Origin of the sequence: Actinomycetospora lutea (assembly GCF_028737205.1) — a bacterium.
Taxonomy (GTDB): Bacteria; Actinomycetota; Actinomycetes; order Mycobacteriales; family Pseudonocardiaceae; genus Actinomycetospora; species Actinomycetospora lutea.
The window spans coordinates 1-57671 of sequence record NZ_JAQZAL010000027.1 but is presented as its reverse complement, the minus strand read 5'-3'; the positions used below and the strand labels follow the sequence as shown (position 1 = coordinate 57671).

Below are 57671 nucleotides of genomic sequence, written 5' to 3'. Positions count from 1 at the left end.
CGATGCGTTCCGCGTCGGCCCGGGCGTCGTCCCGGATGCGCGCGGTCTCGTCGTCGACCCGGGCCAGCCGCTCCCGGCTGCGCGCGAGCTCGGCCTTGGCGTCGGCCTCCATGGCCTCGGCCTTGGCGATGCCGCCCTCGATCTGCTTCTTGGTGTCGTCGTGCGACGTCACCACGTTCGGCCACGCGAACTTGCCGATCACGTACACGAGCAGCGAGAAGGCGATCAGGCCGACGATGATCTCCGCGACGTGCGGGAACGCGGCGTACGGTTCGCCCGCCGGCTGCTCGGCAACCAGCACCTCGATGGCACTCAAGTGTTCACCTCCCGCCCCTCCGGCGACCGGTCAGGGGGAAATCAGATGGCGAACGCGAGCACCAGACCGATGATGGCCAGCGCCTCGGAGAGGGCGAAGCCGATGAACGCGATGGTCTGCAGCTGGCCACGGGCCTCCGGCTGGCGGGCCACACCGTTGATGAACGCCGCGAAGACGATGCCGACGCCGATACCGGGGCCGACGGCGGAGAGGCCGTAGCCGACCATGTTGAGGCTGCCCTGAACCATGAGGGGTTCCTTTCCGGTGTTCGTTCTCTGATCGGGGGGAAGGACGGCGCCGGTGGTTGCGGCGACCCAGTTCGTCGTGGTGCGCGCTAGTGCTCGTCGGCCAGCGACGCACCGATGTACGACGCCGTGAGGACGGTGAAGATGTAGGCCTGCACCACCTGGATGAAGGCCTCGAAGAACGTCATGACGATCGCGAAGAGGAACGCGAACGGCGACAGGACGTTGAGGACGAGGTCGTCCGCGACGGTGAGCATGTACTCACCGCCGAAGATGAAGACCAGCAGCAGCAGGTGGCCGGCGAGCATGTTGCCGAACAACCGCAGCGAGAGCGTGACGGGCCGCAGGATGAAGTTCGAGAGGAACTCGATCGGGGTCAGGATCACCCGGACCCACCCCGGCACGCCGGGGGGCCAGGTCATGAGCCGGACGTAGCCGCCGAAGCCCTGCTTCTTGATGCCGACGTAGTTGTAGATCAGCCAGGTGATGGCCGCGAGCGCGTACGCCATGCCCGGGTGCGAGAACGACGGGAACTGCACGAACGGCAGGATCCCGAAGACGTTGTTCACCAGGATGAACGCGAAGAGCGCGACCAGGTAGGGCACGTACTTGCGGAACTCCGGGCCGATGTTGTCGCGCGCGATCTGGTCGCGCACGATGCCCTGGAACTTCTCCGCCAGGAACTGCAGCCGGCCGGGCACCACCTTCGGGTCCTTGGTCGCCAGCGCGAAGAACCCCCACACGAAGATCCCGGCCACGATGAACTGGATCGAGACCTTGTCGAACCACTCGAGGACCGGGATCCCCTCGAAGATCGGGGGGAGGTTGAAGTCCTCGACACCGGGCGCCTTGAAGCCCTCGGCCGGGGGCTCGGGCGGGACCGGCGGCGCCGGCACCTGCGTCAACAACGACGAGATCACCCGTGCTGCTCCTTCCGGTCCTCCGGGCCGGCGGGTTCACCGGGTCGAGGGGGGTCGGGGGGGACGTAAAGGTATCGGATGTAGATCAACGCGAAGGACGCCGCCCCACCGGCCAGCAGGCCGATGAGGAGGAACCACCGCGTCGAGAGCAGTGCGTCGAGTACCCATCCCAGGCCGCCGAACACCAGAATCCCGGTGATCAGGTGGGAAAGGACCGTCCACGCCTCGGACGGCGAGTGGTCGGACCCCTGCGGAGGGGTGCGTCCCGCATCTCCGCGGAGGCTGTCCTGCGCCATCGAGGCGCACCATATCAGCAGGTTCGTCGCAGTCACTACGGGCCGTCGGAGGCTCTACCCCTGGTCGGGGGACCTGGACGACGCAGGTCACACCGCGATCGTCGGCGTGCGGAGGCGCGCGAAGGCGATGACCTCGCCGACGATGAAGGCGATGGCGGTCGGCCCGAGGGCGAGCGCGGCGATGCGCGTGTCGACCACGCCGAGCGCCTGCAGCACGAGGAACACGACGAGCAGCAGGCCGAGCTTGCCCATCATGCTCACGAGCGCGGCGGCCATGACGACCATCGGGTCGGCGGCCGCGGTCCAGCGCATGACGAGCGGCCCGAGCGAGCAGACGGCGATGACGACGACGGCGCCGACGATCGCCGCCACCACCCCGGTGACTCCGGCGAGCAGGCCGGCGACCAGCGCGGCCAGCACCGCGACGATCACCGCGGGCCACAGGCCGCCGCGCAGCATCGCCCGGCTGGCCTCGAGGACCTGCGCGGTCGTGGCGGGGGTGGCGTGCGGGGTGGCGGACGGGGTGGCGGACGGGGTGGCGGACGGGCCGGCCGGCGGGGACTGCGGGGTCGGGTCGGGCGTCTCGGGGCTGGTCATCGGGGGTGTCCTCTCGGGGAGCGCCGGTCAGGCGCGGGCGCGCAGGCGCGGGACGGCGGAGGCCAGGACGGCGACGAGCACGCCCGCGGTGACCATCCAGACCACCAGGAACGCGTTGTCGACCAGCGCGAGGGCCACCGCACCGAACGACAGCACGCCCGCCCACAGGTAGATCAGGAGCACCGCGCGGCGCTGGGAGTGGCCGATCTCGAGCAGCCGGTGGTGCAGGTGCATCTTGTCCGGCGCGAAGGGGCTGGTGCCCGCGCGGGTGCGGCGGACCACGGCGAGCAGCAGGTCGAGCAGGGGCACGAACACCACCGCGGCGACCACGATCAGGGGCGTGACCAGCGCGAGCGCGCCGGTGGCGCCGGTGGTCGAGTAGTTGGTGCGCCCGGAGGCCGTGGTGGTGGCCGCGGCGAGCGTGAGCCCGATGAACATCGAGCCCGAGTCGCCCATGAACAGGCGGGCGGGCTGGAAGTTGTGGGGCAGGAAGCCCGCGAGGGCCCCGGCCAGGACGGCGGCGATGAGCGCGGGCGGGTAGGCGTTGACGTCGCCGTTCTGCTGGCCGAGCAGACCGAGGGCGAACGCGCAGGTCGCGGTGGCCGCGATGGTCCCGATGCCGGCGGCGAGCCCGTCGAGCCCGTCGACGAAGTTCATCGCGTTGATGAGCAGGACGCACAGGAACACCGTGATGAGCACGCCCTGGTCCTGGCCGAGCAGCAGCACCGACCCGGTGCTCCCGCCGGTGCCGCCCCACGGCAGGTAGATCGCGGTCCACTGCACGCCCATGAGCACGAGCACGCCGGCGGCGGTCGCCTGGCCGGCGAGCTTGGTCAGCGCGTCGAGCCCGAACCGGTCGTCGAGCACCCCGACCAGCACGATGACCCCGCCGGCGACGAGCACGGCGATGGTCTCGTTCGAGTAGTCGAAGGCCCGGCGCAGCACCGGCAGCTGCGAGGCGACGAACACGCCCCCGACGACGCCGAGGTAGATGCCGACGCCGCCGAGGCGCGGGATCGGGATGGTGTGCACGTCGCGCCCGCGCGGCACGGCGATCGCGCCGATGCGCAGCGCGAACCGGCGGACCAGGCCCGTCAGCAGGTAGGTGACGACCGCGGCGGACAGCCCGACCAGGAGGTACTCCCGGATCGGTAGCCCCATCGGGGCGAAGTCCGCTGACGGGCCCACGGCTCCCGAGGGTAGTCCCGGCACCGCCCGGGCAACGCCGGTGGACCCGTGTCGCGCCGGACTACCGCGCGTACGCCGGGAAGCGCGACACCAGGGTGCCGACCTCCTCGCGCACGTCGGCGAGGGTCTTCTTGCCGACCTCGGTGGCCTCGTCGGCGGTGACCGCGGAGGCGATGAGGCGGGCGACGTCGCCCATCTCGGCCTCGGTCATGCCCTGCGTGGTGATCGAGGGCGAGCCGACGCGGATGCCCGACGCGGTCATCGGCGGCTGCGGGTCGTACGGGATGGCGTTCTTGTTGAGCGTGATCCCGGCGAGCCCGCTGCGGGCCTCGGCCTCCTTGCCCGTGACCCCGAGCGGCTGCAGGTCGAGCAGCGCGAGGTGGGTGTCGGTGCCGCCGGAGATGGCGCGCATCCCCTGGGTCTCGAGCGCGGAGGTCAGCGCCTGCGCGTTCGCGATGACCTGGCGCGCGTAGCGCTGGTAGTCCTCGGTGGCGGCCTCGGCGAGCGCGACGGCCTTGCCGGCCACCGCGTGCATCAGCGGGCCCCCCTGCAGGAACGGGAACACGGCCTTGTCCAGGGCCTTGGCGTGCTCGGCCTTCGAGACGAGCATGCCGCCGCGGGGCCCGCGCAGGACCTTGTGCGTCGTGAAGGTGACGACGTCGGCGTAGGGCACCGGGCTGGGGATCGCCCGACCGGCGACGAGGCCGATGAAGTGGGCGGCGTCGACCCAGAGGATCGCGCCCGCCTCGTCGGCGATGGCGCGGAACTTCTCGAAGTCGATGAGGCGCGGGTAGGCCGTGGCGCCCGCGACGATCATCTTGGGGCGGTGCTCGAGCGCGAGGTCGCGCACCTGGTCGTAGTCGATGAGCCCGTCGTCCTCGCGGACGGTGTAGGGCACCGGCTCGAACCACTTGCCCGAGAAGCTGACCTTCGCGCCGTGGGTGAGGTGCCCGCCGTGCGGCAGGCTCATCGCCAGCACCTTGTCGCCGGGCCGGCAGAACGCCGCGTAGACGGCGAGGTTGGCGTTGGCGCCCGAGTGCGGCTGGAGGTTGGCGTGCTCGGCGCCGAACAGGGCCTTCGCGCGGTCGATGCCGATCAGCTCGGCCTGGTCGACGACCTCGCAGCCGCCGTAGTAGCGGCGGCCCGGGTAGCCCTCGGCGTACTTGTTCGACAGCGTCGACCCGAGCGCGGCCAGCACCGCGGGGCTGGTGAGGTTCTCGCTCGCGATGAGCTGGAGTCCGCCGCGCAGCCGGGTGAGCTCGTCGTCGACGACCTGGGCGATCTCGGGATCGACGGCCTGGAGTGCGTCGTAGTCCGGGCCCCAGAAGTGCTGCGAGTCGGCTGCCATGTCGGGCCACGTTACCGGCCCTTCACCGGGCCGGGCTGCCCCCGTGGTAGCTAGCTCACAGGCCGTCTCACAGGGTCACCAGGACGCCGACGACCCGCGAGACGTCCTCGGCGCTGACCGCGCCCTCGCGGCGCAGACGCGGTGTCTCGCCGGTGAGGTCGACGATCGTCGAGCCCACGCCGGACGCGCAGACCCCGCCGTCGAGGTAGACCTCCACGGCGTCGCCGAGCTGGTCGCGGGCCTCCTGCGCCGTGGTCGCCGGCGGCTGCCCGGAGACGTTCGCACTGCTCTGGGCCATCGGACCGACCTCGCGCAGCAGCTCCAGGGCCACCGGGTGCAGCGGCATGCGCAGCATGACCGTGCCCCGCGTCGTCCCGAGGTCCCAGGCCAGGCTCGGCGCGTGGGGCAGGACGATCGAGAGCCCGCCCGGCCAGAACGCCTCGACGAGGTCGCGGGCCACCGGCGGCACCGCGCCGACCAGCCCGTCGATCGTCGACCAGCTGCCCACGAGGACCCCGAGCGGCATGTCCGGTCCGCGGTGCTTGGCGGCCAGCAGGTCGGCGACGGCGCGCGCGTCGAACGCGTCGGCGACGATGCCGTAGAGGGTGTCGGTGGGGGTCACGACGAGCCGGCCCGCCCGCACCGCGGCCGCTGCGGCGGCCAGCCCCGTGGGTCGCGTCGCCGGATCCTCGCAGTCGTACACCGTGGCCACGGTCCCGAGCCTAGGACGGTCGGGCAGCAGTCCGGCGCCCGGTGGCGACGCGGGGGCGTCCCGCGAGGTCCGGCAGCGTCGTGACCTCGGTGAACCCGGCCGCGGTGAGCACATCGCGCACGGCGGCCGGGTGCGAGTCGTCGTGCTCGACGCCTACCGCGCCCCCGGGCCGGAGCAGCCGGTGGGCCAGCGCGGCGACGGGCCGGATGACGGCGAGCCCGTCGGCGCCGGCGAACACCGCCCCGTGCGGGTCGGCGTCGACCTCGGGCGGCACCGCCGGCCCCTCGGGGACGTAGGGCGGGTTGCACACCACGAGGTCGACGGCGCCGTCGAGCTCGGTGAGCACGCCGGGCGCGGTCACGTCGGCCTCGTGCAGGACGACGCGCGAGCCGGCCAGGTTGCGCCGGGTCCAGGTCAGCGCGCCGGGATCGACCTCGACGGCGTGCATCGCGGCGTCGGGGCGCCCGCGGGCGATCGCCAGGGCCAGCGCGCCGGTGCCCGTGCAGAGGTCGACGACGACGGCGGCGGGCCGCCCGAGCGCCCACTCGAGGAGCACCTCGGTCTCCGGACGCGGGACGAACACCCCGGGCCCGACGGCCACCTCGACCGGGCCGAGCACCGCGGTCCCGAGCAGGTGCTGCAAGGGCTCGCGGGCGGCCCGCCTCGTCACCAGGTCCTCGAGGGCGCTCTCGTCCTCCGGCGGGTCGGCGAGCAGGAGCCGGCCCCGCGGGACGCCCAGGACGTGGGCGACGAGCTGCTCGGCGTCCGCCCGCGGGGAGGCGACCCCGGCGTCGGCGAGGCGGGTCGTGGTGCGGGCGAGCAGGTCGCGCACGGTGCTCAGGAGTGAGTCGCCTCGTCCGCGGCGCGGGACATGCGCTCGGAGCGGTCGGCCGCGCGCAGGGCGTCGAGCACCCCGTCCAGGTCGCCGTCGAGCACCCGGTCGAGGTCGTGCGACTTGTACCCGATCCGGTGATCGGAGATCCGGTTCTCGGGGAAGTTGTAGGTGCGCACGCGCTCGGAGCGGTCGACCGTGCGGACCTGGCTGCGCCGGTCCGCCGACGCCTGCGCCTGCTCGGCCTCGTCGGCCATCGCCTGCAGCCGGCTGCGCAGCACCTCGAGGGCGCGCGCCTTGTTCTGCAGCTGGGAGCGCTCGTTCTGGCAGGACACGACCACGCCGGTGGGCAGGTGGGTGATCCGGACCGCGGAGTCGGTGGTGTTGACGCCCTGCCCGCCCTTGCCCGACGAGCGGAAGACGTCGACGCGCAGGTCCTTCTCGTCGATCTCGATCGCCGAGGCCGCCTCGGCCTCGGGGTAGACGAGCACCCCGGCCGCGGAGGTGTGGATGCGGCCCTGCGACTCGGTGACGGGCACCCGCTGGACGCGGTGCACCCCGCCCTCGTACTTGAACCAGGCCCAGACGCCGTCCGGGTCACTGCCGGGCGCGGTCACGGTGACGGTGACGTCCTTGTAGCCGCCGAGGTCGGACTCGGTCGCCGAGAGCACCTCGACCTTCCACCCGCGGCGCTCGGCGTAGCGGGAGTACATCCGCAGCAGGTCGCCCGCGAACAGCGCCGACTCCTCGCCGCCCTCCCCCGACTTCACCTCGACGACCACGTCGTTGGCGTCCGCGGGGTCGCGCGGCACGAGCTGCTCGGCCAGGCGCGCGCGCAGCGTGTCGACGCGGGCCTCCAGGTCGGTGGCCTCGGCGGCGAACGCCGGGTCCTCCCGGGCGAGCTCGCGGGCGTCGGCGAGGTCGGCCTCCGCGGCGCCCAGCTCGCCGATCGTGGCGACGACCGGGGAGAGCGCCGCGTACCGACGCCCCAGCGAGCGGGCGAGCGCGGCGTCGGCGTGCACGTCGGGGTCGGCCAGGCGCGCCTCCAGGCCCGCGTGCTCCTCGAGCAGCGCGGTGACCCCGGGCGAGGACGTCATGCTGCTGGTCATCGCCGACCTCCCTCCGACCGGTCCGTCCATGCAGAACGCCCGCCACCCCCGCGCGGTGCGCAGGGGCGACGGGCGTCGCGGGGGCTACTTCTTGTTCGGGGTGCGCTTGCCGTAGCGCGCCTCGAAGCGGGCGACGCGGCCACCGGTGTCCATGATCCGCTGCTTGCCCGTGTAGAACGGGTGGCAGGCGGAGCAGATCTCGACGGTGATGTTGCCGCCCGGCTTGGTGCTGCGGGTGCTGAACGAGTTGCCGCAGCTGCACAGCACCTGGGTCTCGTGGTACTCGGGGTGGATGCCGCTCTTCACGGATCGGGGTCCTCTCGCGTCGTGGTCGCCGGGTCCCCGTCGTGCCTGGGGTGAACCGGAACCGAGGTGTGCGGGCCATTCTCGCAGGACCGCCCGCTGTGCCGCACAACCACCTCGGGGGTCACGTTGTTCCCGTCCGCTCACGCCGCCCGGGTGGCCACCACCTGCTCGTCGAGGCCCGCCGCCTCGGCCTCCGCGGCGTCGAGGATCCACACGTACTCGTTCTTGAGGCGGCCGCCGTCGCCGGCGAAGACGCCGGTCCGGAAGGGGTAGACGCCGACCGTGGGCTCGGTGCCCGGCGAGCTCGTCCGGATCGCGTTGTCCAGGTCGCGGTTGGCCCGCCGGAGGGCCGCGAGCAGCCGGTGGGCGGCCGCGGTCGGGTCGGGCAGCGCGTGCCCGTCGGCGAGCTGCAGGGCCAGGTGCAGGCGCCGGTCGCCGGCGCGGTCCTCGTAGGACACGACGCGGTGGTTCTCGACGGCGGCCACCAGCTCGGGGTCGCCGGCGACGGCGTCGCGGACCCCGTCGGGCGGGACCACCGCGCCGTTGTAGTCCACGGAGTGGTCGCTGCGGCCGTACTGCAGCAGCAGGGGCAGGTCGAGCACCCGCTCGTCGAGCACCGCGGTGAGGCCGGAGCGGCGCAGGACGGGCAGCACGTCGCGCATCCGCAGCACGTGCCCGCGGTCGTGGATGTTGTAGCGGATGCGGGGGTCGACGTTCTGCGGCCGCGTGATCGTCACGACGAGCTCGCCGGCCTCGTTCTCCTCGACGAGGTAGGCGTAGGGGTTGAACTGGAAGATGTTCGGCAGCACGCCGTACTCGTCCTGGCGGGTCAGCGCCGTCGCGAGCGCCGGGTCCGCCGCGATCGCGCGGCGCAGCGCGATGGTGAACTCGGTCTCGACGGCGATCGAGATCTCGAGGTCGCTGGCGCCGTAGGCCCCGACGACCTTGCGGGCGCGGCGCAGGATGTGGTCGCGCATGCCCTCGCTGATCCCCTCGCCCCCGAAGGCGCAGACCACGTCGTAGGCCGACCAGTCCAGCCGGTCGTCCTCGAGCAGGCCCTTGAGGAACGGCGGGTAGCTGGTGATCACGTAGGTGTAGCCGGGGCCGAACTCCCGCATCGTGTTGATGATCTTGTCGCGGTCGGGCCCGCAGGACTTGATGGTCGAGACGCGGGTCAGCGCCGCGGTCACGTTCATCCCGGTGGCCCAGGCCCCGAGCGAGAAGGCGTTGATGACGAACACCGGCCGGTCCGGCGTGGTGTGGCGCAGGAAGCCGACGCGCAGCACCTCGCGCGACGCCCGCCGCTCCACCGGCCCGCGCACCCAGCTCGTCGGGGTGCCCGTCGAGCCGGACGACTCGTCGACGACCACCCCGCGGCGCGGCAGACGCCCGCCGACGCAGCGCTCGGGGATCGACCAGCGGGTGATGTAGGTGCTCTTGTCCGTCTCCGGCAGCGCGTCGAAGGCCGCGGCCGACGCGCCCCGCTCGGCGAGGAACCGGCGGTAGGCGGGGACCCGGCGCGCGGCGCGGGCGGCGGTGCGGGCCGCGCGGCGGCGGCCGAGCCACCAGCGCAGCCGCTCGAACCCGGGGGCGAGCAGCAGGGCGTGGGTCCGCGGGGAGCGCCCGAGCAGGTCGACCAGGAGCTCCTGGAACCACCAGAGGATCCTCACGACGACGCCCCCGCCCGCACCTCGTCGACCAGCATCGCGTCGAGGCTCCGGCGCCAGGCGCGCGGCGGCGGCTTCCCGGTGCCGTAGCGGAAGAGCATCCAGGCCATGCGGCCGCCGGTCTCCTCGATCCCGGTCCGGTCGACGAACGCGGCGTGCGAGCGCGGGTTGGTGATCACTGTGCCGAACGGGTGCAGTTCGACGCCGTGGCGGGTGAACGCGAGCCAGATCCGCAGGAAGCAGCGGCCGGCCTCGACGTGGTCGCGCGGACCGTCGAACGGGCCGGTCAGCCAGCCCAGTTCGCGGACCCCGCGCATCGTGCCCAGGTACACCCGGCGGAAGAGACCCCCGACGACGGGCAGGTCCCACAGCCACCGGTGGCGCATCGCGATCCGCAGCGGCGGCCCGGGGATGCCGAGGTCCTGCTCGCCGGTGCGGCCGAACTCCTGGCCCAGGTCGGCGGCGATGGCGGCGACCTCGGCCAGGACGGCCGGGGCCACACGGCGGCGGTCGTAGGGGCGCCGCGAGGTCCGGCGCCGGCGGAACGCCGCCATCTGCTCGCGCGCCGCGTCGGTCACCAGAGTGGGCTCCAGCGCGACAGTGCCCAGGAGGTGGAGGCGCTGCGGGGAGGCGAAGTCCATCGCGGCGAGGTCCAGGTCCTCGCGGACCGCCCAGCCGTGCGCCGCGGCCACCGTCGCGAGGGCCTCGAGGAACACCCCGGAGCAGACGTGCGCGAACGGGATGCCGAAGTTCTCGGCGGGCAGGCCGCGGTCGAGGTCGTAGAAGAGCTCCGCGCGCCGGTCGTCGTGCACGCGCACGACGACCGGCTGGGAGTTGTGCGGCGAGGGGTAGCGGCGCGCCTCGTCCAGGATCGCCGTCCAGGGGCCGGGCAGGTCGGGGGCGACGGGCTGGGCTGTCATGCCCCGAAGCCTGCTGGGGCACCCTCCCCCGCCTCGCCTGTAGGACTACTCAACTCCCGGGGCCGCCCGTGGACGGACCAGCGCGAGCGGCTAGTCGTCGTCCTTGCCGGGTGTCGTCTTGGCCACCTGCATGAGGAACTCGATGTTCGTCCGGCTCTTGCGCAGGCGGTCGAGGACCAGCTCGATGGCCTGCTGGGAGTCGAGCGCGGCCAGCACGCGGCGCAGGCGGTGGGTCACCGCCATCTCGTCCGGCGAGAGCAGCAGCTCCTCCTTGCGCGTGCCCGACGGGTCGGGGTCGATCGCGGGGAAGATGCGCTTGTCGGCGAGCTTGCGGTCGAGCTTGAGCTCGGCGTTGCCGGTGCCCTTGAACTCCTCGAAGATCACCGTGTCCATCGTCGACCCGGTCTCGACCAGCGCCGTCGCGAAGATGGTGAGCGAGCCGCCGTCCTCGATGTTCCGCGCCGCGCCGAGGAAGCGCTTGGGCGGGTAGAGGGCGGTGGAGTCGACACCACCGGACAGGATGCGCCCGGACGCCGGGGCCGCGAGGTTGTACGCCCGGCCGAGGCGGGTGATCGAGTCGAGCAGGACCACCACGTCGTGACCCATCTCGACCAGGCGCTTCGCCCGCTCGATGGCCAGCTCGGACAGCGAGGTGTGGTCCGACGGCGGCCGGTCGAAGGTCGAGGCGATGACCTCGCCCTTCACCGAGCGCTGCATGTCGGTGACCTCCTCGGGCCGCTCGTCGACGAGCACGACCATGAGGTGGACCTCGGGGTTGTTCGTGGTGATCGCGTTGGCGATCGCCTGCAGCACCATCGTCTTGCCGGCCTTCGGCGGCGACACGATCAGCGCGCGCTGGCCCTTGCCGACCGGCATGACCAGGTCGATGACGCGCGTGGTCAGCAGGTGCGACTCGGTCTCGAGGCGCAGCCGCTCGTTGGGGTAGAGCGGCGTGAGCTTGGTGAACTCGGGCCGGCGCTTCGCCTGCTCGGGATCGAGCCCGTTGATCGAGTCGATGCGGACGAGCGGGTTGAACTTCTGGCGGTTCTGCTCGCCCTCGCGCTGCTGGCGCACCTGCCCGGTGACGGCGTCGCCGCGGCGCAGGCCGTGCTTGCGCACCAGCGACATCGATACGTACACGTCGTTCGGCCCCGACGCGTAGCCCGAGGTGCGGACGAACGCGTAGTTGTCGAGCACGTCGAGGATGCCGGCGACGGGGATGAGGACGTCGTCGTCGCGGACCTCCGGCTCGCCGCCGCCCTGGCCGCGCTCGTTGCGCTCGCCGCGGTCGTTGCGGTTGCGGCGCCGGTCGCGGAAGCGCCGGCCGCGCCGGCGGCCACCGCCCTCCTCGTCGTCCTCGTCGTCGTCGCCGCGCTGGTTGGTCTGCTGCTGGCCGCCCTGCTGCTGGCCACCCTGCTGCTGGCCGCCCTGCTGGCCACCCTGCTGGCCGCCCTGGCGCTGGCCGCCCTGCTGCTGGCCGCCGCCCTGGCCGTTCTGGCCGTTCTGGTCGGGACGGCCGCCCTGCTGGCGGTCGCGGTCGCGGTCGCGCTCGCGCTGGCGGCGAGACCCGCCCTGACCCCGGCCGCCGTCACCGTCGCCGTCCGGCGTGGTGTCGGTGCGCTCGGTGGAGGGCGCGCTGTCGGTGGGCGCGTCGGTGGCGGTGGCCTCGGTGTCGGCGGCGGCGGGGGCGTCCGCCGACTCCACGCCCGGGCCCGCGTCGCGGCGGGAGCCGCGACGGCCACGGCGCGACGACGTCGGCGCCTCGGACGGGGTCTCGGCGGGGGCCTCGGTCGCGGTGGCGGCCGCGGCCTCGGCGCCGGGGACGGCGTCGGACGCGGCGGTCACCGCACTCGCCTCCGGGGCGGGCGCGCTGCCGTTGGCAGCGGCGGCCGGCTCGCCGGCCTCCGCCGAGGGCGACTCGCTGCTCGCTCCGGGCGGCGGGCCGGAGGCGGAGGTCGCGCGGCGGCGACCGCCACGGCGGCGGGTCGGCGCACCCTCGTCCGCGGCGCCCTCGGCCGGGGCCTCGGCGGGCGTCCCGGCGGCAGCCTCGGTGGGCGTCGCCGCCGGGGCGGCGTCGTCGCCGAGCGGGAGCTGGTCGCCCCCGCCGGACTGCCGCTTCTTGATCTCGGCGATGAGGTCGTTGCGCCGCATCCCCGTGGTGTCGGAGACGCCGAGCGAGGTCGCGAGGTCGCGGAGCTCGGCGAGCACCATGCCGGACACACCTCCCCGCCGACGCCGCTCGGGCGCGGGAGTCGCAGCGCCGTCGGCGCCGTCGGTGGAGATGACGTCGGTTTCGGTCACGCAGGTCCTTCCTGACCGGCCCGGGGACCACCCGGGCCAGCGGACGTGTCCGCCCCGCACACGGCGGGGCTGCTCGCGGGTGCGCTCCGGCCCGGCGGACCGACGGGAGTCGATCTCGGGTGGGAGAGCCCGCGGAATTCTCTTGCAGCGATCATGAATGTCCGTCCGCCGGGACGACCCGACGGCTGGGGAAGAGGGTTGGCCCCGAGCGAAGCGGGACCTGGGCGCCGACGCGCCTCGCGCGTGGTCGCTGTGGGCTCAATGTAGCCCCCGCCCCTGTCACCGGCAACAACCACCCCCCGCGTGCCGCAGCCGGGCGGGCGGCCGCGGACGACCCTGCCCGTCGGACGCGGTCAGACCACCTCGGCGCGGGCGCCCTCGGTGTCGACGGCGAGCGGGCGCACCGTGAAACCGGTGGTGTCGAGCCCGTCGGGCAGCCGGCCGTCGAGGGTCAGCGCGAGCACCGTCGGCCCGGCGCCCGAGACGACCGCGGCGACACCGGCGGCGCGCAGCTCGTCGACGACGGCGGCGGTCTCCGGGTAGGCGGGCCGGCGGTAGGGCTGGTGCAGGCGGTCCTCGGTGGCCGCGAGCAGCAGCTCGGGCTCGCTGGTCAGCGCGTGCACCATCAGCGCCGCGCGCGCCGCGGTGAACGCCGCGTCCGCGTGCGGGACGCGGTCGGGCAGCAGGCCCCGGGTCGCCTCGGTGGAGCTGGACCGCTCGGCGATCAGCACCACCGGACGCAGCGCCGGGTGCGGCGTGAGGTGCGCGGCGTGCCACGCCCCGTCGTGTCCCCAGCTGACGACCAGTCCGCCGTACAGGCACGCGGCCACGTTGTCGGCGTGGCCGTCGAAGCCGGCCGCGAGGTCCAGGACGGTGGCCTCGTCCAGCGGGTACGTCGGGGACAACAACCCCCGGGCCGCGACGATTCCCGCCACGGCGGCGGCCGCCGACGACCCGAGCCCGCGGCTGTGCGGGATGACGTTGCGGCACCGCAGGCGCAGCGACGCCCGCGGCGCCCCCGCCCGGTCGAACGTCGCGTGCGCGGCGCGCAGCACGAGGTGGCGGCCGTCGCGGGGCACCCGCGCCGCGCCCTCCCCCTCGACGTCGACGGTGCACCGGTCGCCGTCGCCGACCGAGAGCTCGACCTCGTCCCACATGCCCAGCGCCAGGCCGAGCGTGTCGAACCCGGGCCCGAGGTTGGCCGACGTCGCCGGCACCCGGACGCGCACGACGGTGCCCGCGGGCGGGGCCGCCTGCTCGCCGGCCCCCCGCGCCACCTCCGCCCCGGCGCTCAGCGCAGCCCCAGGGCGTCGGCGACGGCGTCGACCTGCGGCGGCAGCACGACGGGGTCCGGCGCGTCGGCGAGCGCGGTCGCCGGGTCCTTGAGGCCGTGGCCGGTGACGGTCGCGACGATCAGCTGGCCGGTGTCGAGCCGGCCGCCGCGCGCGCGGGCGAGCAGCCCGGCCACCGAGGCGGCCGACGCCGGCTCCACGAACACGCCCTCGCGGGCGGCCAGCAGCCGGTAGGCCTCGACGATGGCGTCGTCGTCGACCGCCGTGATCTCGCCGGCGGACTCGTCGCGGGCGGCGATCGCGCCGTCCCACGAGGCCGGCGACCCGATCCGGATGGCCGTGGCCAGCGTCTCGGGGTCCGCGACGGGGGCACCGTGCACCAGCGGGGCGGCGCCGGCCGCCTGCACCCCGAGCATGCGGGGGGTACCGGCGACGACGCCGTCGCCGGCGTACTCGGTGTAGCCGCGCCAGTAGGCGGTGATGTTGCCGGCGTTGCCGACCGGCAGCGCGTGGATGTCGGGCGCGCGCCCGAGCTGGTCGCAGATCTCGAACGAGGCCGTCTTCTGGCCCTCGATGCGCGCCGGGTTCACCGAGTTGACCAGCGCGATCGGGTACTGCTCGGCAGCGCGGCGGGCGAGCTCGAGGCAGGCGTCGAAGTTGCCCTCGAGCTGCAGGATGCGGGCGCCGTGCACGGTGGCCTGGGCGAGCTTGCCGAGCGCGATCTTGCCCTGGGGCACGAGGACCGCGCACGTCATGCCCGCGCGCGTGGCGTACGCGGCGGCCGAGGCCGAGGTGTTGCCCGTCGACGCGCAGATGACGGCCTGCGCGCCGCCGGCGAGGGCCTCGGTCATCGCCACGGTCATGCCGCGGTCCTTGAACGAGCCCGTCGGGTTCGCGCCCTCGATCTTGAGGTGGACCTCGCAGCCGGTGAGCTCCGAGAGGTGCGGGGCCGGCAGCAGGGGCGTTCCGCCCTCGCGCAGGGTCACGACCTCCCAGCCGGGCTGCACGCGGGGCATCCGCTCGCGGTAGGCGTGGATGATCCCCGGCCACTCGACACGGGCACCGACGGCGCCCGACACCACGCCCGTCACGATCCACCCCCCAGCTCGGTCACCGGACGGCCGAGCCCCTCGACCCGCAGCACGCCGGCGACGCCGTGCACGGCGTCGAGCCCGGTGAGCGCCTCCACCGTGGCCGCGAGGGCGGCGTCGGGGGCGGAGTGCGTCACGATCACCAGTGTGGCGTCCTTCGGGCCCGGCGCGCCATCGTCCCCGTCACCCGCGCCGCCGCCCCGGCCCTCCTGGCGCACCGTCGCGATCGAGACCCCGTGCTCGGCGAAGACGCCCGCGACCTGTGCGAGCACGCCCGCGCGGTCGTTGACGTCGAGCGCGACGTGGTAGCGGGTGTGCGTGTCGCCCATCGCCAGCACCGGCAGGGCGGCGTGCGCGGTGTCGCGGGGGCCCCGCCCGCCGATGACGCGGTTGCGCGCCGCCGCCACGAGGTCCCCGAGCACCGCGCTCGCGGTCTGCGGGCCGCCCGCGCCCTGCCCGTAGAACATCAGCTGCCCGGCCGCGGCGGCCTCGATGAACACCGCGTTGTAGGCGCCGGAGACCGAGGCCAGCGGGTGCGAGCGCGGGATCATCGCGGGGTGCACGCGCGCGGACACGTGAGGACGGGTCGAGCTCCGCTGCGCTCCGTCTCCCGGCCCGTCGGTCTGCTCGCAGATCGCCAGCAGCTTCACCGTGCACCCCAGCGCCTTCGCGGCGGCGATGTCGGCCGCGGTGACGTCGCGGATGCCCTCGCGGTGGACGTCGTCGGCGGTCACGCGGGTGTGGAAGGCGAGGCTCGCGAGGATCGCGGCCTTGGACGCGGCGTCGTAGCCGTCGACGTCGGCGGTGGGGTCGGCCTCGGCGTAGCCCAGCCGGCCGGCCTCCTCGAGCGCCTCGCTGTAGTGCGCGCCCGACGACGCCATCGCCGAGAGGATGAAGTTCGTGGTGCCGTTGACGATCCCGGCCACGCGCACGATGCGGTCGCCGGCGAGCGACTGCTGGATGGGGCGCAGCAGCGGGATCGCCCCGGCGACCGAGGCCTCGTAGTAGAGGTCAACACCCGACTCGTCGGCGGCCGCGGCGAGCGCCGCGCCGTCCTCGGCGAGCAGCGCCTTGTTCGCCGACACCACCGACTTGCCGTTCTTCAGCGCCGCGAGCAGCAGCCCGCGCACCGGCTCGATGCCCCCGACCAGCTCGACGACGACGTCGACCTCGTCGCGGCTCACCAGCTCGGCCGCGTCGGTGGTCAGCAGGTCGGCCGGCACGTCGGGGTGACGCTGCGGGCGGCGCACGGCCACCCCGACCAGGCGCAGGGGCGCGCCGACGCGCGCGGCCAGCTCGTCGGCCTGCTCGGTGAGCAGGCGCACCACCTGCGAGCCCACGACACCGCAGCCCAGGAGCGCGATGTTGATCGAGCCGGTCACCTACGACACCTCCAGTCGCGCCAGGTCGTCGAGCGTCTCGCGACGCAGCAGCGGGCGCGACGTGCCGTCCGCCACGGCCACGACCGCGGGCCGCGGCACCTTGTTGTACGCGCTCGCCATGGCGTAGCAGTAGGCGCCCGTCGCGGCGACCGCGACGAGGTCGCCGGGCGCGAGGTCCGCGGGCAGCCAGCAGTCGCGCACCACGACGTCGCCGGACTCGCAGTGCTTGCCCACGACGCGGGACCGCACCGGGAGACGGAGCGCAGCGGAGCTCGACCCATCGACGTCGGGCGCCGAGGCCGCCGACGCCGCCGAGCGGGAGACCACCCGGCAGTCGTAGTGCGCGTCGTAGAGCGCGGTGCGGATGTTGTCGCTCATCCCGCCGTCGACGCTGACGTAGCGGCGCCGGGCGCCCCCGCCGAGCTCGACGTCCTTGACCGTGCCGACCTCGTAGAGCGTCACCGTGCCCGGCCCGACGATGGCCCGGCCCGGCTCGACGGCGATCCGCGGTGGCGCGAGGCCGACGCGCGCGGACTCCCGCTCGACGATCGCGCGCAGCTCACCGGCCATCCACGCGGGCGAGCGGGGGTGGTCGGCGACGGTGTAGGCGATGCCCATGCCGCCGCCGAGGTCGACGGTGTCCAGGGCGTCGGCGACCTCGGGGTCGTCGGAGCCGTGCTCGTCGCGCAGCTCGGCGAGCAGCCCGATGACCCGGCGAGCGGCCAGCTCGAAGCCGTCGGCGTCGAAGATCTGCGAGCCGATGTGGCTGTGCAGCCCGACGAGGTGCAGGCCCGGCGACTTGAGCACCCGGCGCACGGCCTCGGCGGCGTCGCCCGCGGCCAGCGAGAACCCGAACTTCTGGTCCTCGTGGGCGGTCGCGATGAACTCGTGGGTGTGCGCCTCGACCCCGACGGTCACGCGCACCATGACCTCGGCGCGCACGTGGCGCTCGCGGGCGAGCTCGTCGAGCCGGGCGATCTCGACGTAGGAGTCGAGCACGATCGCCCCGACGCCCGCGTCGAGCGCGGCGGCGAGCTCGTGGCGGCTCTTGTTGTTGCCGTGCACGGTGATCCGCTCGGGCGGGAAGCCGCCGCGCAGCGCGGTGAGCAGCTCCCCCTCGGTGCAGACGTCGAGGCCGAGGCCCTCGTCGGCGACCCAGCGGGCGATCTCGGCGGTCAGGAACGCCTTGGCCGCGTAGTGCACGAGCGACGGGTCGCCGTACGCCGCGGCGTGCTCGGCGCACCGCGCACGGAAGTCCGCCTCGTCGACGACGAACAGCGGCGTGCCGTGCTCGCGGGCGAGGGTGGTGACGTCGACGCCGGCGAGACGCACGACGCCGTCCTCACCGCGCACGGCGTGCCGGGGCCACACGGCGGCGGGCAGCACGTCGAGCGCGGCGGCGTCCGGCGGGCCGGCGCCGTCCTCGTGCTGGGGGATGACGTCGGCGTGGAGGGGCCCGGCGGGGTGGGCGCGGGTCATCGGCGGATCCAGCTCTGTTCGTCGGACGGGTGGGTCACATGCGCTCGGGCGCGCTCACACCGAGCAGGTCCAGGCCGTTCGCGAGGACCTGGCGCGCCGCGGAGCACAGCGCGAGCCGTGCCGTGTGGATTCCCGCGGGCTCCTCGTCGCCCTGGGGCAGGACGCGGCAGGAGTCGTAGAAGCGGTGGTAGGTGCCCGCCAGCTCCTCGAGGTAGCGCGCGACCCGGTGCGGCTCGCGCAGGCCCGCGGCCGAGGAGAGCACGCGCGGGAACTCGCCGAGCGTGCGGATGAGGTCGCCCTCGCGGGGGTGGGTCAGCAGCCCGAGGTCCGGGTCGTCGGCCGAGACGCCGAGGTCCGCGGCGTTGCGGGCCAGCGAGGACAGCCGGGCGTGGGCGTACTGCACGTAGAACACGGGGTTCTCGTTGGTGCGGCTGGAGATCAGGTCGAGGTCGATCTCGAGCACCTGGTCGACCGAGCTGCGCGCCAGCGTGTAGCGCGCCGCGTCCACGCCGACGGCGTCGACGAGGTCCTCCAGCGTGATGATCGTGCCGGCGCGCTTGGACATCCTCACCGGCTCGCCGTCGCGCACGAGGTTCACGAGCTGCCCGATGAGCACCTCGACACGCGCCGGGTCGTCGCCGAAGGCCGCGGCCACGGCCTTGAGCCGGTGGATGTAGCCGTGGTGGTCCGCGCCCAGCATGTAGATCGCGAGGTCCGCGCCGCGGGCGCGCTTGTCGCGGTAGTACGCGATGTCGCCCGCGATGTAGGCCGGGCGCCCGTCGGACTTGATGACGACGCGGTCCTTGTCGTCGCCCTGCGCGGTGGAGCGCATCCACCACGCGCCCTCGGCGAAGTAGAGGGCGTCGGAGTCCTTGAGGTCCTGCACGGCCTGTTCGACCGCGCCCGAGCTGTGCAGCGCGAGCTCCGAGGACCACACGTCGAAGTGGGTGCCGAACGACTCGAGGCTCGCCCGCATCTCGTCGAGCATGATCTGCACGCCGAGGCGCTTGAACGCGGCGAGCTTCTCCGCCTCGGGCTGGTCGAGCACGCCCTCCTCGGTGTCGACGACCTTCTGCGCGACCTCGCCGACGTAGGCCCCGCCGTAGCCGTTCTCGGGCACCGGGCGGCCCTCGGCGGCGGCGATGAGCGACTCGGCGAACCGGTCGATCTGCGCGCCGGCGTCGTTGACGTAGTACTCGCGGGTGACCGCGGCGCCCTGGCTCGCCAGCACCCGCCCGAGCGCGTCGCCGACCGCGGCCCAGCGCGTCCCGCCGAGGTGGATCGGGCCGGTGGGGTTGGCCGACACGAACTCGAGGTTGATCGCCTGGCCGGTCAGCGCGTCGGTGTGCCCGTACCCCGGGCCGGCGGCGAGGACGTCGGCGACGATCCCGCCCTGCGCGTCCGCGGCCAGGCGCAGGTTGAGGAAGCCCGGGCCCGCGACCTCGGCCGCGGCGATCCCGTCGGCCTGCTCGAGGGCCTTCGCCAGCCAGCCCGCGAGGTCGGCCGGGGGCACGCCCGCCCTCTTGGCCGAGCGCATCGCGAGGTTGGTGGCGTAGTCGCCGTGCTCCGGGTTGCGCGGACGCTCCACCGTGACCGTCTCGGGCAGCACCGTCGTGTCGAGGCCGCGCTCGGTGAGCACGTCCACGGCGACGGCGCGCAGGAGGTCGGCCAGGGCTGCGGGGGTCACCCCGTGGATTCTAGGGACCGGCGCCCGCGGGCCCTCGGGCCGGAGTGGCCCGGCGGACGATCACGGGGGGTCACCGGCGCGTGACGGCGTCTCCGTAAACTCGCGGGCATGGCGAGTGGAGGGTCCGGTCGGCGGTCCGGGTCGAGTGCCGGCCCGGCGCGGGGCAAGGGCGGGAGCGGGCCCCGCGGCACCGGTCAGCGCGGCACCGGTCAGCGCCCCGACGGACAGCGCGGCGGCGGGCAGCGCAGCGGCGGCGGGCAGCGCCCGAACGCGAAGCGCGGGCCCAACCCGGTCACCCGCGGCAAGCGACCGGCCGCCGCCACGCGACGTCAGGTGCCGTGGCTGCTGATCGGCGCGATCGCCGTCATCGTCGTGCTCGCGGTCGGCGTCATCGGCTTCGCGCTCAGCCGCGAGAGCGAGGTCAGCGCCTGGCACCCGAGCGACGACAACCGCGACCCGTCGCTCGCGATCCCCGGCATCGTCACGGGGCAGTACGCCGGCCAGCAGCACGTCAACGCCCAGCAGCGCGTCGCCTACGACCGCTCGCCCCCGTTCGGCGGCCCGCACGACGCGTACTGGGCGGCCTGCAACGGCGTCGTCTACCCGACCCCGGTGCGCACCGAGAACATGGTCCACTCGCTGGAGCACGGCGCGGTGTGGATCGCCTACAACCCCGACCAGATCTCGGGGCCGGCACTGCAGGCGCTCACGGCGAAGGTGCAGGGCCAGGACTACACGATGATGTCGCCCTACCCGGGCCTCGACCAGCCGATCTCGCTGCAGTCGTGGGGCCACGAGCTCAAGCTCGCCGACCCGAACGACCCGCGGGTCGACCAGTTCATCTCCTCGCTGCGCCAGAACCAGTACACCTACCCCGAGGTCGGGGCGAGCTGTGACGCGCTCGGGCCGGGCTACTTCGACCCGGACAACCCGCCGCCCTTCGACGCCTCTCCCCCGCCGCCGGACGCGGTGACGATGGACGGGCGCGGGGCCCAGGCCGGGAACGGGGGCTGATCGTGGCCGCCGGCACGGAGACCTCGTCGGACACCGACACGGACACCGACACCGACACCGACACGGGCACCGAGATGGGCACCGACACCGACCGCGTCGACCCGCCGCCCCCCGGCGACGACGGTGACGACGGCGGTTCGGGTGACGGCGGCTGGTGGTCGGCGAGCCCGACGTGGGCGAAGGCGGTCGTCGCCGGTGGCCTGGCGCTGCTGCTGGTGCTCGTCGGCGTCATCGGCGGGATCGCGCTCGGGCGCTCGACGGCCACGACCTACGGGCCCGCGGAGGGCTCGGTCGACGTCGGCTTCCTGCAGGACATGGTCGTGCACCACGGCCAGGCGGTCGAGATGGCCGTGTGGGCGCGGAACAACACCACCGACCCGCAGGTCCGCCAGATCGCCTTCGACATCGAGTCGACGCAGACCTCGCAGGTCGGGCGCATGGAGGGCTGGCTGACCCTGTGGGGCGAGCCGCTCCGGCCGCCCGGCGGGCAGTACATGGGCTGGATGGGCATGCCGACCCCGTCGATGCCCGGGATGGCGTCGCCGGACGACCTCGCGCGGATGCGCGCCGCGACCGGCCGCGACCTCGACGTCGCGTTCCTGCAGCTCATGCTGCGCCACCACCAGGGCGGCCTGCCGATGATGCAGGCGGCGGCGTCGCAGGCCTCGGTGCCCGCGGTGCGCGCGCTCGCCCAGAGCATGGTCGCGTCGCAGACCGCCGAGTCGGCGACGATGACCCAGATGCTCGCCGACCGCGGCGCGGCCCCCCTCCCGGCCCCCGCCGACCCCCACGCCGGCATGGGCCACGGGATGCACGGCGGCTGACCCGGTACGAGCGATCCGGCATCGCTGGCGTGTGACGCCAGGATCGCCACATCCTCGCTGCGCGACACGCCGACGTGGCGGTCCTCGGCGATCACGACCCGAGCCGCGCCCGCACCTCCGCCTCGGCCGCAGCGATCGGGCTCGCGGCGACCTCCCGGTGCAGGGCGTCGAGCTGCTCCCCCGCCTCCGGCCGGCTCCACTCCCGCGCGAATGCCCCGGACAGGATGTCGTCGTGCATCACGCGGGCGAACCGCGCCGCCAGCTCGCCCTGCTCGTCGAGCGCCGTCAGCGCCCGCAGCTGCCCGTACTGCGAGGTCCGCGAGTGCAGACCCAGCTGGCCGAACAGGCCGGCGCGGGCGACGTGCGCGAACACCTCGGCGGGCTCGGCGGACAGGTAGAGCTCGTTGAGCACGGCCTCCTCGCTGAACCCCGCCTCGATCGCGACCCGGTGCGCGGTGCGCACGACGTCGAGGATCGCCGGCCACACCGCCTGCTCGCTGAACAGGTCGAGCGCGGCCTCCTCGCGCGCGCTGGAGACGATCGCGCCGCCGAGCGTGCCCCCGATCGCCCGCGCCACCGCCAGCGTCGTCTCCCACGCGCGCCCGGTGGCGTCGCGCTCCACCGACACGAAGCACGGGAAGCCGTGGCGGTCGACGTAGCGGTCGCGCACCGCCGCGCCGATCATGCGCGGGGCCACCATGACGACGTCGACGCCCTCGGGCACCTCGAGCAGGCCGAAATGCCAGTTGTAGCCGCTCGCGACCACGAGCGTGTCACCCGCGCGCAGGCCGGGCGCGACCTCGGTGCGCACGAGGTCGGGCTGCACCTCGTCGGGCACGAGCAGCAGGGCGATATCGGCGACCTCGGCCGCCGAGGCGATCGGGCGCAGGTCGAAGCCTTCCTCGCTCGCCGCCGTCGCGTACTCGTCGTCCCGGTTGCCGACGACCGGCGTGTGCCCGGAGTCGCGCAGGTTGGCCGCCTGGGCGGCGCCCTGGTTGCCGAACCCGATCACCGCGAGGGTGCGTCCGGACAGGGCGGCGAGGTCGGCGGCGTCGATGCTGTGGTCCTGGTGGATCGCTGCGTGGGCCATCACCCGAGCGTCGGCGCTCCGCGGCCCGTGCGCTAGGCTCAAGAACGGTTCGCCCCCGTAGCTCAGGGGATAGAGCACCGCCCTCCGGAGGCGGGAGCGCAGGTTCGAATCCTGCCGGGGGCACCAACCGCTCACCAGCGGAAACGTCGTTGACTCGTTATCGCCTCGAGTCCGCGTGGCACGGTTCGTGGCACGAGTGTTCCTAGGCTCTGCTCATGGCATCCCGGACACGTCGCAAGCGCGGCTCCATCTCAGAGCTTCCGAGCGGATCGTTCCGCGTCACGGTGTCGGCCGGCACCGATCCGCTGACCGGCCGTGCGCGGCAGCTGCGCGAGACGCACGCGTCGTACCAGGAAGCGGAGAAGGCCCTCACCCGACTCCAGGGACAGGTCGACGACGACCGCCACCCGAAGTCCGAGATTACGGTGCGACGGGCCATCGAGCAGTGGCTCGATGTCGTCGAACTCGAAGACACCACACGCGAGCGGTACGACGATCTGATCCGCATCTATGTGCTCCCAACCTTCGGCGCTCTGCCTGCGGCCCGTCTCGACGCCGAGCTCCTCGAGCGCTTCTACGCGCGTCTGCACCGCTGCCGCGTCCTGTCGTGCAACGGCAAGGCTCGGGGAGGCCACGTCTGCCGACCGCTGAGCACGAGCACCACGCGCAAGGTGCACTACATCATCCGCGGAGCCCTCGACCGAGCCGTTCGATGGCGGCACCTGGGGATCAACAAGGCGGCGATGGCCGAGGCACCGGCACCTCGCCGTACCGAGCCCGATCCACCCAGCGCTGACGAGGCGGCTCGGCTACTGAACGCCGCCTTCAGCGACCCAGAATGGGGCCTCCTGCTCTGGCTGACCATGCTCACAGGACCGCGGCGCGGCGAGGTCTCCGCACTCCGGTGGCGGCACATCGACTTCGATCGCGGCCTGCTTTGGGTGCACCAGGCCAATGCTCAAACGAAGGCCGGCTTGAAGGAGAAGAACACCAAGACGAACCAGCGGCGCAAGGTCGCTCTCGACGAGCACACTGTCGAGCTCCTGAGAGCACACCGCGAGCTGTGGCGTGAGCGCTGTGAGCAGCTTGGGGTGCCGCTGAGCCTGGATGCCTTCGTCTTCTCCCCCGCGCCCGATGGCACCGCTCCCTATCTACCGCGAGCCATCAGCCAGCGCTACCGCCGGCTCGCGCTGCGGCTCAAGTTGCGCAGCACCCGGCTGCACTCCCTCCGGCATTACTCGGCTACCGAGCTCGTCGCTGCCGGCGTCGACATTCGTACCGTCGCCGGCCGCCTCGGGCATGGCAGCGGTGGCGCGACCACGCTCAAGGTTTACGCCGCCTGGGTCGACGAAGCGGACCGACGAGCGGCCACGACCATGGCGACCGTCCTCCCCCGACCCGTCCCGCAACCGGCACTGCGGCGAAGCCCGTACGAAGACATTGCTGAAGGGCTCCGGACGATGATCCGTACCGGTGAGTTGAAGCCGGGCGAAGAGCTGCCCACCGTCGCGGAGGTCGCCGTCGCCAACACTGTCGCCGTCGGCACCGCGCACCGAGCTCTTACGGCGCTCAAGGCTGAGGGCCTCGTTGCGGTGTCACGTGGACGTAGGGCTGTCGTGCTCGACTCAGCTAGTGCACGGCTGACTAGCAGCTTGTAAGAACGCGCGAAGGCGTACCTCAGGGCGTCTACCAGGGCCTTCATTGTCATCGGCGTGTCTCTGGAGGCTTCACGAGCCTTCGTAGCCCGTAGTTCGCACCACGATTCGCATCACGGCCGAGATCATCACGACGGAGCAGGAGTGGCAGTCGCTCGATGGTGGCGCGACGACCCTGCCCGCCGATGGTCGACAACTCGAACCTCCAACCACTCTCCTACAAGGTGGCTGCTCGGCGCCGTGCGGCGTGTCTGGCGCTGGCGAGCGCGGTGACGGTCAGCGTCAGCGGGTCCCGCGTCCACGGCCTCATGACGATCGACGGTAGGAAGTGCGGCCTGCCAGCCGAGGCGATTCTCGGGGCACCTGGGGCGCTAGCGTGGCCCCCATGTGCCGCCTGTTCGCCCTGCACGCGGGACCCCATGACGTCCCCGCGGAGTTCTGGCTGCTCAGCGCACCGGACTCGTTCGCCGCGCAGAGCGAGCGCAACGCCGAGGGGTTCGGCATCGCGGCGCTGAGCACCCGCGACGGGCTGCTCCTCGTGCGCAACCCGGTGAAGGCTGGCGACGACGCGATGTACCGGCAGGTCTCTCAGCGCGTGCGGGCCAGCCAGCTGCTGGCCCACCTGCGCTACGCGAGCACCGGCGCGGTCTCGCTGCCCAATACGCATCCCTTCGTGATCGACAATCGGATCTTCGCCCACAACGGCGTCGTCGGCGACCTTCCCGAGCTCGAGCGCCGGATCGGCCCGTCGATGGCCATGGTCGGCGGCGACACCGATAGCGAGCGGTTCTTCGCGTTCCTGACCTTGGCCGTCCGCGACGCCGGGGGCGACGTCGGAGCCGGCATCGTCGCCGCGGTGCACGAGCTCGCCCGCGAGATCGAGCTCTACAGCCTCAACTTCGTGCTGGGCTCGAACGGGCACCTATGGGCGTTCCGCTATCCGGAGCACAACCCCTTGTGGATGCTTCACCGCGCGCCCTCCGACGAGGCGCTGGTCCACGACGACGCCGCGGGCACGTTGCATATGCACTCCGACGCGGCCGTGGACCACCCGGTCGTCGTGATCGCCAGCGAGCGGATGGACGCCCGGCCGGGCTGGGAGGAGGTCGCGGTGGGCGAACTGGTGCATATCGGCCCTGACCTCACCGTCGAGCGTGAAGTGATCATCGACGAGCCGCCGTCGAAGCCGATGGTGCTCTCCGGCCACGCAGCACGCACGCAGTCCTACGAACGCGACTGATACCCGGCGACCACCCTCCTCCTCCGCTGGCTCGTGTCGCGGCCGAGGGCGAGGCCGACGACCGAGAGCAGGCGCGAACGCGACGTAGCCCGCGGCGGCGGCCAAGCCGAGGTCCGCCTGCAGGAAGGTGAGCAGCAGCGGGGCGACTGCACCGCCGAGGACGCCGGGACGACCATGCCGCAGCGCCGGCGATCTGCGCGGCCGCGAGGTGCGCCCGGGTCGGGGGGAGCGCCAGGCCGTCTCGACGGGCGTGACGGCTCGGGACCAGCGGAGGCGGGAGATGTCCCGGCGGCCGCCGTCGGGGCAGGGCCGCAGGGACGATGGCGACGTCGAAGGACCAGACGGCCGGATCCCCCCCCCCCCCGCGTCCGACAGCCCGCGCGTGTGGTCGGAGGACGGCAGCTGCGGAGCGCGAGCGGCGACCCCGTTCCGCTTACTCTTGGGGATGAGGGTGAGCCGGAGGTGATGAGATGCCGGACGTCACCTGGTGGGGGCACTCGACCTGCACGATCGACGACGGCGGTGTTCGTGTCCTCACCGACCCGCTGTTCTGCTCCCGGCTGGGGCACCTCCGCCGACGCCGGGGACCGCTGCCCGACGACCGTTCCCGGCACGCAGATCTGGCCGTCGTGTCGCATCTGCACGCCGATCATCTCCACCTCAGGTCACTGTCCCTCCTGCCGCGGCACACTCCCGTGGTGGTCCCGAGCGGCGCGCTGCGCGCCGTGCCCGGGCTGCGACGGCTGCGCGACCGTGAGCTGGTCGAGGTCGGCCCGGGCGACACGGTCCACGTGGGGGACGTCGCCGTCGAGGCGGTTCCGGCCGAGCATGGTGGCCACCGGTGGCCCTGGTCTCGGCGGTGGGCACCTGCGCTCGGATACGTCGTCAGCGGGAAGGCCCGCACCTACTTCGCCGGCGACACCGACTGGTCGGCCCTGGTGCGGGAGGCGGTTGGGCGTTGCGACATCGCGCTCCTGCCGGTCGGTGGCTGGGGCCCCACGTTGGGTCCCGGGCACCTCGACGCAGTGCGCGCCGCCGGCTTCCTGGCGGAGTTCGACGCCCACCACGCCGTTCCCGTGCACTTCGGCACGATGTGGCCGACCGGCCTCGGAGCGGTCCGCCAAGACCGGTTCAGCTACCCCGGAACGGAGTTCGCCCTGCAAGCGTCCCGCCTGCGTCTCCCCTGCTCGGTGCGAGAGCTGCAACCCGGAGAAACGGCACGGCTCGAATTGCCCGATCGGCGCCGATGACGACGAGCCGGGTCGGGGCTGGCCGGGCGCGGGTGAGCAGACGGGTCAGTAGGTGCGCCGCAGTCGCATATCGAGGGGACGACCGTCCGGGTCGAGGAAGGACCTGTAGATCGGGGCGGTGAGCCAGCGATGCCGGGCGGGCAGCTTGCCTCCCTGACCGACGGAGTGGCTGCGCATCCGCCCGGCCGGTCGGGGTCCCCGACATCCGCCGTCATGCCACGCGTCGAGCTCGGCAGCGCTCTTGCGAACGGTGTCCGCGGCCCGAACGGGGTCGAGCAGGTCATCGTCCTCGTCAAGGTCGAGGTGTTCGCGCATCAACGTGAGACGCAGCTCTCGGGCGAACCGGCGGGCTCCGTCCCCGAGCCTACCCGGATCGGTCGGAGCGCGCCGGTCCCGTTCGGAGTCCAGCACTGCTGCCGTCAGCTCCGAGTCGTGCGTCCAGGACCTCGTGTTGAAGTTGTCGCTACCGACCGCTGCCCACACGTCATCGACAATGCACAGCTTGGAATGGACGTACACGGGGAGGCCCTGCAGGTTCTCGACATCGAGCACCTGCACCCGCTCCCCGCCCGCCTCCCGCACCATGGCCACGGCCTCGGAGTGTCCCAACATCGCCGAGTCGTTGTAGAACTGATTCTCGTTGTCCGGCCGTCGCGGGACTACGGCGATCAGATGCAGTCGTGTCGAGCGCTGGAGGGCGGCGGCGAAGATGCGGGCGACGTCGAACGACCACAGGTACTGGTCCTCGACATAGATCAACTGCTCCGCTCGGCCGAGCGCCTTGGTGTAGGCCAGGGCGATGCTGCGTTCCCCCCGCGGGGCATACGGGTAGCGGGGTCGACGGCGCGGATAGGTCCGCAGGAGCTGAACGGCGCACGTACCGGTTACTGGAGGGGCGGGTGACGCCGGCGGAAGCGGCGAGCCGGAGCGGGGAAGGCCGTGGATCCGGTCAGGAATCACGTGCCAGGGCAGCCGCGACACCGCTGCCGGGTTCTGCCACCGCTCACGGAACGTCTCCTCCGCATCTCGCACCGCCGGACCCTGCAGCTCCAGTTGAACATCGTGGTAGGCGGGATTGGGCCCGTAGACGGGGTTGGCGCCCACGCTCTGGCGATCACCGCGGTGGACGGCGTTGTCACGGCTGCCGTGGTCGAGGTCGATCCCGCCGAGGAACGCCACATCGTCCTCGGGACGGGCGGCGTGGCGGACGACGACCATCTTCTGGTGGTGGCAGCCGAACGGAAGCACCCGCTGGTCCAGCAGCACCTCACCGCCCGCCGCGTTCACGGCGAGGGCGAGCTTCCGGTTCGGACCCGCCTGCGAGCCCACCACGCCGGTGTGGGCGTGCCAGAGCAGCCCACATACCCTCGCCCCACGATTCGCCGCCCCCGCCAGCGCCTCGACGACCGTCGGCCCGCCCTCGGCGAGGAGCTCATCAGCATCCCCCCGCCAGCCCACGAAGTGCACCGAGTCACCGTCACCCGCCGCGGCCAGCTTTCTCGCGACGGCGTCGTAGTACGCACATCCGTGCACCAGCGGGCGGACCTTGTTGCCCTCGGTCCACGCCCGGAGGCGAGTCGCCCCGTTGCCACGCTCGAGCTCCGAGAGGAACCAGTCCCCAACCGAGCCCTCCCGTGGCTGCCCGATCCCGAGAGCCGATCGCACCCGCGGCAGGAGCTCCTCACCGTTCGGTGCCCCGACCACTGCCGCACTGACACCCCGGGCCAGGGAGGACAGTTCGACCTTCGAGCGATCGAGGTCGAACACCTGTCGGAACCCGATCACCGCGACACGGTCCGGCCGGCGGCGTGCGAAATCGAAAAACACCTGCGGGTCGTGCCCCCCATCATCCCCGAGGAGCACCCATTGCGCAGACGGCATCCGGTCGGCGAGCTGTTCGATTCGAGCAAGCTTGCGCACCCTGCTGCCCCCGACAACCCATCGCGGCACGCAGCTACGGCCAACCGTCACCAGCGTGCCCGGCGGATAACCGTCACGTCCCAACACGGTCGTGATCGGCCGGGCCATCACCTTCGAAAAGGCCGTCACGTAGACCACCGGCGCGCCGCCCAGATCAGCCGAAAGGGCACGGACGAGGCGGGGCATGGCCAGCATCGAACGACGATCGCGAAGACTGGTCGTGCGCAGGGCCCTGATACGCCCCAGCTGACGACCCAACGACCCCCAACGCAGCACACCATCCACATCGAAGATCACGCCACAGGCATCGCCGCTCGGCATCGTCAAACCCTAGTCGTAAGCCCGGTGAACCGTCTCCTCGCAAGCGGAAGGGCAGGCCGATCTTGCGCGACGACATCGCCGGTCGCGGGCGGTGAGAAAGGGGCGAGCGGCGGCCGTCCCCGCTCGCGCAGCTCGCACGGGCCAAGGCGTGGGTGGCCGGGCCGCCGGGAACAATGACCGTGACCCGGGAGCCGCCCGCGACTCGGACATCATCCGTCGCGGACGAGGCCTCGGCCCGGCGCCGGGGCAAACCTGAGCAGCCCCGATGACAGCGCTGGTGTGCCCAAGGAGGCACGCGGCACTTCGCGCAGCACCGTCACGCCCCGACCGCGTCCCGCACCATGGCCGGCACATGACCGCCCCGCCATCTCCCGGCACCGACGGTCGTGCGCTGCTCCCGTCGCGAGCAAGGGCCCGTGACGGTGGGCGCGCACGCGCTTGTCTGTGATAGTGGGTCATGGTCGACGTGGGCTGGGAAGAATTCCGGGTCGAGGTCCAGGGACACCCGGTCTTCGTCCGCAGGGGTCCGCAGGTTCCCGGCTCGGTTCCGCTCGTGCACGTGCACGGCTTCGCGGTCTCCGGCAGCTACCTGCTTCCCACCGCCCGGGCGCTCGCACACCGTGCGACGACGTTGGTCCCCGATCTGCCGGGCTATGGACAGAGCGCGGCGTGGGGTCACGTCCTGGGAATCCCCTCGCTGGCGTGGGCGCTCCTCGAGGTTCTCGACGCGGTCGATCTCGAGCGCGTGGTCTTGGTCGGCAACTCGATGGGCGGGCCGGTGAGCCTGGAGGTCGCGCACAGCGCACCCGACCGCGTGGCCGGGGTTGTCCTCGCCTCGCCCGCGGGCGGGATGCACAACCAGCCGCTCACCCGGGCACTCGTGCAACTCGCGCGCGACGTGCCGCGCGAGAGCCCGTGCATGGCTCCCGTCGTGCTCCTCGACTATCTGCGCTTCGGGCCTGTCAACGCCCTGCAGCTGTTCGGCGAGCTCATGCGCTTCCCCTCGCTCGAACGCGTCCTGCGGACGCCGGTGCCCACGCTCGCCGTGATCGGCACCCGTGACCCGCTCATGCCGCCGTTGTGGCGGGTAGAGGAGGTCGGCCGCCTGGCGCCGCCGCACCTGAGGATCGCGGTGATCGAGGGCGCGGCGCACGCGATGAACTTCAGCCACCCCCGCGAGCTCGCCCACGTGATCGGCTCCTGGCTCGACGGCCGAGAGATCACGGAAGACCCGGACGAGCCAGGGCTCTCGAGGGTCCTGGGGATCCGGCGCGGAGGCCTGTGATCGCTGAGCTGCCGCCGCATCGCCAGTGGCCTCCATGTTGGTAGGCCGAACTCACCAGGGTGGCTCTCATCTCGTGCTACATGGCCGGCCTCCGAGGAAGGGTCGCGCCGGACCGAGGACTTTGCTCGATGACGTTCCGGCCTCACCCACGTCGGATGACGACGGCGCGGGCTGCGCCCCCGGACAATGAGGACCCCGCCTACCCCCCAGGCGACGTGACCGAGCACCAGAGCCGCGAGCCCGCGGCATTGACGATCGGGTGGAGGCCGATGAGCGAACCACCCGGTGACGATGTCGCTGCGCGCGGACACCCGCCGGGAGGGCCACCGCTGAGCCGTGTGGCCGCAATGGTCCTGGTCGGCGTCCTGGTCGTGATCGCCGTCGTCATCGTGCTCCTCGTGGCCTACCGCGCCCGCCAAGCGCTGCTGCTCGCGTTCACCGGCTTCTTCCTGGCCGTGGGCTTCGAGCCCGGGGTCGCCTGGCTGACGCGCCACGGAGCGCGCCGCGGTCTGGCGGTCACGCTGATCGCCCTCAGCGCAGTGGCCGTGGGCGCGGTGCTGGTGGCGGTGCTGGTCGTGCCCGGTCTCCGGCAGATCGGCGATCTCGTACAGGCAGCGCCGCAGGTGCTCGACCGGCTCGCCGCGCGCTTCGGGGGCTCGTCGACGGCCGTCGGCGCGACGCTGGCGGACCCCGCCACCCATGCTGCGGTCTCCGAGGTGAGCCAACAGGTCGGCCAGCTGCTGGCCTCGGCCCTGACCGCCGTCTTCAGCGCCCTGGGCCTGCTGCTCGGTGGAGCCGCGGCGGCGCTCACGACACTCGTCCTGTTCGTGTACTTCGGGCTGGCGATGCCGCGCATCCACGCCGGTCTCGCGCGCCTGCTCGGCACGCCCGACCGGGTGGACACGCTCGACGAGGCGCTGGCCCGGGTCGGCGGCTACGTGTCGGGACAGGTCCTCGTCTCCCTCATCGCGGGCGGGACGTCGTTCGTCTTCTTCCTGATCGCCGGGGTGCCCTACCCCGCGCTGCTCGCCCTGGTCGTCGCGCTGTTCGACGCCCTGCCCCAGGTCGGCGCCTTCTTCGCCTCCCTCATCGGCACGGTCGTCGCCCTGTCGCAGAGCTGGGGGCTCGCCGTGGTCACGCTCGCCTTCTTCTGCGCCTACCAGGCCGTGGAGAACTACCTCATCGCGCCCAGGGTCTTCTCCCGCACCATCGACCTGAGTCCGCTCGCGGCCTTCCTCGCGGTCCTGGTCGGAGCCTCGTTTGGAGGACTGCTGGGCGCCCTCGTCGCCCTGCCCGTCACCGCCGCAGTCAAGATCGTCCTGGCGAGGTCGCTGGCCGCGCGTCGCTCACCGACGACACCGCGGAGCGAGGTGCGCCCGGCAGGACGCGCGGCCCGCCGGCGGCGGCCCGCACGTCCTGCGGCGACGGTCAGCGCCGTCGGCGGGCGACGAGCCATCCGGCGGCGAGCCCGAGGACCAGGGTGATGGTCAGTGCCACCCACAGCGGCATGAGCACGACCGGGATCAACAGTCGGATCTCGGTCGGGTCGCGGTTCTCCAGCACGAAGACCACCGCGACCGCCAGGAGCACCAGCGCCACGACGCGGCGCGACGTGGATCCGTTCCTGCTCGTGCCCGAACCGCGTCCGGTCGTCGGCGGGCCGCCGGCGACCGGCCCGTGCGTCGTCATGGCGTACTCCTTCCCCTGTCGGTGCAGGACGGGCCGGTCAGGCGGAGACCTCGCGCAGGGCCTTCTCCTGTTCGGCGGAGAGGTTGGTCTGGATGAGCTCTGCCTGCTGGCCGCCGAACGATGCGTGGACCTTGTCGAGCACGGCGTCGGACGTCATGGCGAACAGGGCGGACGTGCCCGGCGTGACCTCGTCACGGACGCGCTTGATGAAGTCGTCGTCGATGCCCACGTCGCTCAGCGACCCACTCAGTGCGCCCATCGCGGCACCGACCGCCGCACCCAGCAGCGGCACGAAGAAGATCAGGCCGAACAGCATGCCCCAGAACATGCCGCCCATGGCCCCGGTGCCCACGAGGTTGTGCAGCTGACGCGTCTCGGGCCTCTTGGCCCCGTCCTCCCACGACACCGTCGCCGCGTCGTGCACCTTGATCAACTGCTGCTTCTCCAGCGACTGCAGCGTGCTCACCGCACTGTCGGCACCGCCGGCGGTCGGGAACTTCCACACGGTCAAGGTGGCCATCTCACGCACGTCCCTTCGACTCGAGGACCGGGCCCGACCAGCATCGGAGGAGGGCCACCGGCCGGGCGTCACCCCGCGGGGATGACCTGGGCCCTTTCGCGAGAGGACAGGCGACTGGGCCACAGTCCGCTCGGGGTGGCCTCAGGAGGCCGGCTCCGACCCGTCCGGTGCCTGCCCGAGGAGCGCCTCCTCGGGCAGCTCGGGCACGGAGCGCAGCTCGAGGACCTCCAGGCCGAAGGCGTGCAGCCGGGCCAGGACGCCCTGGACCTGCGCCCGGTCGACGACGTCGCCGAGCAGGACGGTCTCGACCGGCGCCTCGCTCACGTCGAACCCCGCGAAGTCCGCGCGCACCTCGGGGGACAGGCGTCCGAGGATGCGGAGCTCGTAACGGGTCGCGGTCATGGCGCCGACGATGCGACCGCCCACGACCGACCGCGTCATTCGAGGAAGGTGGCTCCGCCCTGCGGCTGTCGAGGCGCCTCGACATCTTCGTGGCAAACGGCAACGGAGAGCTGAACGCGTTCGCCGCGCAGGCGGCGGGTCGCGACTACGTCGTGCTGAACAGTGAGCTCTTCGCCAACCTGTACGCGCACAACCGCGACGGCCTGCGCTTCGCCCTCGGTCACGAGCTCGGGCACATCCGGCTGCACCACGTCTCGCTCTGGTACCAGATCGCCGTCGCCTACTCGTCACGCATCCCGATCCTCGGTGCCACCCTGTCGCGGCTGCGGGAGTACTCCTGCGACCGCCACGGCGCCGCGACGTCCCCGGACGGCGCCGCCGGGCTCGTCCTGCTCACGTCCGGACGGCACACGGAGAGGGACGTCGACGTGGCCCAGCTGCTGGAGCAGGGCCGGCTCCTGCGCGGCTTCTGGGTCGGTCTGGCCCAGCTGCCCCGATCGCACCCGTTCACCGTCCGGCGTCTCGACCGCCTGATCGAGCTCGGTCTCCTGCGCGCGGCCGCTCCGCTGGTGGTCGTGCCGACGCACGAGCAGCCGGCAGACTGACGGTCAGCCGCCGAGGACCGTGTCGCTCGCCCCGCTCTGCTCGGGGTCGCGCAGGCGCATCATCCCGAACGTCAGCAGGACACCGAGGGAGCCCGCGATCAAGGGCACGAGCAGCGCGGCCTGCAGTGCGGGCGGCCGGGCCTCGGTGTTGATGCGCACCACCTCGTCGCGGGCCGCGGCGGGCTCGTCGGCGAGGAGCTCGGTGAGCCCGGTGTTGCTCATCACCTGCGCGTCGTGCTCCAGCACCGCGGCCACACGATCCTGGTCCACGGGGTCGAGCACGGTGCTCGCGCGCGTCTCCGTGGTGAAGGTCGTCGCGAGGACCGCGAGCATCACCGCCCCGGCGAGGGCGAGTCCGAGTGACAGCCCGAAGGACCCGGCCGCGGAGTTCACACCCGCTGCCTCGCTCGCCCGTTCCTCGGAGATCGGACCGAGGGTGTAGGCGTTGAGCTGGGACACGAGCAGCCCGAACCCGGCGCCGACCACCGCCAGCGGGAGCAGGAGCGCCCAGCCAAAATCAGCGCGCGGAACGAGCGCGATGAGCGCGACGTTGCCGGCCACCAGCAGCAGGAACCCGACCCGGACGACGGTGGCCGGGCGCCGGCGCCCGGTGCGTCGCCCCGCGGCCAGGGCGACCACGAACATGGTGAGCGAGAGCGGTGCGAGCGACAGCCCGGCGAGCAGCGCGCTGTACTCGAGGACCATCTGCAGATAGATCGGCAGGGCGATCATCGTGCCGCCCAGCGCGATCTGCTGGAGCATCTGCTCGCTGATGCCGAGCCGGAACCACGGCGACGCGAACAGCCCGGCATCGAGCAGCGCAGGCTGACCGCGCCGACGCCGCCGCACGAGCCACCCGGCGAGGAGCCCGAGCGCGGCCACACCGACCAGCAGCAGCACGCCGACGGCCTCGCCACCCTCCTGCCAGACCAGGATGCCGAGCACGATCCCGCCCATGCCGAGCACCGACAGCACGGAGCCGACGAGGTCCACCCGCCGCGGCCCGGTGTAGGGCGCGTCCCGCACGAGCCGGATGCCACTGAGCACCCCGGCGATGACGAGGACCTCGAACGCGAACCCGAGCCGCCAGGTCAGGACGGTCGTGATGAACCCTCCCAGGAGGGGGCCGACCGCAGCCGCGATCGCCGCCGCCGCACCGACGAGGGCGTAGACCCGCTTGCGCGCCGCACCCTCGAAGTTGCCGTGGATCAACGACTGCATGGCGGGCAGCAGCAACGCGGCGCCGAGACCGCCGATGATCGCCCACATCACGACGACAGCGGTCAGGCCCTGCGCGAGGGTCATCGCCAGCGCGCCGGCGGCGTAAGCGAGGAGGCCGAGGACGTACGCACGGCGACGGCCGATCAGGTCACCGACCTTGCCCCCGATGATGATGAACGCCGCGGACACCAGGGCCTCCAGGGCGATCGCGGACTGCACGCCGCTGACGGTCGTCCCGAGGTCGCGCACCACCGCGGCGATCGAGACGTTCATCAGCGACGTGTCGACCACCAGCACGAACATCGCCATGGCCAGGAGCAGCGCGAGCAGCCGATCGTGCCCGTGCGCCGCGACGCGCTCCTCGCTGACGGCCTCGGCCATCGTGACCCCCCACCCCGGGACCCCGTCCGCGTCGATGGTCGGACTCCGTCCTCGCCACGGCCTCACCCGGGCCGGGTGGTCCGAGGCGGCACACGGGCGCGGGCGCGACTCCGCGGATCACCCCTGGTGGAGGAGGTCTGTCCTAGTCGGGAGGTCGATCGTGGGTCCGGTCCGGACACGAGCGGGACGGAGATCGCCATGGCTGCGACGAACGGCGACGGTGCGGGGTCCCCCGGTCCTCCTCGCTCCCCCGTCGACCCCGCCGCCGCACCACGTGTCCGTCCGGACTGGGTGGTCTTCGGCGTCGCCGGCGCGCTGGCGCTGCTGTTCGTCGGCTGGGGTGTCGTCGACTCGACGTCGCTCGCCTCGGTCACCGGCACGCTGCTCGACGGGCTCATCCGGGCCGGGGGCTGGGGATTCAGCCTCGCCGCGCTCGGTTTCGTGGTCTTCGCGCTGTGGTTGGCGTTCAGCCGCTACGGCCGCATCCGCCTCGGCGGGGACGACGAGCGCCCGGCGTTCCGCACCTCGTCCTGGGTGGCGATGATGTTCAGCGCCGGCATGGGCATCGGGCTGATGTTCTACGGCGTCGCCGAGCCGCTCGCCTTCTACACCCAGCCCCCGCCGGGATCGGTGCCCCCGGGTGACGAGGTCGAGGCGCTGCGCACGGCGATGGCGACCTCGCTGTTCCACTGGACGCTGCACCCATGGGCCATCTACGCCGTGGTGGGCCTCGCCATCGCGTACTCGACCTTCCGCCGGGGCCGCCGACAGCTCATCAGCTCGGCCTTCGTGCCGCTCATCGGGCAACGGCTCGCGGACGGGTGGCTCGGCAAGCTCATCGACATCATCGCCATCTTCGCGACCGTGTTCGGGTCCGCGGCCTCGCTCGGACTCGGCGCCCTGCAGATCGGCGGGGGGCTCGAGGCCACCGGGCTCGTGGGGACCGTCGGGAACGCGGTCCTCGTTCCCATGATCATCGTGCTCACCGCCGCCTTCGTCCTGTCGGCGGTCTCGGGGATCGCCCGGGGCATCCAGTGGCTGTCGAACATCAACATGGTGCTCGCCGGCCTGCTCGCGCTGTTCGTGTTCGTCCTCGGTCCGACGGTGCTCATCCTCGATCTCCTGCAGACCGGGCTGTCCGCCTACTTCACCGACTTCTTCGAGATGGCGGGCCGCTCGGAGGCGACCGGCGGCCAGGCGATGCTCGACTGGCTCGGCAGCTGGACGATCTTCTACTGGGCGTGGTGGATCTCCTGGACACCGTTCGTGGGGATGTTCCTGGCGAAGATCAGCCGCGGCCGCACGATCCGGCAGTTCGTCGGCGGCGTGATCCTGGTGCCGAGCGTGGTGAGCCTTCTGTGGTTCGCCATCTTCGGCGGCTCGGCGATCTACCAGCAGAAGACCGGGCTCGACCCGGCCGCGGCCGGCACCGAGCAGCAGCTGTTCGCGGTTCTCGCGCAGTACCCGGCAGCCACCTTCACCGGCCTGCTGGTCATGGTCCTCGTGGCGATCTTCTTCGTGTCGGGGGCGGACGCCGCCTCCATCGTCACCGGCACGCTGTCCCAGCACGGCACCGACGAGCCGGCCCGGTGGGTCGTCATCTTCTGGGGCACGATGATGGGCGCCGTCGCGGTCGTCATGCTGCTGGTGGGCGGCGAGGACGCACTCAAGGGTCTCGAGAGCCTCACCATCCTCGTCGCGGCACCCTTCGTCGTGATCATGGTGTTCCTCTGCGTCGCCCTCGCCCGCGACCTGCGCCGCGACCCGCAGGTGCAGCTCGAGGACAAGGGCAGCCGGCTCGTCGAGCAGGCCGTGGACGACGGCACCAGTCGCTACGGCGACTACTTCACGCTGCGCATCGAGGCCGTCCCCGGCGCCCGACCGAGGTCCCACGCCGGCCATGCCCACACGACCCCGCCGGACGGCGACATCGGGTCGGACGTGACGCGGCGATAAGTCAGCCCGGGCCCGCTCACTCGTCGTCCCACGTCAGGACGAGTGCCCTGAGAACGACCACGCCCAGGACGACCATGAGGATCGACCAGATGGGCTGCGCCGGTAGCCACACCAGCTGGACGATGATGCAGAGCCCGACGACGAGCATCCCGTTGAACCGCGCCCAGCCCGGCGGGTCGTGGCGCAGCAGAACGACCCCGGGGAGCAGGACCGCGGCACCGACGACGAGGTGCACCGAGCCCCACACGGTGAAGTCGATCGACATCACCGTGCCGTCCACCGATCGATAGGTCGCCGGGACGAACAGCGCCAGCAGGCCTTCGGATGACGGAGAACGCGCCGACGATCACCATCAGCAGGGCCCCGAGACGTACCCACCTCTCCTCGTGGACCGTTCCCCCTACCGAGCTGTTTCCGGCACGCCGATCGATCGCGTCGACGTCCGCGTGCTCCATCATGGTCGGCTCCTCTCACGAGCACCTCTGCACGACGTCACCCTCGACCCGCGGTGGGCGCGTCGGCCCTCGTTCGCGGTGGATGAATCGGGCCGCTCGTCGTCGCCGTCGACGCAACGGCACGTCCTACCGGATCACCGCACGGAGAGTGGCGAGCTGTTCGGGCTCGTAGCCGGTCGGCGGCAGCACCGCCGTCCAGCCGTCCACGTAGCGGGAGACGTAGTTGTGCCCGTGGCCGGGGACGTCGACGGCGAAGGGCAGGTCGGCGGTGACCTGCCAGAAGGTCACGAACGGAATCCAAACGACGCCGTCGAGGACGTCCGCTCCGGGGGGTTCGTCGATCCAGTCCGGTTCGTGCAGGGCGAGGCGCGGGCTCCACCAGACGATCGGATCCGACGGGTTCATCATGTACAGCACCCGGTCGGGCCACGGTCGGTCGACCGGCGGGATCGGTGCACCGGGGTCGCCGGCGAAGCGCACGATCCGCCCCTGGCGGTAGACCGGCTGCACCTCGAGGCTGCCCGGATCGCGGTGGTCGGTGAACTCCCGGAACAGCGGGTTGAAGTTCGGCGGGCCCGCGAACAGCACGCCGTCGGCGCGATTGGCCATGTCGTACTCGCCGCTGAAGCCGGCCTCGGCGCCGAACGAACCGAGGCTCTCCCCCGCGAAGAACAGGCGGGGCCGCGCCTCGGGCGGCATCGACGACCACACGCCGTAGACCGCGTCGACGAGAGCTCGACCGGCCTCGCGCGCCTTGGACTGGTCGACCAGGTAGGACATCCACGACGGCAGGTATGAGTACTGCAGCGCGATCGTGGCCGAGTCGCCGTGGGTGAGGTACTCGAACGAATCGACCAGCGCGGGGTCGACCCACCCACTGCCCGTCGTGACGACGACGAGGAGATGGCGTCGTGCCAGCCCGCCGGCCCGCTCCAGATCCCGGACCGCGAGGGCGGCGCGTGCCTCGGCGTCCGGAGCCGAGTCGAGCCCGGCGTAGGCACGCACCGGAGCGACGGCCGGGAGCCCGCCGACGCGAGCGATCTCGTCCGGGGTGGGGCCGAGCGCGGCGAAGTTCCGCCCCTCACGGCCCAGCGTCTCCCAGGGCACCAGCGATCCCGACCCGCCGGAGCGCAGCCCGCTCGACGGGGCCGTCACACCCTCGGCGGTCGTGGTGTTGTGCACCGAGAACGCGCTGTTCGCCGCGGTGACCAGACCGTCGAGCAGGAGGCCGGTCACGATCAGGTAGGTCATCCCCGCAGCCAGCAGCCACCCGAGGGTGGTCGCCGCACGGCGACCGATCCAGTGGGCGAGCAGACCGGCGAGTCGGCGGTACACCCAGCGCACGCCACGGCAGATCAGCAGCAGGACTGTGAAGACGAGTGCCGCGACGAACGGCATCGCCACCAGGAGCCCGAGGTCGACCGGCTCGGCGCCGACGAGCCGACGGATCTCGGACTGCCAGACCTGGCCGAGCACCACGGCACCGGCGAGGACAGGCACCGCGGTCGCGGCGAAGACCTTCCACGACCTCGGGTGGGGCTCGCGCGCCTCGCGGTCGGCGAGTCCCCGCCAGATCGCGGCGACGAGCACACCGAGGCCGTAACCGATGACCGCCGTGATGCCCCAGACCAGCCCCTGGACGACGCTGCCCCGCGGGAGCAGGGACGGGGTGAACGAGAGGCAGCCCAGCAGCAACGCGCCCCAGCACCCGGGGAGGGTCAACCGCCGGAGGCGACGTCGCGGGGCTACCTCGCTCCCCAGGTCGTCACGGCCGGGTTGCCGGTCCACGGCGTCGGTCAACATCGACGACCACCGACCGCGGCGCGCGCGACGGTCACGATCGGTGCTCCCCCTCGCCGGCCACCCACGCCGTGGCCTGCGCGAGCTCGGCGACCGGGAACGCCCGAAGCTGCCCGGGGACGAGCGCGGAGAGCACGCGGAGTGCAGGCCCGAGCCAGTCCTGGTCGTTGACGACGGCGACGCGCTCGTAGGACGTGGCGTGGCGCGCCGCGAACTTCAGCTCCTCGGCCAGGGCGTCGCCCTCGTACTCGCGCAGCTCGGGACCGAGGAGGTAGAGCAGCCGGATCCTCCTGCCGGCGGCGACCTCCCGGCGCAGCACGGGCTCGACGATCTCCTCGAAGTCGTCGTCGTCGACCCTGCCGACCGCCTCGAAACCGACCGCGCCCGCAGGCATGTCCGCGATCTCCTTGAGCATGCCTCTGCCTCTCCGCCGACGACGCTCGCTCGACTCGATCGACCACCTGGTCGGGCCTGTTCGTGCTCCCACCGTGGGCCCCACGGCGCCGAGCCGACCTCATCCACCGCGGGTGATCCCCACCGGCTTCGGCCGCGGGCGACGCCACCTCACCCGCCGCGGGCGACCCGCACCAGGCGGGTCCTGCACGATCCTGTTCCACCGACCCACGTACGCCCTCGAGCCGGCGTTCCCGTGCAGTACTCCGAGAACGGACAGCGATGGTCGGTCCGAGAGGTTCTCCCGCCGGGCCCTCCCGAGCGCTCGCCGCCCGGGCCCGCTGCGCCGCCGTGGCCGCGCTGGGGGCGGGACTGGCCGCCCTGGCCGTCGTGGTGGCCGGGCTCCTGCGTGAGCCGTTGAAGCTGCCGCTGGCGGTGGCGGCCGTGGCCGTCGCGGTGGTGGCGGGCTGGGACGCCCTGGTCCATCGCGGAGCGCGGAGGTACGCATCGGGAGCAGTCGTCGTCATGGCTCTGGCCGGCAGCGTGCTGGTGCTCGACCTGCACGCCCTGGCGCGGCTCGCCACGGTGGTCGCCCTGGTGCTGATCTCCCTGGCCGCTGCCCGCGTGGCGCTGTCCGACGCCCGTGACACCGCCGCCGCCACGACCCGATCGGTCGGAGCGGCCGCACGCGGTGCGCTCCTGATGAACCCCCGATCCGGGGGAGGCCGGGTCATCCGCTTCGACCTCGAGAACCAGGCCCGCCGCCGGGGCATCACGCCGATCCTCCTGGAGCCCGGCGACGATCTGCGCGCCCTGGCCGAGCGCGCCGTGGCCGACGGCGCCGACGTGCTCGGCATGGCCGGCGGAGACGGCTCCCAGGCACTGGTCGCCGACGTGGCCCGACGCCACGGGCTACCGATGGTGTGCGTGCCCGCCGGGACCCGCAACCACTTCGCCCTGGACCTGGGGCTGGACCGCGACGACGTGGTCGGCGCCCTCGACGCGTTCGGCGAGGCCGTCGAGCGGCGTGTCGACCTCGCCGGCGTGGGAGACCGCGTCTTCGTCAACAACGCCTCGCTCGGTGTCTACGCCACGGTGGTCCAGTCCGACGCGTATCGAGCGGCGAAGATCCGCACGACGTCGCAGATGCTGCCCGACCTGCTCGGGCCCGACGCCCGCGGATTCGACCTGCGCTTCGATCCGCCGGACCAGGATCGCCCGATCCGGGCCGACCTCGTCCTGGTCTCCAACAACGTCTACCGCGTCGAACGACTCAGCGGCTTCGGGACCCGGGCACGCCTCGACGAAGGAGTCCTGGGGGTCGTCACCCTCACCCTCGACACCACCGCCACGGTGTCCGGCCTGCTGGCCGCCGAGCTCCGCGGCGACCTCCACCGCCACCCCGGCTTCCGCCAGTGGAGCACCCCGGAGTTCACGGTCGACTCCGGGGACGAGCTCATCGACGTCGGGGTCGACGGCGAAGCGCTGCAGCTCGCACCGCCCCTGCACTTCCGGTCGTTGCCCGCCGCACTCCGCGTCCGGGTCCCGAAGGACCGTCCGGCCGTGGCCCGACCACCGTTGCCGCGGCCCGGTGAAGCCTCGGTCGAGCTGCTCCGGCGAGCCGCGGGACGACCGCCGCGCCGCACGCAGGCTTTGTGACGAGGGATGCCTCGAGGCGCCGCGACTCCCGCAGCTCACACAGCGGACGAGACCAGGCGGTACAGCTGTCGGACGCACCTGACCCGCCGGTCCGTCGGTGAGCCCTGTCGACGGATGTGGCTGGAGTCAAGGACGAGCACCGCCTCGATCTCGTGCCACGTCCGGACACGCACGATCATCCAGTCCTGCGTCTGCGCTGGCCCGGGTGGGCGGAGACGAAGGTGTGCTGGTTCCGAACGGGAGTGTCCGACTGACGGTGTAACGCTCGGCCGAGCGCCTTGGTGTAGGCCAGGGCGATGCGGCGTTCCCCCCGCGGGGCATACGGGTAGCGGGGTCGACGGCGGGGGGTAGGTCCGCAGAGTCCGGGGTGCGAGCGGCAGCGGGGTTCCGTCCCGTCGATAGTCTCCGTCCATGCTCCTACTCGGCCTCATCTTGTTCGGGATGCTCGTCGGTGCTGCTGCGCAGCTCATTGTCGGCCGATCGGCCCGGGGTGTTGAGTGGGGGATCGCCCTCGTCGCAGGAATTCTCGGGTCCTTCATCGGTGGTCTTCTCGCCAGTCTGATCGCCGGTGACGGTCTGGCCTTCCGTCTCAGCGGGATCATCGGTTCGGTGGCCGGTGCGATCATCGTGGTGCTCGTGTTGCAGTGGTGGCGTGGGCGGAAGGCGGTTTCGCGTCGTTAGCGCTGGACCGCTCACGAGGCGGATGTCGGACTGCGAGAAGGCGTCATCCCCGTGTCCGGTGAAGTGGGCCAGGCCCCGCTGCCGCCGCGGGGGCGGGTTGAGCTCAGGCGAGCGCCTTGGCCTTGACGGACTCATACTCCGCCTGCGTGAGGGCTCCGGAATCGAGGAGCGCCTTGGCGCTTGCGATCTGCTCGGCCGGGCTCTGGGAAGTACCTGCAACCTTCTGGATGTACTTCTCCTGCTCGGCCTGCCGCTGGGCAACCGCCGCCCTCTGTCGCTCGGTCATGCTCCGGCCCCGCGCAATGAGATATATCAATGCGCCCAGCCACGGCACGAGGACTAGCAAAATCACCCAACCGGCCTTTGCCCAACCGCTGAGCGAGCTGTCGCTGAACAGGTCGAACAGGCACCGGAACCACACCATCAGTGCGGCGATCCAGATGAAGAACCAGAAGCTCCACAAAAGAACTTCTCCGAAGTCGGTTGTGATCGCGTCCATGGTCATTCCTTCTCGGCATCGGCCCACTTACCGTCGATAAGCGGTGCGTCTCAGCGTGCCAGACCCGAAGGCCGTGGTCAGGGAAAGGAAGGGCGTGTCGGCGGCCGCGACGCGGGTCAGCGGCGCAACAGTCACCCCACGTCAGACATGCGCGCAGCCCAGGCGGGTTTTCGGATGTCGACCGCCTGGAGAAGCCGGGTGTGGCAGACACCTGCGGCGAACGCGATCCGCCCGCTGGGCGGCGACGTCGAGCGCAGCCTGCGACCTGATCCGGTAGTTGAACAAGTTGCGGAAGCATCTGAGCACGGGCGGTCGTCATGGTCCGGACGGCGCGGCACCGCCAGGATCGAGGTTTGGTGGGTCCGTGGTCGGCCGGGCCGGTGCGGGAGGTTCGGCCCGATGACGTCTCGCGCGCACGCGTTTCCAGCTGAGGTCCGCGATCACTCCGATGAGGACGATGACCAGCATCGCGATGACCGAGCCGGGGTCGTTGATGATGGTCGAGATCAGGAACGCGACGAGGGCGATTCCACAGGTCAGGACCGCGAGGATGAGGAGGGTGAGACTCGCTCCGGTCTCGTGACGGACCCGGAGGTGGGCGGCGGTGGCCATCATGAAGACCAGCAGGGCCACGGCGCTTCCGATCGATGCGATGGCGGTGAGGTCGAAGCCGGTGGCCAGGATCAGGCTGAGCGCCGCGGCGGCGAGGAGGCCGACCGAGGCCTTGCCGCCGACGCGGTGACTCATGAGCGGCGGCATCTGGCCGGTCGCCGCGAGCTGGTCGCACAGGCCGACGGCGGGGTAGAGGCCCGCGTTCGTCGCCCCTGCGGTCGCGAACAGGGCAGTGACGATCATGAGGACGTAGCCGAAGTCGCCGAGCGTGGGTTGGGCCGCCACCGCGAGCGCGGTACCGCCGGAGGAGATCACCTCGTCGACCGGCAGGGTGCCGAACACTCCGAGTGCGATCGCGACGTAGATGACCGTGGCGATGCCGAGCGCGAGGTACATGGCCCGGGGGAGTTCCCGCGCCGGCTCGCGGAGATCCTTGGCGGTGAACGTGATGATGCCGAACCCGAGGAAGGCGAAGAACGTCAGCGCGACGCTCGCGACGATGTCACCCAGCGGGGGGTAGCCCGAGGGTGCCAGCAGAGACGGGTCGATGGTGAACAGCGTGACGAATGCGAACAGGACCAGGATGGTGAGGACGACGTAGACGATGACGGTCTGCGCCTTGGCGACGAGCTGCGAGCCGACGATGTTGACCCCGGCCATGACGATCAGGACGAGCGCGGCGAAGATCGTTGCCCAGGTCTGGTCCCTGTCCGCGAACGCGGCGCTCGCGTAGGTGCCGAAGGACACCGCGACCATGGCGGTGACGACGGAGTTCGCCACATAGGTCAACCACGCGGTGACGCCGGTGAGGTGCCCGTCGCCGAACCCCCGGGCGAGGTACTCGAACAGTCCCGCGCCCGAGGGGTAGCGCGCGCCGAGTCTGGCGAACGAGTAGCCCTGCAGGCCCGCGATTGCGCCCGCGATGAGGAACGACACCCACACCGCCGCACCGGCCACCTCGCCCGCGGCGCCGAGCAACGCGAAGATCCCGGCGCCGACCATCGCGCCGACGCCGATGAAGGACGCCTGCCGGACGGTCAGGTACTTCCGGGTCGCCGACGCCTCGGTCATCACGGACCTCCGACGACCGGAGCGGCCGGTTCCCCGGCCGCCGCCGCCCGAGTGCCGGCGCGGGCGGCGATGTTGGTGCCCGCGACGCCGCCGACGATGTTGGCGAGGTCGGCGAGCGAGCCGATCGCGGCGCGGCCACCGGTCCTGTTCGCGAAGCGGGTCGCGGCCTCGACCTTCGGTCCCATCGATCCGTCGGGGAACTCGTGGCGCGCCAGCTCCTCGGGCGTCACGTCGTCGAGCCTGCGTTGCTCCGGTGTGCCGAAGTCGAGGTAGACGGCGTCCACGTCGGTCGCCATGACGAGCAGCTCTGCGCCGATGTCCTCGGCCAGCAGCTCGCTCGCGAAGTCCTTGTCGATGACGGCCTCGACGCCGGCCAGCGGGCCGGACGAGCCGTGCATCGTGGGGATCCCGCCGCCGCCGGCGCAGACGACCACGCTGCCCCGCTCGATGAGCCAGCGGATCGGCTCGATCTCGACGACCTGCCGCGGCGTGGGAGAGGGCACGACGCGACGCCAGGCGGACCCGTCCTGTCGGAAGTCCCAGCCGTTCGCCGTCGCCAGCTCGTCGGCGACGTCCTTGCGGTAGGTGGGACCGACGAACTTCGTCGGGTTCGTGAACGCCGGGTCGCCGTGGTCGACCGTGATCATCGTGAGAACCGTGACCACCGGCCGGTCCGGCGGCAGCGCGTTCCGCAGCTCCTGCTGGATCAGGTAGCCGATCATCCCCTGGGTGCCCGCGTCGAGGACGTCCAGGGGATACGGCTCGGCGCCCTTGTAGGCGTCGGCCTGGAGGGCCAACAGGCCGACCTGCGGCCCGTTGCCGTGCACAACGGTCACGCTGTGCTCTGCCGTCAACGGAGCGATCGCTTCAGCGGCGATGCGGACGTTGCGGCGTTGTACGTCGATGGTCATGGGGTCGGAGCGCTGCAGGAGCGCATTCCCGCCGAGCGCGACCACGATCCGCATGTCGGTCTCCGTTTCGGGTTCATCGGTAGGAGGAAACGTGGGCGGGTTCGCTCATGCGGTGGCGCTGTGCCCCGATGACTCGGGCGGGGCGGTGTCAGCGGACCGTCCGCGACGGATCGCCTTGCGGATCTCGGAGGCAACGACGACGGAAAGTGCGACGGCCGTGCAGATGAGCCACTGCGGGAGATCCAGGCTGGTCGTCTCGAGGAGCTTCTCGAACGGCTCGAACACGGTCGAGAGGATGAGCGTCAGGATCGACACCCCGGTGGCGATGTTGAAGGTCTTGTCGGAGAAGGTGTCCAGACTGAACACGGTTCTCCGCTCATCCCGGGTCGCGATCGAGAAGAACAGGGCGAACAGCGAGAAGGTCACGACGCCCATGGTGTGGGCGATCGGCCGGGTGTAGACCACCTCGGCCCAACGGATGACGCCGAGAGTCCCGATCCCGACGATCAGCCCGACGATGACGAGCCAGACCATGAGCGCCCGGGGCAGGATGGGCTGGTCGGGCTGACGGGGCTTGCGGTCCATCAAGCCCGCGGCCGGCTGGCCGTACCCGAGGCCGATGGCCTGGAAGAGCAGGGTCGTGAAGTTGATCCACAGCGTCTGCAGCGGCAGGAACGGCACACCGCCGGCGATGGTGAGGATGCCGGCGCCGAGGAAGGAGAAGATAAAGCCGAACAAGCATCCGATCTGGAACCGGATGTACTTGATGAGGTTGTCGTAGAGCCCTCGCCCGAGCTCCACCGCCTTGACGATCGTCGAGAAGTCGTCGTCGGTGAGGATCATCACCGCGGCTTCCTTGGTCACCTCGGTGCCGGTGATGCCCATCGCGATACCGATGTCGGCCTTCTTCAGCGCGGGGGCGTCGTTCACGCCGTCGCCGGTCATGGCGACGATCTGGCCCCGCTTCTTGAGCATGTCGACGAGGCGGACCTTGTGCTCGGGGGTGACCCGGGCGATCACCCCGATCCCGTCGATCGCGGCCAGCGCCTCCTCGTCGCTCATGGCCCCGAACTCCGCACCGGTGATCACCCTGCCGTCGATGCCGAGCTGGCCGGCGATCGCCTGCGCGGTGACGGCGTGGTCGCCCGTGATCATCCTTACCGTGATCCCTGACGCCTTGGCCGTGGCGATGGATGCCTTCGCGGAGGGGCGCGGCGGGTCCACGATCCCGACGAGGGCGAGCATCTCCAGGCCGCTCACCAGCGGCAACAGGTCGGCACCCGAGTCGAAGACGGCAGGATCGAAGTCCTTGCGGGCGGTGGCCAGCACGCGCAGGCCCTGCTCGCCCAGACGCCGGTTCTCGGCCAGGTAGAGCTGCTTGAAGTCGTCGTCGGCGGGCACCGGCCCCGCATCGGCGTCGAAGACGGTCGCGGCTCGGGCCAGCAGCTGATCGGGAGCGCCCTTGACGAAGCAGCGGACCACGTCCCGTCCGGAGTCGTCGGTCATCCTGTGGAACGTGGCCATCAGCTTGTAGGCGGCGTCGAAGGGGAGCTCGGCGATCCGCGGGTACGCCTGCCGGGTCGAGGCGGCGTCCACGCCGCCCTTGGCCGCCAGCGCCACCAGAGCTCCCTCGGTCGGATCGCCGATCATTTCGCCATCGGACAGGACCGCGTCCGACGCCAGGACCATCGGCATCAGGAACTGGTCCAGCGGGATCTCGGCCTGCCCGGCCACCCGCGTGATCTTCCCGTCCGTCGAGTAGCCCCGGCCTTCGATCGAGTACCGGCGGCCCACGACCGCCATCGCGACCGCGGTCATCTGGTTCAGCGTGAGCGTCCCGGTCTTGTCCGAGTTGATCGCCGACGTCGACCCGAGGGTCTCCGTCGACTGCATCCGCTTCATGATCGCGCCGGCCTTCGCGAGTGTCTGCGTGCCGTAGGCCAGGATCGTGGTGACCACGGCGGGCAGGTTCTCCGGCAGGGCGCCGACGGCGAACGCGATCGCGGCGGTGAAGACCATGGCGAAGGCGTCGCCCCGGGCAAGGCTCAGCGCCACCGAGATGACCAGCGCGATCCCCGCGATCCACAGGATCTGGCGGGTGAGCTTGTCGAGCTGGCGGGTGAGCGGCGTCTTGACGGTCCGTTCCGCGGCCAACATGCCCGAGATGTGGCCGACCTCGGTCGCCATCCCGGTCGCCGTGACCGTGAACTCCCCCGAGCCGCGGGTCACGTTGGTGTTCATGTAGACCATGTCGGTCCGGTCCCCCAGCGGCGTGCCGGCCCCCTCCACCGGCTCGGTGCCCTTGGACACCGGCATGCTCTCGCCCGTGAGCGCGGACTCCGCGACCTCCAGGGTCGCTGCGCGCAGCAGCCTTCCGTCGGCCGGGACGATGTCACCCGCCTCGATCGCGACCACGTCGCCGGGGACGAGCTGCTCGGCCGGGATCTGCGTCAGCTCGCCGTCACGCATGACCCTGGCCTTGACGATCATCATTTTCTGCAGAGCGGCGACCGCCGCCGCGGCCTTCCCCTCCTGCCGCAGGCCGAGGACAGCGTTGAAGAGCGTGAGGAAGAGCAGCACCAGGCCGGTCTCGAGCTCCCTGACCGGGTAGAGGCTCACGACACCGGCCACCAACAGCACGATCTGCATCGGATCGGCGTACTGGCGGAGGAACGCTCGCCAGCGGGGCTCAGCCTTGCCCTCGGCGAACTTGTTCGGGCCGAACCGCTGGGCACGCGAGGTCACGTCGGCCGCGCTCAGGCCACGCTGCGCGTCCACCCCGTGGGCCTGCAAGACCTGGTCGGCACTCAGTGCGTGCCAGACCTGCTCGTCCGTTTCCCGCGCCAGGTCGGACCCCGGCACCTTTGCTTGCCTGGTCACGTGACTCGCACCCGCGCCCCGGCGACCCGGACATCGCTGCGTTGTCCTTCGATCGTCATGGGCTCGGAGCGCTGCCGTATCGCATTCTCGCCGAGCGCGACCACGATCCGCATGTCGGTCTCCATTTCGAGTTCACCGGTAGGAGGGAACGTGGGTGGGTTCGCTCATGCGGTGGCGCTGGGACCGGTACACCGGAATGCCGAGCAGCAGCGCTGCGGCCGCGAGCAGGAACGGGGCCCAGTAGAGCAACAACGACTGCCCGGTGTTGCGGGAGTACCAGATGAACAGGATCGAGAACACCAGCGAGAGCACCGCGACGATCACATCGCGGGTGAACCGGCGCCCCTCGAGCGCGCGCCGGTCGGCCAGGCGCCACTTCAACTGGGCGAGCGCGGAGAACGCGTACGGGATCGCGGCGGTGATACCGGTCATCAGGACGAGCGTGGTGAACACGTCGGCTCCGCTCGCGCCCAGGTAGTTCACCACGACCGCCACGGAGGCGAGCACCGTGGACATGACGATGCCGAACGAGGGCACCCCGGCCTTCGAGATCCGCTGGAACCGCGCGGGGAACAGGCCGTCCTTCGCCGCGGCGAGCGGCATCTCCGCGCAGATCATGGTCCAGCCGTTGAGCGCGCCGAAGCCTGAGATGATCACGGCGATTGCCATTACGTTGCCGGCCCAGGAGCCACCGAACATGGTGTTGGCGGCGTCGGAGAAGGGTGCGGTCGCCTCGGCCAACACCGGTGTGGGCAGGATGCCGAAGACCGCGATCAGCGAGAGCATGTAGACGACCGCGGTCGCGAGCGTGCCGAGGATCGTGGCGCGCGGGATGTTCCTGTCGGGGTCGTGCACCTTCGCCGCGGCGACGGCGGCAGTCTCGACACCGAGGTAGCTGAACAGTGCGATCGCCATCCCGCCGCCGATCGCCACCCAGGTGCTCTCCCCACTGACGTTCCAGGGCGAGTAGTTCGCAGTGCTGATGAAGAACAGCCCGACCGTGGACATGAAGGCGAGCGCGACGAATTTCACGGCCGTGGTGGTGACCTGGACCGCGCCCATGTTCTTCACGCCGGAGAGGTTGATCGCCGCAGGGATCCACAGCCCGATCAGGACGAGGAGCACCGAGAACAGCGCATTGTGCTCGGTGTTGATGAAGTGCTCCACATAGAGCACCCAACCGACCGCGATGGCGGCGTTACCGGCCCACGCGGTGATCCAGTAGGACCACGCGTTGGTGAACCCGAGTGGATTGCCGAACGCCACCCGCGCGTACGCGTACGGCCCACCATCCGCCGGCAACCGACGTGACAGCGCGGCGAACAACAACGCCAGAGCGAGCGCCCCGACCGTGGTCAGAGCCATCGAGACGAGACTGATCGGACCGTAGGTCGCCAACGACGTCGGCAGGTTGAACACCCCGACACCGATGATGGACCCCACGATCAGCGCGGTCGCCGAGGTGAGGCCGAACCGATGCACCTGGCCACCGGCCGGATCCTCACCCGACGAAGGCTCCGACGCCGCGCGACTATCGACCGAATCAGCCATGACCCACTCCGTGGTTCGCCACGAGCATCTACCGACGGTGGACGCCGTCACCACCGAAGTCTCGTCACCGGCCGTGACACGACCTCCCCCAAGGAAGGTGAGATCCAACCCGCCCGACCTCACGACACCCAGCACAGAGCGACGATCCCCCCGCCGAGGGCCACCATCAGCGCACGGAGAGCCTCTCACTCGACCCCCGTTCGCCGGCCGCCCCAGCGACACGGCCTCGGCGTTCGTCGACCTCCGAAGCGGATCAGCACGCTCCCTCACCTCGTGCGGGTGAGGGCACGCGCACGGCCCGTGGTGTCCACTTCGCGTCGACTGCCGCTCCTACTCGTGGAGGCGACCGTGGCACTCGGCGTGTACTCGGAGGTCGGAAGACTTCGCAAGGTCATGGTCCATCGCCCGGGTCTGGAACACCGGCGGCTCACACCGTCGAACGCCGAAGAGCTGCTCTTCGACGACGTCATCTGGGTCAGCAGGGCCAAGTCCGAGCACGACACGTTCTGCGAGGTGATGCGCAGTCGCGGCATCGAGGTCTTCCACGTCGAGCAGTTGCTCGCCGAGACCCTGGCCAAGCCCGAGGTCAAGGACTGGGCGGCCGACCACATCCTCAACGAGCGCGAGATCGGCATCACCGCGGCGCAACGGGCTCGCGCCTGGGTGCAGACGGCCGACCCGGCACTCGCCGCGGAGTTCCTCATCGGCGGGATCACGAAAGCCGACGTCGAACAGAACGTCGGGCTCGAGTGGGAGTCCGCCGACCCCACGAGCATGCTGCTCCCACCGCTGCCGAACTTCCTCTTCCAGCGAGATCCGTCCTGCTGGATCTACGACGGCGTCACGCTCAACCCGATGACCAAGCCTGCGCGCAAACCGGAAACGATGATCATGGAGATGATCTACCGATTCCACCCGATGTTCGCCGCGGAACGCTTCCCCGTGTGGCTCGGCGGGGTCGACGAGAACTGGGGCCGCGCGCACGTCGAGGGTGGTGATGTACAGCCGATCGGCAACGGGTCCGTGATGATCGGCATGGGGGAACGCACCACGCCGCAGGCGGTGCTCTGGATCGCCCGCTCGCTGTTCAGGAACGGGTCGGCGAACCAGGTGCTCGCGGTCCATCTGCCGAGATCGCGCAGCTACATGCATTTGGACACGGTCATCACCATGTGCGACCGCGACGTCGTCACGATGTTCCCGCAGGTGGTGGGAGGTGCACGCACCTGGTCGATCCGGCCGGGCGAGTCGGCTGAAGATCTGGTCGTCGAGGAACAACAGGGCACCCTGCCCGATCTGATGGCCCGCGCACTTGGTGTGGAGCGGATGCGAGTGATCGAGACCGGCGGAGATGCCTTCGGCGCCGAGCGTGAGCAGTGGGACGACGGGAACAACGTCGTCGCGCTCGAACCCGGTGTCGTCGTGGGCTACGAGCGCAACACCGGCACGAACACCGCGCTGCGCAAGGCGGGCGTCGAGGTGATCACGATCGAAGGGTTCGAGCTCGGCCGCGGTCGGGGCGGCTCGCACTGCATGACCTGCCCGATCGAACGCGACGCCGCGTTCTGATCCGTGAGGAGCACCTGATGGCATTCAACCTGCGTGGTCGCAGCTTCCTCAAGGAGATCGACTTCACCCAGACCGAGCTGCGATTCCTGTTGAGGCTCGCCGATGCGCTGAAGTCGGCGAAGTACGCCGGTACCGAGGTCAAGACCCTGGACGGCAAGGAGATCGCGCTCGTCTTCGAGAAGACGTCGACGCGTACCCGTTCGTCGTTCGAGGTGGCGGCCTTCGACCAGGGCGCTCACGTCACATACCTGGATCCCTCGGGTTCACAGCTGGGCCACAAGGAGTCCGTGGCGGACACCGCCTCCGTGCTCGGTCGCATGTACGACGCGATCGAGTTCCGGGGCAGCGCGCAGGCCGACGTGGAGGAGCTGGCCGCCCACGCCGGCGTACCGGTCTACAACGGGCTGACCGCCGAGTGGCACCCCACTCAGATGCTGGCCGACTTCCTGACCATGCACGAGGCCAGCAACAAGCCCTACGACGCGCTCACCTACGCCTACGTGGGCGACTGCCGCTTCAACATGGGCCGCTCGCTCCTCGTCATGGGCGCACTGATGGGCAGCGACGTGCGGCTCGCGGGCCCCGAGGAGCTGCACCCGCCGAAGGACGTCGTGGACCAGGCGGCCGAGATCGCCCGACACACCGGCGCACGGATCACCGTGACCGACGACGCCACGAGCGCGGTGTCCGGCGTGGACTTCATCCACACCGACGTCTGGGTCTCCATGGGCGAGGCCAAGGACGTCTGGGCGGATCGGGTCCGGGCCCTCACCCCGTACCAGGTGAACCGGGCGCTGCTGGACAAATCGGGGAACCCCGCGGTCAAGTTCATGCACTGCCTGCCGGCGTTCCACGACACGAACACGGTCGTCGGCCGGGAGATCATGGAACACACCGGCATGGAGTCCGGGCTCGAGGTGACCGGAGAGGTCTTCGATTCGGCGGCGAGCATCGTCTTCGACCAGGCCGAGAACCGATTGCACACCATCAAGGCGATCCTCGTCGCCACCCTCGGCTGAGAGGCCGACGATGGTCACCGGAACCGATACCGTCGACGACCAGGACGCAGTGCCGGTGAGGCCGTGGTTCGCGCAGGACGCCGGCAGCGTGGTTGCCGCGATGGAGAGCGACGCCACGCGCGGCCTGCCCGGCGCTGAAGCGACGGCACGGCTGTCGCGGTACGGGCCGAACCGGATCTCCCGCGAGAAGCCGCCGTCGGTGTTGAGAGTGGCGCTCGCGCAGCTTCGCGACCCGATGAACATCATGCTCGTCGCCGTCGTGGTGGTGAGCGTTCTCATCGGCGAGGTCTCGACGTCCCTCATCGTCGGGTTCCTCATCGTCCTCAACGTCGTTCTCGGCGCTCGGCAGGAGCTGAAAGCCCGGGCCAGCGTCGAGGCGTTGTCGAAGATGCAGGTACCGCACGCGAAGGTCCTTCGTGACGGACAGGTCGCCGAGGTACCGGCCGGCGATGTCGTGCCGGGCGACATCGTCCAGCTCGAAGCCGGTGACATCGTCCCTGTCGACGGCCGCATCATCCGGTCGGCGACGCTCGAGGTGCAGGAGGCTGCGTTGACGGGCGAGAGCGCGCCCGTGCCGAAGGATGCCGGTGTGCTGGCGGTCGCGGACGTGGCCGGCGGTGACGTGCCGATCGGCGACAGGTTGAACATGTTGTTCCAGAACACGTCGGTGACGAGAGGCACGGCGGCGCTCGTCGCCACCGCGACCGGCATGCGGACCGAGATGGGCCGGATCGCGGAGATGCTGACCTCGGTGACCCGCGCACCCTCGCCCCTGCAGAAGGAGCTGGGGACGCTGACCAAGGTTCTCGGCATCGTCGCGTGGACCGCGGTCGCGTTCATCGTGGTCGTGGGTGCCGTACGTGGCTTGGGCCTGAGCGATCTGCTGCTGCTGGGAACCGCCATGGCCATCTCCGCGATCCCGACCGGGATGCCGGCGTTCGTCTCCGCGTTGCTGTCCCACGGCGCGAAGCAACTCGCCGGGGCCAAGGCGATCGTCAAGAACCTGACCGACGTGGAGACCCTCGGCTCGACGAGCGCCATCAACACGGACAAGACCGGCACCCTCACCCTGAACGAGATGATGGTGTCAACCCTCTACGTCGGCGGCACGTGGTACGAGGTGGAGGGCGAGGGATACCGCAAGTCGGGGGCGATCACATCGATCGCGGGGGCGGGTACGCCGGACTTCACCCATCTCGCGCTCGGACTCGCGCTGGACAGTGACGCCACCGTCGGCGAGGACGGCAGCGTGGTCGGCGACCCGACCGAGGCGGCGCTGGTCGTGCTCGCTGCCAAGCTCGGAGTGAGCGCGGAGGAGACCCGACTGGCCTACCCGCGACTCGCCGAGGTGCCGTTCGACTCGGAGTACAAGTTCATGGCCACCTTCCATCGCTTCGATCTGGGTGGCCAGGAGCGGGTCGTCGAACTCGTCAAGGGAGCACCCGACATGGTGCTGGCCCGTTGCCGTGAGGAGGGCGGCCCCCTCAGCGGGTCGCAGGTACCGATCGCGAACGCACGGGCCGGCATCGAGGCCGCGAACGAGCGCATGAGCGAGAAAGGATTGCGGGTGCTGGCATTCGCCGCTCGGATCGTCACGGCCGAGGAGATGACGGCGATCACCGCGGATCCGATGTCGTTGACGCACGAGCTCGCGTTCGTCGGGATGGCCGGCATCATCGACCCGCTGCGCGCCGAGGCCAAGAGCGCAGTCGGTACGGCTCTCGCGGCGGGCATCGACGTGCGCATGATCACCGGCGACCACGCCGTCACTGCCGAGGCCATCGGCCAGCAACTGCACCTCGGGCCCGGCGCGATCAGCGGCCGTGACCTGCAGGCACTGTCCGACGAGGAGCTCACCGCGCGGCTGCCGCAGCTGCACGTCTTCGGTCGCGTCTCCCCGCAGGACAAGCTTCGCCTCGCTCGCGTGATGCAGCAGCAGGGGCTGGTCGTCGCGATGACCGGCGACGCGGTCAACGACGCCGCCGCGCTGAAGCAGGCGGATATCGGCGTGGCGATGGGCAGTGGCAGCGAGGTCTCCAAGGAGGCGGCGCGAATGATCCTCACCGACGACAACTTCGGCACGCTCGTCCACGCGGTCGAGATCGGTCGGCGAGTTTACGAGAAGGTCGTCGCCTACGTCCGGTACCAGATGACCCAGTTGCTCTCGTTGGTGTTGTTGTTCGTCGCCGCCACCGCATTCGACGTCAACAGTGGCGTCGCGCTCACCCCCTCGATGATCCTCTATCTGCTGTTCTTCGTCACCGTGGCGGGCGTCGTGATGATCGCGATCGATCCTGGCGACCCGCACACGATGCAACGGCCTCCGCGCGACCCGGAGGTGCCGATGACCAACCGCAACGCGGTCGCGTCCTGGGTGCTCTACGCCTCGGTCATGTTCGTGGCTGCGTTCATCCCCCTCGTCGCCGGCCCGGACGAGCCGAGCCCGGACCGGCCGAGCGCATCGATGACGATGACCTTCGTCGTCATGGGTCTCGGCACGGTGTTCAACGCGCTCGCCAACCGCCGGGACCCCGCGAGCGGCCTGACCCCGCCCATCCTGGGTGTCCTGGTGATCGCGGCAGTTCCCGTCGTCCTCATCATCGCCGCGACGCAGGTCGGCTTCCTGCAGAACAGCCTGCTGACCCGACCTCTCACGGGCGGAGAGTGGCTTGCGTGCCTCGGCCTCGCGCTGGCACTCCCACTCGTCATCGAGAGCGCCAAGTGGGTCCGGCGCCGAAGGACAGCGTCACCCACGACGATCGACGTCCACCACGCCGTCGCCCCATCTCGCGCGGCTCCGACCGGCACGACCTCGAGCGTTCTCGGCGCTTGAGGAATCCTCCGGGGTGACGATCGCCGGATCAGTCATGGTGGATGTTCCGCGCCGCCCCGCAGGACCCGCCCCTCTCCCGCCCGCCACCCGCCGCGCCTGCTCCCCGGGATCGGGACGTCACTCGAGGACCGAACGGGAACAACGACGGTGCGAGTGCGGGAGGCCGGCATGGATGTCGCGGCGGTGGCCGTGGTCGCAGCGACGATCTTCGTCTGGGGTGTCGTGTCGGCCCGGCTGGAACGGGCGGACCTCACGGCCCCGATCGTCTTCGTCGCGCTCGGCGCTGTGCTGGCCGGGCTGGGCCTGGTCGACACGCCGGCGGCTCCGGAGAGTCTCAAGCCGCTGGTGGAGGTGACCCTTGTCTGGGTCCTCTTTTCCGATGCTGCTCGGATCGGCGTCTCCGGCCTCCGTCACGACCTCGGCCGCTACGTCCGGCTGCTCGGCTTCGGCCTCCCCCTGACCATCGTCCTGGGGTGGGTACTGGCGGTCTGGCTCCTCCCCGGCCTCGACGTGTGGCTCGCCCTGCTCGTCGCCGCGGCCCTGGCCCCTACCGACGCGGCATTGGGCGTCCCGGTGGTGACGAACGCGGCGGTGCCGTCCCGAATTCGTCGACTGATCACTGTCGAGAGCGGCCTCAACGACGGGATCGCCACTCCGATCGTCGTGGTCGCGATCGCCGGAGCGGCGTCTGCAGAGGGACTGCACGGTGCCGGCCCCGGAGAGGCGCTGCTCGAGCTCGCGGTCGGGGTGGTCGTCGGCGTCGCCCTCGGCGCCGCAGGGGGCGGCCTGCTGCGGTGGGCCCGGCGCAGGGGATGGGCCGCGGAAGAGTTCTCCGGTACCGCGGTCCTCGCTCTCGCCCTCGGCGTGTACGCCGGTGCACTCGTCGTGGGCGGGAACGGCTTCGTCGCCGCGTTCTGCGGCGGGCTCGCCTTCGCCGGGGCCGCGGGCCGGCGCGGCCCCGCAGAGGTCCGTTTCCTCGAGGAGGCCAGCGGTCTGGTCTCGCTACTCGTGTGGCTGGCGTTCGGCGCCATCGCGATACCGATCATGCTCGACGGCCTGGGCCTGACCGTCGTGCTCTATGCGGTGCTGAGCCTGACCCTCGTCCGCATGGTGCCGGTCGCGATCGTCACCGTGGGCGCCGGTCTCGACCAGGCAACGGTGCTGTTCGTGGGCTGGTTCGGCCCCCGCGGCCTGGCATCGCTGGTGTTCGCCCTGCTCGCGCTGGAGGAGCTCGGCCCGGATGCCGCCCGTCCTGTGGCCGCCATCGCGGTGACCGTGCTGCTCAGCGTCATCGTCCACGGCGCCAGCGCTGCACCGCTCGCAGCGTGGTACGGCAAGACAGTTGGTGCCAGGGAACACGAGCCTGAGGGCGCGCTCCCTGGGGTGCCCCTCCGCGGATTGCCGCGACGTCGTGACCCGGAGCCCGAAGACGGGCGTGGGTCGACCGAACGATGATCGTGCCCGCCGTCCGCGCGGCCGGGGTCAGTTCGTGGCGACGCGCCCAGGGTGCGCCCTCGCCGGTGAGCACGACCTTGACGTGCTTCACCGCCTCGCGGGCCAGCCCCAAGTTCGGCACCGCGGAGCGCGCCAGCGCCGGGGTCGAAGTGCTCGAAGACCGTCACGGCCTCGTCGAGCGCCTCCTCGAGGTCGTGCGGGGTCGGGACGATCTGGGATTTCTTCCCATCGGTTGATCGGCAACTCGAGAAGAATCAGACCACGATTCGCAGGTGATGTAGGCGGGCTCGCTCACAGTCACGCGTTGCGTGACGGTTCAGTGGAGCTGGGCCTTGAGCACGATGATCCCCACACCGACCACCACCGACAGGGCGACCGAGCAGAGACGGAACAGCCCGGATCGGTGCGACCCACGGGCCTCGATCAGGTGCAGAGCACCAACGTCAGGACTCCCAACCACAGGGCGACGTCGACGGCGGTCGGCATCGAGAACCCGATCAGGTCGCCGACCAGCAGGAAGACGCCGGGCGCGGCAGCCATGGAGCAGGCGCTCAGCTCGTGACGGACCTCGACGGCCGGCAGTGCACGCACCGAGGCCAGTGCCATCGAGAACAGCCCGGCGTAGGTCTCCCCGAGAAGATCGCGAGTCCCGCGTTCCCTGTGCAGCGCGACGAAGGAGTCGAGCCGGTCATCCTCGAATTATGGCGAAACAAGATCGCCCGACGGCAGGCCGCGCGGGAGCTGCCCATTCGCGGTGAACGTGGCGTCGGTGGCCAGCACCTCGGGCGGCGTCGTCGCACGCCCACGAGTGCGCGGCTGACCGTCCTCGCCCTCCGCGTCGGAGGAGCTCCAGTGACCGCACCCCAGGTCGGCGTCGCCCTGCACGCATCGATCTCGGCTCTGTGAGTGGCACAGCGGAAACGCCATCGAATCCATCAACTTCCAGCTCCGGAAAATCACCAAGGCCCGCGGCCATCTTCCCCTCCGAGGAAGCGGCGATGAAGCTCATCTACCTCGGACTGCGGAACATCTCCAGTAACCGCGGAGGTGAATCAGGACCCCACACCTACGGCTGAAAGATTGCGCTCAACGCCCTCGTCGTCCACTTCCCCGGGCGCCTGAAACGGCTCTTCCGGAAATGGAGTGCAGCTGAGGGTGTGACCGTTGCGGGAGCTGGGGTCGTGTCGCTGCGGTGAGGCGGGCCCCGGGAAGTTGATGATGA

50 protein-coding genes, 1 tRNA gene and 1 pseudogene (1 of these 52 running past the window's edge) are annotated in these 57671 nt (G+C 71.6%); 18 read left to right on the top strand and 34 right to left on the bottom strand.

Features of this window, described 5'->3' with window-relative positions; translation table 11 throughout:
* From atpF to argS, 19 genes are all read right to left on the bottom strand, one after another.
* Positions 1-316, bottom strand: partial view of a F0F1 ATP synthase subunit B gene (gene atpF, locus PHK61_RS24890; protein ID WP_274283716.1) — the 5' portion only. It extends 281 nt beyond the left edge of the window; 316 of the gene's 597 nt are visible here — the first part of the coding sequence; the start codon lies at positions 314-316; the stop codon falls past the left edge of the window.
* 41 nt (positions 317-357) lie between these two features.
* Entirely contained in the window at positions 358-564 is a 207-nt protein-coding gene (gene atpE / locus PHK61_RS24885) for an ATP synthase F0 subunit C (RefSeq protein WP_116706531.1), read from the bottom strand.
* An 86-nt stretch (positions 565-650) separates the two neighbouring features.
* On the bottom strand, positions 651-1481 hold the full coding sequence (gene atpB, locus PHK61_RS24880) for a F0F1 ATP synthase subunit A (protein ID WP_274283715.1): 831 nt from the start codon (positions 1479-1481) through the stop codon (positions 651-653).
* Positions 1478-1777: an AtpZ/AtpI family protein gene (locus PHK61_RS24875; protein ID WP_274283714.1), complete on the bottom strand. Its 300-nt coding sequence runs from the start codon at positions 1775-1777 to the stop codon at positions 1478-1480. Before PHK61_RS24875 ends, atpB begins: the two co-directional genes overlap by 4 nt.
* Positions 1778-1864: 87 nt before the next feature.
* Positions 1865-2374, bottom strand: coding sequence for a Cg1360 family ATP-synthase-associated protein (locus PHK61_RS24870; protein WP_274283713.1), 510 nt, complete (start codon positions 2372-2374; stop codon positions 1865-1867).
* 27 nt (positions 2375-2401) lie between these two features.
* Entirely contained in the window at positions 2402-3535 is a 1134-nt protein-coding gene (locus PHK61_RS24865; protein ID WP_274283734.1) for a glycosyltransferase family 4 protein, read from the bottom strand.
* Between the two features lie 88 nt (positions 3536-3623).
* Positions 3624-4910: a serine hydroxymethyltransferase gene (locus PHK61_RS24860; protein WP_274283712.1), complete on the bottom strand. Its 1287-nt coding sequence runs from the start codon at positions 4908-4910 to the stop codon at positions 3624-3626.
* Positions 4911-4977: 67 nt separating this feature from the next.
* The gene (locus PHK61_RS24855; RefSeq protein ID WP_274283711.1) at positions 4978-5622 is read right to left on the bottom strand and encodes an L-threonylcarbamoyladenylate synthase; all 645 of its coding nucleotides are present in this window, start codon (positions 5620-5622) and stop codon (positions 4978-4980) included.
* Between the two features lie 10 nt (positions 5623-5632).
* Positions 5633-6454: a peptide chain release factor N(5)-glutamine methyltransferase gene (prmC, locus tag PHK61_RS24850; protein WP_274283710.1), complete on the bottom strand. Its 822-nt coding sequence runs from the start codon at positions 6452-6454 to the stop codon at positions 5633-5635.
* A gap of 5 nt (positions 6455-6459) precedes the next feature.
* A complete protein-coding gene (gene prfA / locus PHK61_RS24845) occupies positions 6460-7563 on the bottom strand; it encodes a peptide chain release factor 1 (protein WP_274283709.1) in 1104 nt (367 codons plus the stop codon).
* Between the two features lie 84 nt (positions 7564-7647).
* Complete coding sequence (gene rpmE, locus PHK61_RS24840; RefSeq protein ID WP_274283708.1) at positions 7648-7869, bottom strand: 50S ribosomal protein L31; 222 nt, start codon at positions 7867-7869, stop codon at positions 7648-7650.
* A gap of 140 nt (positions 7870-8009) precedes the next feature.
* The gene (locus tag PHK61_RS24835; protein WP_274283707.1) at positions 8010-9539 is read right to left on the bottom strand and encodes a phenylacetate--CoA ligase family protein; all 1530 of its coding nucleotides are present in this window, start codon (positions 9537-9539) and stop codon (positions 8010-8012) included.
* Positions 9536-10456, bottom strand: coding sequence for a hypothetical protein (locus PHK61_RS24830; RefSeq protein WP_274283706.1), 921 nt, complete (start codon positions 10454-10456; stop codon positions 9536-9538). The genes PHK61_RS24835 and PHK61_RS24830 overlap by 4 nt, the downstream gene beginning before the upstream one ends.
* 90 nt (positions 10457-10546) lie before the next feature.
* Positions 10547-12667: a transcription termination factor Rho gene (rho, locus tag PHK61_RS24825; protein WP_274283733.1), complete on the bottom strand. Its 2121-nt coding sequence runs from the start codon at positions 12665-12667 to the stop codon at positions 10547-10549.
* Between the two features lie 443 nt (positions 12668-13110).
* The gene (gene thrB / locus PHK61_RS24820; RefSeq protein WP_274283705.1) at positions 13111-14034 is read right to left on the bottom strand and encodes a homoserine kinase; all 924 of its coding nucleotides are present in this window, start codon (positions 14032-14034) and stop codon (positions 13111-13113) included.
* A 14-nt stretch (positions 14035-14048) separates the two neighbouring features.
* Positions 14049-15065, bottom strand: coding sequence for a threonine synthase (thrC, locus tag PHK61_RS24815; protein WP_420791437.1), 1017 nt, complete (start codon positions 15063-15065; stop codon positions 14049-14051).
* A 71-nt stretch (positions 15066-15136) separates the two neighbouring features.
* Positions 15137-16522 carry a homoserine dehydrogenase gene (locus PHK61_RS24810; protein WP_274283703.1) on the bottom strand — a complete coding sequence of 462 codons (1386 nt, stop codon included), beginning with the start codon at positions 16520-16522 and terminating at the stop codon, positions 15137-15139.
* Positions 16523-18001, bottom strand: a complete 1479-nt coding sequence (gene lysA, locus PHK61_RS24805; protein WP_274283702.1) for a diaminopimelate decarboxylase — start codon at positions 17999-18001, stop codon at positions 16523-16525.
* Positions 18002-18035: 34 nt separating this feature from the next.
* The gene (gene argS, locus PHK61_RS24800; RefSeq protein ID WP_274283701.1) at positions 18036-19688 is read right to left on the bottom strand and encodes an arginine--tRNA ligase; all 1653 of its coding nucleotides are present in this window, start codon (positions 19686-19688) and stop codon (positions 18036-18038) included.
* 108 nt (positions 19689-19796) lie between these two features.
* Between argS and PHK61_RS24795 the strand changes: the two genes are divergently transcribed.
* Together PHK61_RS24795 and PHK61_RS24790 are read left to right on the top strand one after the other, a co-directional pair.
* Positions 19797-20702: a DUF3105 domain-containing protein gene (locus PHK61_RS24795; protein ID WP_274283700.1), complete on the top strand. Its 906-nt coding sequence runs from the start codon at positions 19797-19799 to the stop codon at positions 20700-20702.
* Between the two features lie 2 nt (positions 20703-20704).
* Positions 20705-21526, top strand: a complete 822-nt coding sequence (locus tag PHK61_RS24790; protein WP_274283699.1) for a DUF305 domain-containing protein — start codon at positions 20705-20707, stop codon at positions 21524-21526.
* Positions 21527-21617: 91 nt separating this feature from the next.
* On the opposite strand, the gene PHK61_RS24785 is transcribed toward PHK61_RS24790, so the two are convergent.
* A complete protein-coding gene (locus PHK61_RS24785) occupies positions 21618-22616 on the bottom strand; it encodes an NAD(P)-binding domain-containing protein (protein WP_274283698.1) in 999 nt (332 codons plus the stop codon).
* Positions 22617-22667: 51 nt separating this feature from the next.
* On the opposite strand from PHK61_RS24785, the gene PHK61_RS24780 reads away from it, so the two are divergent.
* From PHK61_RS24780 to PHK61_RS24765, 4 genes are all read left to right on the top strand, one after another.
* Positions 22668-22742, top strand: a tRNA-Arg gene (locus PHK61_RS24780).
* An 89-nt stretch (positions 22743-22831) separates the two neighbouring features.
* A complete protein-coding gene (locus PHK61_RS24775; RefSeq protein WP_274283697.1) occupies positions 22832-24274 on the top strand; it encodes a tyrosine-type recombinase/integrase in 1443 nt (480 codons plus the stop codon).
* A 382-nt stretch (positions 24275-24656) separates the two neighbouring features.
* Positions 24657-25511: a class II glutamine amidotransferase gene (locus PHK61_RS24770; protein ID WP_274283696.1), complete on the top strand. Its 855-nt coding sequence runs from the start codon at positions 24657-24659 to the stop codon at positions 25509-25511.
* 470 nt (positions 25512-25981) lie between these two features.
* On the top strand, positions 25982-26761 hold the full coding sequence (locus PHK61_RS24765) for an MBL fold metallo-hydrolase (RefSeq protein WP_274283695.1): 780 nt from the start codon (positions 25982-25984) through the stop codon (positions 26759-26761).
* Between the two features lie 45 nt (positions 26762-26806).
* On the opposite strand, the gene PHK61_RS24760 is transcribed toward PHK61_RS24765, so the two are convergent.
* On the bottom strand, positions 26807-29002 hold the full coding sequence (locus PHK61_RS24760) for a phosphatase domain-containing protein (protein WP_274283694.1): 2196 nt from the start codon (positions 29000-29002) through the stop codon (positions 26807-26809).
* Between the two features lie 457 nt (positions 29003-29459).
* On the opposite strand from PHK61_RS24760, the gene PHK61_RS24755 reads away from it, so the two are divergent.
* Positions 29460-30287 carry an alpha/beta fold hydrolase gene (locus PHK61_RS24755; RefSeq protein ID WP_274283693.1) on the top strand — a complete coding sequence of 276 codons (828 nt, stop codon included), beginning with the start codon at positions 29460-29462 and terminating at the stop codon, positions 30285-30287.
* Positions 30288-30634: 347 nt separating this feature from the next.
* A complete protein-coding gene (locus PHK61_RS24750) occupies positions 30635-31771 on the top strand; it encodes an AI-2E family transporter (RefSeq protein WP_274283732.1) in 1137 nt (378 codons plus the stop codon).
* Here PHK61_RS24750 and PHK61_RS24745 read toward each other — a convergent pair.
* The 3 genes from PHK61_RS24745 to PHK61_RS24735 all read right to left on the bottom strand — a co-directional run bounded on the left by PHK61_RS24745 (position 31716) and on the right by PHK61_RS24735 (position 32898).
* Positions 31716-31976, bottom strand: a complete 261-nt coding sequence (locus PHK61_RS24745) for a LapA family protein (protein ID WP_274283692.1) — start codon at positions 31974-31976, stop codon at positions 31716-31718. The genes PHK61_RS24750 and PHK61_RS24745 overlap by 56 nt on opposite strands.
* A gap of 37 nt (positions 31977-32013) precedes the next feature.
* Positions 32014-32496: a DUF1269 domain-containing protein gene (locus tag PHK61_RS24740; RefSeq protein WP_274283691.1), complete on the bottom strand. Its 483-nt coding sequence runs from the start codon at positions 32494-32496 to the stop codon at positions 32014-32016.
* Between the two features lie 141 nt (positions 32497-32637).
* A complete protein-coding gene (locus PHK61_RS24735) occupies positions 32638-32898 on the bottom strand; it encodes a hypothetical protein (RefSeq protein ID WP_274283690.1) in 261 nt (86 codons plus the stop codon).
* 89 nt (positions 32899-32987) lie between these two features.
* Between PHK61_RS24735 and PHK61_RS24730 the strand changes: the two genes are divergently transcribed.
* Positions 32988-33503, top strand: coding sequence for a M48 family metallopeptidase (locus PHK61_RS24730; protein WP_274283689.1), 516 nt, complete (start codon positions 32988-32990; stop codon positions 33501-33503).
* 3 nt (positions 33504-33506) lie between these two features.
* Here the strand turns inward: PHK61_RS24730 and PHK61_RS24725 are convergent, their stop codons facing one another.
* Positions 33507-35105 carry an MFS transporter gene (locus PHK61_RS24725; protein WP_274283688.1) on the bottom strand — a complete coding sequence of 533 codons (1599 nt, stop codon included), beginning with the start codon at positions 35103-35105 and terminating at the stop codon, positions 33507-33509.
* Positions 35106-35303: 198 nt separating this feature from the next.
* Here PHK61_RS24725 and PHK61_RS24720 point away from each other — a divergent pair, with 198 nt between their 5' ends.
* Positions 35304-37061: a BCCT family transporter gene (locus PHK61_RS24720; protein WP_274283687.1), complete on the top strand. Its 1758-nt coding sequence runs from the start codon at positions 35304-35306 to the stop codon at positions 37059-37061.
* Between the two features lie 16 nt (positions 37062-37077).
* On the opposite strand, the gene PHK61_RS24715 is transcribed toward PHK61_RS24720, so the two are convergent.
* The 3 genes from PHK61_RS24715 to PHK61_RS24705 all read right to left on the bottom strand — a co-directional run bounded on the left by PHK61_RS24715 (position 37078) and on the right by PHK61_RS24705 (position 39710).
* The gene (locus PHK61_RS24715; protein WP_420791436.1) at positions 37078-37374 is read right to left on the bottom strand and encodes a DUF7144 family membrane protein; all 297 of its coding nucleotides are present in this window, start codon (positions 37372-37374) and stop codon (positions 37078-37080) included.
* A 268-nt stretch (positions 37375-37642) separates the two neighbouring features.
* Positions 37643-39238 carry an alpha/beta hydrolase gene (locus tag PHK61_RS24710; protein WP_274283685.1) on the bottom strand — a complete coding sequence of 532 codons (1596 nt, stop codon included), beginning with the start codon at positions 39236-39238 and terminating at the stop codon, positions 37643-37645.
* 112 nt (positions 39239-39350) lie between these two features.
* On the bottom strand, positions 39351-39710 hold the full coding sequence (locus PHK61_RS24705; protein WP_274283684.1) for a SpoIIAA family protein: 360 nt from the start codon (positions 39708-39710) through the stop codon (positions 39351-39353).
* Between the two features lie 350 nt (positions 39711-40060).
* On the opposite strand from PHK61_RS24705, the gene PHK61_RS24700 reads away from it, so the two are divergent.
* A complete protein-coding gene (locus PHK61_RS24700) occupies positions 40061-41368 on the top strand; it encodes a diacylglycerol/lipid kinase family protein (RefSeq protein WP_274283683.1) in 1308 nt (435 codons plus the stop codon).
* A 411-nt stretch (positions 41369-41779) separates the two neighbouring features.
* Entirely contained in the window at positions 41780-42049 is a 270-nt protein-coding gene (locus PHK61_RS24695) for a GlsB/YeaQ/YmgE family stress response membrane protein (RefSeq protein ID WP_274283682.1), read from the top strand.
* Between the two features lie 103 nt (positions 42050-42152).
* Here PHK61_RS24695 and PHK61_RS24690 read toward each other — a convergent pair whose 3' ends face one another.
* The 5 genes from PHK61_RS24690 to PHK61_RS24670 form a co-directional block, all read right to left on the bottom strand.
* Entirely contained in the window at positions 42153-42548 is a 396-nt protein-coding gene (locus PHK61_RS24690) for a PLDc N-terminal domain-containing protein (RefSeq protein ID WP_274283681.1), read from the bottom strand.
* A 315-nt stretch (positions 42549-42863) separates the two neighbouring features.
* On the bottom strand, positions 42864-44231 hold the full coding sequence (locus PHK61_RS24685; protein ID WP_274283680.1) for an APC family permease: 1368 nt from the start codon (positions 44229-44231) through the stop codon (positions 42864-42866).
* Positions 44231-45196, bottom strand: coding sequence for a carbamate kinase (gene arcC, locus PHK61_RS24680; protein ID WP_274283679.1), 966 nt, complete (start codon positions 45194-45196; stop codon positions 44231-44233). The genes PHK61_RS24685 and arcC overlap by 1 nt, the downstream gene beginning before the upstream one ends.
* A 51-nt stretch (positions 45197-45247) precedes the next feature.
* On the bottom strand, positions 45248-48022 hold the full coding sequence (locus tag PHK61_RS24675) for a cation-translocating P-type ATPase (protein ID WP_274283678.1): 2775 nt from the start codon (positions 48020-48022) through the stop codon (positions 45248-45250).
* A gap of 132 nt (positions 48023-48154) precedes the next feature.
* Positions 48155-49573: an amino acid permease gene (locus tag PHK61_RS24670; RefSeq protein WP_274283677.1), complete on the bottom strand. Its 1419-nt coding sequence runs from the start codon at positions 49571-49573 to the stop codon at positions 48155-48157.
* 348 nt (positions 49574-49921) lie between these two features.
* Here PHK61_RS24670 and PHK61_RS24665 point away from each other — a divergent pair, with 348 nt between their 5' ends.
* The 5 genes from PHK61_RS24665 to PHK61_RS24645 all read left to right on the top strand — a co-directional run bounded on the left by PHK61_RS24665 (position 49922) and on the right by PHK61_RS24645 (position 56685).
* Positions 49922-51142 (top strand): arginine deiminase, encoded by a 1221-nt coding sequence (locus PHK61_RS24665; RefSeq protein ID WP_274283676.1) that lies wholly within the window; start codon positions 49922-49924, stop codon positions 51140-51142.
* Positions 51143-51159: 17 nt separating this feature from the next.
* Positions 51160-52161 carry an ornithine carbamoyltransferase gene (gene argF / locus PHK61_RS24660; protein WP_274283675.1) on the top strand — a complete coding sequence of 334 codons (1002 nt, stop codon included), beginning with the start codon at positions 51160-51162 and terminating at the stop codon, positions 52159-52161.
* Between the two features lie 10 nt (positions 52162-52171).
* Positions 52172-54994 carry a cation-translocating P-type ATPase gene (locus PHK61_RS24655; protein WP_274283674.1) on the top strand — a complete coding sequence of 941 codons (2823 nt, stop codon included), beginning with the start codon at positions 52172-52174 and terminating at the stop codon, positions 54992-54994.
* Between the two features lie 168 nt (positions 54995-55162).
* Positions 55163-56449 (top strand): cation:proton antiporter domain-containing protein, encoded by a 1287-nt coding sequence (locus PHK61_RS24650; protein ID WP_274283673.1) that lies wholly within the window; start codon positions 55163-55165, stop codon positions 56447-56449.
* A complete protein-coding gene (locus tag PHK61_RS24645) occupies positions 56446-56685 on the top strand; it encodes a hypothetical protein (protein WP_274283672.1) in 240 nt (79 codons plus the stop codon). The genes PHK61_RS24650 and PHK61_RS24645 overlap by 4 nt, the downstream gene beginning before the upstream one ends.
* Positions 56686-56872: 187 nt before the next feature.
* Here PHK61_RS24645 and PHK61_RS24640 read toward each other — a convergent pair whose 3' ends face one another.
* Entirely contained in the window at positions 56873-57040 is a 168-nt protein-coding gene (locus PHK61_RS24640) for a hypothetical protein (protein WP_274283671.1), read from the bottom strand.
* 319 nt (positions 57041-57359) lie between these two features.
* Here PHK61_RS24640 and PHK61_RS24635 point away from each other — a divergent pair.
* Positions 57360-57525: pseudogene (locus tag PHK61_RS24635) on the top strand (transposase); the annotation flags it as partial.
* Positions 57526-57671: the final 146 nt, after the last annotated feature.

Excerpts from the sequence above, each read along its gene's own strand:
- atpE (WP_116706531.1), bottom strand. The coding sequence starts at position 564 with ATGGTTCAGGGCAGCCTCAACATGGTCGGCTACGGCCTCTCCGCCGTC.
- PHK61_RS24875 (WP_274283714.1), bottom strand. The coding sequence starts at position 1,777 with ATGGCGCAGGACAGCCTCCGCGGAGATGCGGGACGCACCCCTCCGCAG.
- PHK61_RS24870 (WP_274283713.1), bottom strand. The coding sequence starts at position 2,374 with ATGACCAGCCCCGAGACGCCCGACCCGACCCCGCAGTCCCCGCCGGCC.
- PHK61_RS24865 (WP_274283734.1), bottom strand. The coding sequence starts at position 3,535 with ATGGGGCTACCGATCCGGGAGTACCTCCTGGTCGGGCTGTCCGCCGCG.
- PHK61_RS24860 (WP_274283712.1), bottom strand. The coding sequence starts at position 4,910 with ATGGCAGCCGACTCGCAGCACTTCTGGGGCCCGGACTACGACGCACTC.
- prfA (WP_274283709.1), bottom strand. The coding sequence starts at position 7,563 with ATGACCAGCAGCATGACGTCCTCGCCCGGGGTCACCGCGCTGCTCGAG.
- PHK61_RS24830 (WP_274283706.1), bottom strand. The coding sequence starts at position 10,456 with ATGACAGCCCAGCCCGTCGCCCCCGACCTGCCCGGCCCCTGGACGGCG.
- rho (WP_274283733.1), bottom strand. The coding sequence starts at position 12,667 with ATGGTGCTCGCCGAGCTCCGCGACCTCGCGACCTCGCTCGGCGTCTCC.
- thrC (WP_420791437.1), bottom strand. The coding sequence starts at position 15,065 with ATGCCCCGCGTGCAGCCCGGCTGGGAGGTCGTGACCCTGCGCGAGGGC.
- lysA (WP_274283702.1), bottom strand. The coding sequence starts at position 18,001 with ATGACCCGCGCCCACCCCGCCGGGCCCCTCCACGCCGACGTCATCCCC.
- PHK61_RS24795 (WP_274283700.1), top strand. The coding sequence starts at position 19,797 with ATGGCGAGTGGAGGGTCCGGTCGGCGGTCCGGGTCGAGTGCCGGCCCG.
- PHK61_RS24785 (WP_274283698.1), bottom strand. The coding sequence starts at position 22,616 with ATGGCCCACGCAGCGATCCACCAGGACCACAGCATCGACGCCGCCGAC.
- PHK61_RS24775 (WP_274283697.1), top strand. The coding sequence starts at position 22,832 with ATGGCATCCCGGACACGTCGCAAGCGCGGCTCCATCTCAGAGCTTCCG.
- PHK61_RS24770 (WP_274283696.1), top strand. The coding sequence starts at position 24,657 with ATGTGCCGCCTGTTCGCCCTGCACGCGGGACCCCATGACGTCCCCGCG.
- PHK61_RS24765 (WP_274283695.1), top strand. The coding sequence starts at position 25,982 with ATGCCGGACGTCACCTGGTGGGGGCACTCGACCTGCACGATCGACGAC.
- PHK61_RS24760 (WP_274283694.1), bottom strand. The coding sequence starts at position 29,002 with ATGCCGAGCGGCGATGCCTGTGGCGTGATCTTCGATGTGGATGGTGTG.
- PHK61_RS24755 (WP_274283693.1), top strand. The coding sequence starts at position 29,460 with ATGGTCGACGTGGGCTGGGAAGAATTCCGGGTCGAGGTCCAGGGACAC.
- PHK61_RS24750 (WP_274283732.1), top strand. The coding sequence starts at position 30,635 with ATGGTCCTGGTCGGCGTCCTGGTCGTGATCGCCGTCGTCATCGTGCTC.
- PHK61_RS24745 (WP_274283692.1), bottom strand. The coding sequence starts at position 31,976 with ATGACGACGCACGGGCCGGTCGCCGGCGGCCCGCCGACGACCGGACGC.
- PHK61_RS24740 (WP_274283691.1), bottom strand. The coding sequence starts at position 32,496 with ATGGCCACCTTGACCGTGTGGAAGTTCCCGACCGCCGGCGGTGCCGAC.
- PHK61_RS24735 (WP_274283690.1), bottom strand. The coding sequence starts at position 32,898 with ATGACCGCGACCCGTTACGAGCTCCGCATCCTCGGACGCCTGTCCCCC.
- PHK61_RS24725 (WP_274283688.1), bottom strand. The coding sequence starts at position 35,105 with ATGGCCGAGGCCGTCAGCGAGGAGCGCGTCGCGGCGCACGGGCACGAT.
- PHK61_RS24720 (WP_274283687.1), top strand. The coding sequence starts at position 35,304 with ATGGCTGCGACGAACGGCGACGGTGCGGGGTCCCCCGGTCCTCCTCGC.
- PHK61_RS24705 (WP_274283684.1), bottom strand. The coding sequence starts at position 39,710 with ATGCCTGCGGGCGCGGTCGGTTTCGAGGCGGTCGGCAGGGTCGACGAC.
- PHK61_RS24695 (WP_274283682.1), top strand. The coding sequence starts at position 41,780 with ATGCTCCTACTCGGCCTCATCTTGTTCGGGATGCTCGTCGGTGCTGCT.
- PHK61_RS24690 (WP_274283681.1), bottom strand. The coding sequence starts at position 42,548 with ATGGACGCGATCACAACCGACTTCGGAGAAGTTCTTTTGTGGAGCTTC.
- PHK61_RS24685 (WP_274283680.1), bottom strand. The coding sequence starts at position 44,231 with ATGACCGAGGCGTCGGCGACCCGGAAGTACCTGACCGTCCGGCAGGCG.
- arcC (WP_274283679.1), bottom strand. The coding sequence starts at position 45,196 with ATGCGGATCGTGGTCGCGCTCGGCGGGAATGCGCTCCTGCAGCGCTCC.
- PHK61_RS24670 (WP_274283677.1), bottom strand. The coding sequence starts at position 49,573 with ATGGCTGATTCGGTCGATAGTCGCGCGGCGTCGGAGCCTTCGTCGGGT.
- argF (WP_274283675.1), top strand. The coding sequence starts at position 51,160 with ATGGCATTCAACCTGCGTGGTCGCAGCTTCCTCAAGGAGATCGACTTC.
- PHK61_RS24655 (WP_274283674.1), top strand. The coding sequence starts at position 52,172 with ATGGTCACCGGAACCGATACCGTCGACGACCAGGACGCAGTGCCGGTG.
- PHK61_RS24650 (WP_274283673.1), top strand. The coding sequence starts at position 55,163 with ATGGATGTCGCGGCGGTGGCCGTGGTCGCAGCGACGATCTTCGTCTGG.
- PHK61_RS24645 (WP_274283672.1), top strand. The coding sequence starts at position 56,446 with ATGATCGTGCCCGCCGTCCGCGCGGCCGGGGTCAGTTCGTGGCGACGC.